The 57,671-nt window shown below is 34.8% G+C and carries 49 protein-coding genes and 1 tRNA gene (1 of these 50 cut by a window edge); 18 read left to right on the forward strand and 32 right to left on the reverse strand.

The genetic code is table 11. The annotated features are described in order from the left end of the window. From RB618_RS04685 to RB618_RS04725, 9 genes are all read right to left on the reverse strand, one after another. On the reverse strand, nucleotides 1-629 hold the start of the coding sequence (locus RB618_RS04685; protein ID WP_308067695.1) for a DUF1254 domain-containing protein. The gene continues 820 nt to the left of window position 1, outside the view; the window shows 629 of its 1,449 coding nt (coding positions 1-629); the start codon lies at nucleotides 627-629; its stop codon lies beyond the left edge, outside the window. Between the two features lie 53 nt (nucleotides 630-682). Then, nucleotides 683-1,486, reverse strand: a complete 804-nt coding sequence (locus RB618_RS04690; protein WP_274254955.1) for a hypothetical protein — start codon at nucleotides 1,484-1,486, stop codon at nucleotides 683-685. Between the two features lie 70 nt (nucleotides 1,487-1,556). Continuing rightward, nucleotides 1,557-2,570, reverse strand: a complete 1,014-nt coding sequence (locus RB618_RS04695) for an HAD family hydrolase (RefSeq protein ID WP_308067696.1) — start codon at nucleotides 2,568-2,570, stop codon at nucleotides 1,557-1,559. A 61-nt stretch (nucleotides 2,571-2,631) separates the two neighbouring features. Further along, nucleotides 2,632-4,305 (reverse strand): arylsulfatase, encoded by a 1,674-nt coding sequence (locus RB618_RS04700; protein WP_308067698.1) that lies wholly within the window; start codon nucleotides 4,303-4,305, stop codon nucleotides 2,632-2,634. A 586-nt stretch (nucleotides 4,306-4,891) separates the two neighbouring features. After that, entirely contained in the window at nucleotides 4,892-6,325 is a 1,434-nt protein-coding gene (pyk, locus tag RB618_RS04705; RefSeq protein ID WP_308067699.1) for a pyruvate kinase, read from the reverse strand. A 5-nt stretch (nucleotides 6,326-6,330) separates the two neighbouring features. Continuing rightward, entirely contained in the window at nucleotides 6,331-6,819 is a 489-nt protein-coding gene (locus tag RB618_RS04710; RefSeq protein ID WP_095930692.1) for an IPExxxVDY family protein, read from the reverse strand. 125 nt (nucleotides 6,820-6,944) lie between these two features. Then, on the reverse strand, nucleotides 6,945-7,685 hold the full coding sequence (gene rnc / locus RB618_RS04715; protein WP_308067700.1) for a ribonuclease III: 741 nt from the start codon (nucleotides 7,683-7,685) through the stop codon (nucleotides 6,945-6,947). A gap of 10 nt (nucleotides 7,686-7,695) precedes the next feature. Continuing rightward, a complete protein-coding gene (gene fabF, locus RB618_RS04720; protein WP_111368511.1) occupies nucleotides 7,696-8,949 on the reverse strand; it encodes a beta-ketoacyl-ACP synthase II in 1,254 nt (417 codons plus the stop codon). Nucleotides 8,950-9,188: 239 nt separating this feature from the next. Continuing rightward, nucleotides 9,189-9,425 (reverse strand): acyl carrier protein, encoded by a 237-nt coding sequence (locus tag RB618_RS04725; protein ID WP_007137004.1) that lies wholly within the window; start codon nucleotides 9,423-9,425, stop codon nucleotides 9,189-9,191. Nucleotides 9,426-9,600: 175 nt separating this feature from the next. On the opposite strand from RB618_RS04725, the gene purN reads away from it, so the two are divergent. Then, nucleotides 9,601-10,176, forward strand: a complete 576-nt coding sequence (gene purN / locus RB618_RS04730) for a phosphoribosylglycinamide formyltransferase (RefSeq protein ID WP_308067706.1) — start codon at nucleotides 9,601-9,603, stop codon at nucleotides 10,174-10,176. 68 nt (nucleotides 10,177-10,244) lie between these two features. Further along, on the forward strand, nucleotides 10,245-10,721 hold the full coding sequence (rnhA, locus tag RB618_RS04735; protein ID WP_308067707.1) for a ribonuclease HI: 477 nt from the start codon (nucleotides 10,245-10,247) through the stop codon (nucleotides 10,719-10,721). A 53-nt stretch (nucleotides 10,722-10,774) separates the two neighbouring features. Here rnhA and RB618_RS04740 read toward each other — a convergent pair whose 3' ends face one another. Then, on the reverse strand, nucleotides 10,775-11,122 hold the full coding sequence (locus tag RB618_RS04740) for a DUF6249 domain-containing protein (protein WP_308067708.1): 348 nt from the start codon (nucleotides 11,120-11,122) through the stop codon (nucleotides 10,775-10,777). Between the two features lie 287 nt (nucleotides 11,123-11,409). Here RB618_RS04740 and RB618_RS04745 point away from each other — a divergent pair, with 287 nt between their 5' ends. From RB618_RS04745 to RB618_RS04765, 5 genes are all read left to right on the forward strand, one after another. Beyond that, a complete protein-coding gene (locus RB618_RS04745) occupies nucleotides 11,410-11,997 on the forward strand; it encodes a sigma-70 family RNA polymerase sigma factor (RefSeq protein WP_308067709.1) in 588 nt (195 codons plus the stop codon). Next, nucleotides 11,981-12,376, forward strand: coding sequence for a hypothetical protein (locus RB618_RS04750; RefSeq protein WP_308067710.1), 396 nt, complete (start codon nucleotides 11,981-11,983; stop codon nucleotides 12,374-12,376). The genes RB618_RS04745 and RB618_RS04750 overlap by 17 nt, the downstream gene beginning before the upstream one ends. Before the next feature lies 1 nt (nucleotide 12,377). Beyond that, the gene (locus RB618_RS04755; protein WP_308067711.1) at nucleotides 12,378-13,298 is read left to right on the forward strand and encodes a serine aminopeptidase domain-containing protein; all 921 of its coding nucleotides are present in this window, start codon (nucleotides 12,378-12,380) and stop codon (nucleotides 13,296-13,298) included. 468 nt (nucleotides 13,299-13,766) lie between these two features. Further along, entirely contained in the window at nucleotides 13,767-14,690 is a 924-nt protein-coding gene (locus RB618_RS04760; protein WP_177211420.1) for a PfkB family carbohydrate kinase, read from the forward strand. An 83-nt stretch (nucleotides 14,691-14,773) separates the two neighbouring features. After that, nucleotides 14,774-16,672 (forward strand): amidophosphoribosyltransferase, encoded by a 1,899-nt coding sequence (locus RB618_RS04765; RefSeq protein ID WP_308067712.1) that lies wholly within the window; start codon nucleotides 14,774-14,776, stop codon nucleotides 16,670-16,672. A gap of 838 nt (nucleotides 16,673-17,510) precedes the next feature. On the opposite strand, the gene RB618_RS04770 is transcribed toward RB618_RS04765, so the two are convergent. From RB618_RS04770 to RB618_RS04785, 4 genes are all read right to left on the reverse strand, one after another. Further along, complete coding sequence (locus RB618_RS04770; RefSeq protein ID WP_091490394.1) at nucleotides 17,511-18,122, reverse strand: superoxide dismutase; 612 nt, start codon at nucleotides 18,120-18,122, stop codon at nucleotides 17,511-17,513. A 139-nt stretch (nucleotides 18,123-18,261) separates the two neighbouring features. Continuing rightward, nucleotides 18,262-18,891 (reverse strand): aminoacyl-tRNA hydrolase, encoded by a 630-nt coding sequence (pth, locus tag RB618_RS04775; RefSeq protein ID WP_308067713.1) that lies wholly within the window; start codon nucleotides 18,889-18,891, stop codon nucleotides 18,262-18,264. A 590-nt stretch (nucleotides 18,892-19,481) separates the two neighbouring features. Next, the gene (locus RB618_RS04780; RefSeq protein ID WP_111368498.1) at nucleotides 19,482-20,093 is read right to left on the reverse strand and encodes a 50S ribosomal protein L25/general stress protein Ctc; all 612 of its coding nucleotides are present in this window, start codon (nucleotides 20,091-20,093) and stop codon (nucleotides 19,482-19,484) included. Nucleotides 20,094-20,213: 120 nt separating this feature from the next. After that, nucleotides 20,214-21,155 carry a ribose-phosphate pyrophosphokinase gene (locus RB618_RS04785; protein ID WP_008465976.1) on the reverse strand — a complete coding sequence of 314 codons (942 nt, stop codon included), beginning with the start codon at nucleotides 21,153-21,155 and terminating at the stop codon, nucleotides 20,214-20,216. Nucleotides 21,156-21,442: 287 nt separating this feature from the next. On the opposite strand from RB618_RS04785, the gene RB618_RS04790 reads away from it, so the two are divergent. Further along, nucleotides 21,443-21,522: transfer RNA gene (locus RB618_RS04790), tRNA-Leu, on the forward strand. Between the two features lie 76 nt (nucleotides 21,523-21,598). Here RB618_RS04790 and RB618_RS04795 read toward each other — a convergent pair. The 16 genes from RB618_RS04795 to RB618_RS04870 all read right to left on the reverse strand — a co-directional run bounded on the left by RB618_RS04795 (nucleotide 21,599) and on the right by RB618_RS04870 (nucleotide 43,647). Then, the gene (locus RB618_RS04795; protein ID WP_308067714.1) at nucleotides 21,599-22,012 is read right to left on the reverse strand and encodes a hypothetical protein; all 414 of its coding nucleotides are present in this window, start codon (nucleotides 22,010-22,012) and stop codon (nucleotides 21,599-21,601) included. 94 nt (nucleotides 22,013-22,106) lie between these two features. After that, nucleotides 22,107-22,574, reverse strand: coding sequence for an OsmC family protein (locus RB618_RS04800; RefSeq protein ID WP_308067715.1), 468 nt, complete (start codon nucleotides 22,572-22,574; stop codon nucleotides 22,107-22,109). Between the two features lie 75 nt (nucleotides 22,575-22,649). Continuing rightward, the gene (locus RB618_RS04805; RefSeq protein WP_308067716.1) at nucleotides 22,650-23,528 is read right to left on the reverse strand and encodes an alpha/beta hydrolase; all 879 of its coding nucleotides are present in this window, start codon (nucleotides 23,526-23,528) and stop codon (nucleotides 22,650-22,652) included. Between the two features lie 169 nt (nucleotides 23,529-23,697). Then, complete coding sequence (locus RB618_RS04810; protein WP_308067717.1) at nucleotides 23,698-24,882, reverse strand: aldose epimerase family protein; 1,185 nt, start codon at nucleotides 24,880-24,882, stop codon at nucleotides 23,698-23,700. 106 nt (nucleotides 24,883-24,988) lie between these two features. Next, nucleotides 24,989-26,497 (reverse strand): L-arabinose isomerase, encoded by a 1,509-nt coding sequence (araA, locus tag RB618_RS04815; RefSeq protein ID WP_308067718.1) that lies wholly within the window; start codon nucleotides 26,495-26,497, stop codon nucleotides 24,989-24,991. A 156-nt stretch (nucleotides 26,498-26,653) separates the two neighbouring features. Continuing rightward, a complete protein-coding gene (locus RB618_RS04820; protein ID WP_184158607.1) occupies nucleotides 26,654-27,355 on the reverse strand; it encodes an L-ribulose-5-phosphate 4-epimerase in 702 nt (233 codons plus the stop codon). Then, nucleotides 27,339-29,030, reverse strand: coding sequence for a ribulokinase (locus RB618_RS04825; protein ID WP_308067719.1), 1,692 nt, complete (start codon nucleotides 29,028-29,030; stop codon nucleotides 27,339-27,341). The genes RB618_RS04820 and RB618_RS04825 overlap by 17 nt, the downstream gene beginning before the upstream one ends. Before the next feature lie 206 nt (nucleotides 29,031-29,236). Next, on the reverse strand, nucleotides 29,237-30,349 hold the full coding sequence (locus RB618_RS04830) for a family 43 glycosylhydrolase (protein ID WP_308067720.1): 1,113 nt from the start codon (nucleotides 30,347-30,349) through the stop codon (nucleotides 29,237-29,239). A 41-nt stretch (nucleotides 30,350-30,390) separates the two neighbouring features. After that, entirely contained in the window at nucleotides 30,391-32,370 is a 1,980-nt protein-coding gene (locus tag RB618_RS04835; protein WP_308067721.1) for a glycoside hydrolase family 127 protein, read from the reverse strand. A 12-nt stretch (nucleotides 32,371-32,382) separates the two neighbouring features. Then, entirely contained in the window at nucleotides 32,383-33,363 is a 981-nt protein-coding gene (locus RB618_RS04840; protein WP_308067722.1) for an arabinan endo-1,5-alpha-L-arabinosidase, read from the reverse strand. Between the two features lie 90 nt (nucleotides 33,364-33,453). After that, nucleotides 33,454-34,398, reverse strand: a complete 945-nt coding sequence (locus tag RB618_RS04845) for a glycoside hydrolase family 43 protein (protein ID WP_308067723.1) — start codon at nucleotides 34,396-34,398, stop codon at nucleotides 33,454-33,456. A 246-nt stretch (nucleotides 34,399-34,644) separates the two neighbouring features. Then, the gene (locus RB618_RS04850; protein ID WP_308067724.1) at nucleotides 34,645-36,258 is read right to left on the reverse strand and encodes an arabinan endo-1,5-alpha-L-arabinosidase; all 1,614 of its coding nucleotides are present in this window, start codon (nucleotides 36,256-36,258) and stop codon (nucleotides 34,645-34,647) included. 11 nt (nucleotides 36,259-36,269) lie between these two features. Beyond that, nucleotides 36,270-37,808, reverse strand: a complete 1,539-nt coding sequence (locus RB618_RS04855) for an alpha-L-arabinofuranosidase C-terminal domain-containing protein (protein WP_308067725.1) — start codon at nucleotides 37,806-37,808, stop codon at nucleotides 36,270-36,272. 53 nt (nucleotides 37,809-37,861) lie between these two features. Then, the gene (locus RB618_RS04860; protein WP_308067726.1) at nucleotides 37,862-38,869 is read right to left on the reverse strand and encodes an arabinan endo-1,5-alpha-L-arabinosidase; all 1,008 of its coding nucleotides are present in this window, start codon (nucleotides 38,867-38,869) and stop codon (nucleotides 37,862-37,864) included. 128 nt (nucleotides 38,870-38,997) lie between these two features. Beyond that, nucleotides 38,998-40,560, reverse strand: coding sequence for a RagB/SusD family nutrient uptake outer membrane protein (locus tag RB618_RS04865; protein WP_308067728.1), 1,563 nt, complete (start codon nucleotides 40,558-40,560; stop codon nucleotides 38,998-39,000). A gap of 30 nt (nucleotides 40,561-40,590) precedes the next feature. Continuing rightward, on the reverse strand, nucleotides 40,591-43,647 hold the full coding sequence (locus tag RB618_RS04870) for a TonB-dependent receptor (protein WP_308067729.1): 3,057 nt from the start codon (nucleotides 43,645-43,647) through the stop codon (nucleotides 40,591-40,593). Between the two features lie 574 nt (nucleotides 43,648-44,221). Here RB618_RS04870 and RB618_RS04875 point away from each other — a divergent pair. Then, a complete protein-coding gene (locus RB618_RS04875; protein ID WP_308067730.1) occupies nucleotides 44,222-44,911 on the forward strand; it encodes an NUDIX domain-containing protein in 690 nt (229 codons plus the stop codon). Between the two features lie 11 nt (nucleotides 44,912-44,922). Here the strand turns inward: RB618_RS04875 and RB618_RS04880 are convergent, their stop codons facing one another. After that, complete coding sequence (locus RB618_RS04880; RefSeq protein WP_308067837.1) at nucleotides 44,923-45,921, reverse strand: GntR family transcriptional regulator; 999 nt, start codon at nucleotides 45,919-45,921, stop codon at nucleotides 44,923-44,925. 101 nt (nucleotides 45,922-46,022) lie between these two features. Between RB618_RS04880 and RB618_RS04885 the strand changes: the two genes are divergently transcribed. The 5 genes from RB618_RS04885 to RB618_RS04905 all read left to right on the forward strand — a co-directional run bounded on the left by RB618_RS04885 (nucleotide 46,023) and on the right by RB618_RS04905 (nucleotide 52,496). Next, nucleotides 46,023-47,075 (forward strand): aldose epimerase family protein, encoded by a 1,053-nt coding sequence (locus RB618_RS04885; RefSeq protein WP_308067731.1) that lies wholly within the window; start codon nucleotides 46,023-46,025, stop codon nucleotides 47,073-47,075. Between the two features lie 212 nt (nucleotides 47,076-47,287). Next, the gene (gene galK, locus RB618_RS04890; RefSeq protein ID WP_308067732.1) at nucleotides 47,288-48,448 is read left to right on the forward strand and encodes a galactokinase; all 1,161 of its coding nucleotides are present in this window, start codon (nucleotides 47,288-47,290) and stop codon (nucleotides 48,446-48,448) included. Nucleotides 48,449-48,463: 15 nt separating this feature from the next. Beyond that, nucleotides 48,464-49,522, forward strand: coding sequence for a UDP-glucose--hexose-1-phosphate uridylyltransferase (locus RB618_RS04895; RefSeq protein WP_308067733.1), 1,059 nt, complete (start codon nucleotides 48,464-48,466; stop codon nucleotides 49,520-49,522). A 252-nt stretch (nucleotides 49,523-49,774) separates the two neighbouring features. Further along, on the forward strand, nucleotides 49,775-51,460 hold the full coding sequence (locus RB618_RS04900; protein ID WP_308067734.1) for a sodium/sugar symporter: 1,686 nt from the start codon (nucleotides 49,775-49,777) through the stop codon (nucleotides 51,458-51,460). Between the two features lie 256 nt (nucleotides 51,461-51,716). Beyond that, nucleotides 51,717-52,496, forward strand: coding sequence for an SDR family oxidoreductase (locus RB618_RS04905; protein ID WP_057115557.1), 780 nt, complete (start codon nucleotides 51,717-51,719; stop codon nucleotides 52,494-52,496). 149 nt (nucleotides 52,497-52,645) lie between these two features. On the opposite strand, the gene RB618_RS04910 is transcribed toward RB618_RS04905, so the two are convergent. Next, complete coding sequence (locus RB618_RS04910) at nucleotides 52,646-53,515, reverse strand: AraC family transcriptional regulator (RefSeq protein WP_308067735.1); 870 nt, start codon at nucleotides 53,513-53,515, stop codon at nucleotides 52,646-52,648. Between the two features lie 173 nt (nucleotides 53,516-53,688). Here RB618_RS04910 and RB618_RS04915 point away from each other — a divergent pair, with 173 nt between their 5' ends. From RB618_RS04915 to RB618_RS04930, 4 genes are all read left to right on the forward strand, one after another. Then, nucleotides 53,689-55,344 (forward strand): altronate dehydratase family protein, encoded by a 1,656-nt coding sequence (locus RB618_RS04915; RefSeq protein WP_308067737.1) that lies wholly within the window; start codon nucleotides 53,689-53,691, stop codon nucleotides 55,342-55,344. Between the two features lie 37 nt (nucleotides 55,345-55,381). After that, the gene (locus RB618_RS04920; RefSeq protein WP_308067738.1) at nucleotides 55,382-56,146 is read left to right on the forward strand and encodes an SDR family oxidoreductase; all 765 of its coding nucleotides are present in this window, start codon (nucleotides 55,382-55,384) and stop codon (nucleotides 56,144-56,146) included. 114 nt (nucleotides 56,147-56,260) lie between these two features. Then, nucleotides 56,261-57,115, forward strand: coding sequence for a fumarylacetoacetate hydrolase family protein (locus tag RB618_RS04925; RefSeq protein WP_308067739.1), 855 nt, complete (start codon nucleotides 56,261-56,263; stop codon nucleotides 57,113-57,115). Between the two features lie 10 nt (nucleotides 57,116-57,125). Next, nucleotides 57,126-57,461, forward strand: a complete 336-nt coding sequence (locus RB618_RS04930; protein ID WP_095930655.1) for an L-rhamnose mutarotase — start codon at nucleotides 57,126-57,128, stop codon at nucleotides 57,459-57,461. Nucleotides 57,462-57,671 lie beyond the last annotated feature (210 nt).

The following is a 57,671-nucleotide window of genomic DNA, read 5'->3' on the forward strand; positions in this document are numbered from 1 at the left end:
TAAATTTTGATTCTCTTTCCATAATCAATCGCTCTTTTTAGATCGGCTGGACTTCCGTCGGTAAGATTGGATCTAAGAATTGCAAAACCTGTATAGGTTGATGATGGCATTGGAATATATCCTGCTGGTATTTTATCTTTATAATCTGGTGGCAAAATCAAATACTTTCCTCCCTTTCCTTTATCGACACCCGCCGGACCAATATCTTCAATTGCGGTTTGCCAGCCATCATCAAGACTTCCCGTTAAAGAAGACGCGCCTTCAGCATCTGGAATTTCTAACACAACAGGTCCTTTTCTAGTGTCATATAGCGGATTTATATAAACAACATCAGGATTTGGTGTTAATGTTTGATTTTTTGAATTTATTAATCCTGACCAATAAATGATCTCATTAAAATTACCTTTTGCAGCAGTTAAACTTTCATTAAGCAGTTCAAAATTTACAGCTGGCATTCCCCAAACAACAGCTTCTATTGCTCGATTATAAACTATCTGTTCATTTAGATTAGCTGGTTTGAAAGTACTTGAAACAGATTCTGCAGAAGCCGATTCCGTTTTTTCTGTCGAAGTTTTATTGCAAGAAATAAATAACGCAATAATAAAAAGTGAAATTATTTTAGTCTTCATTTTATATAGTATTAAAAAAATTAAAATGATATTTTCTAAATTCTCATGGAAAATTATTGCGGGAATATAAATGCCACCACCGCTCTTAATCCCCAGTCTGGTTTTATCGATTGATGTCCAACAACCGGAATTAAAGGCATAACGGCAAATTGCATGGTTTGTCCTCCTAATTTTGTAATTGCACCAACATTTGGACTAACGGTTATAAGTGTCGTATTTCCTTGCCAGTTTTGGGTAATTTCTGAAGTGATTCCCAAACTTGCTCCGCTTTTATAACTGTGTGTTAGAAATAATTGTGTGTAAAACTGGTTAAAATCGGCTCTATCGGCATTTCCTGCAACAGACCAAATTTGATTGGCCAGAAAACCAATAGAAAGTCCTTTTCCTTGATGCATGACCAAAACGCTTGGTCCAATTCCGAATTTTTCTGTTCCTAAAAATTTTTCTGTCGCAGTTGGCACTAAAAAAGCAGGTCCAACTCCTAAGATGAGTCCTTTAGTTTTAGGAGCAAAAAATGCTGTTACTGTTGCATCGCTTAAACCAAATTCATGTGTGTTTTCTCCCGTAACATCCTGCTGATCTACAACTGGAAGAATGTAACGAGTAATTAAGTTTAAATTTTCACTCAACTTAAAAGGAACAACGGGCTGAATATTGATCTGATATTTTATTCCGTTATAAGGGCCAATTCCATAAGTAAGATTATTTTGCAGTGGCACACTAATTAAGCTTGCCACAGGATTAGCCATTTTATCGGCTAGCTCTTGTGCGCTGTTACCCGGTTTTGCAGGTTCTTCCTGAGCAGAAATTGTAAAAGTGACAAGCATCAATGCTATTGCTAAAAAAGAATTTTTCATACGGCTTAAATTTATTTACTAAAAAAACTTCGACTCGTTAACTTTTATACTGCAAACAATTCTTTTTTATTTAATCTGCGAAAACTTTTTTCCAGTCTTTCTGCATATCCACAACATGCCATTTGTTTTGAGCTGCTGCATTTAATGATGCATTGTCTTTTTCCTGATATTTATATTCTCTTATAGAATCATTATGATTTACAAGCAATTGAAAAGATGGATATTTATTCCCTTGAGAATATTTCAGCATCGCAATATCTCCTGCACCACCTTCGTTACCACAGGCAAAAACAGGTCGCTGTCCGATGTGCAATTGAATTCCAACAGGTTTCCCTTCTTTATCATTAAAATGATCTAAAGCAGCCTCACGCTGTACTGCATTTTTAGCTGCATCGTATTTGTATTTGAAAGAAGTACCTACCACTTGGTCTTTCGGAATTCCGTAAAAATCTTGAGATATTGCTCGCACCACTTCTATTGTTCCTCCAGTAACGATATAAGTTTTAAATCCGTTAGCGCGGAGATAATTCAGCAGTTCTAATTGCGGTTGATAACGTATTTTTTTTACGGGAACATTTTTACCTGGATACTGTGCACTTTTAAAAAAGTCATTCACCGAAGTTTCAAATTCATCTTCGGTCATTCCAGTATGCGTTGCGGCAACTAATTCTATAAGTGCTTTATCACCACCTTTTTCAAAGAAAGTTTTATCTTTTTCTATAACTGCTTTAAAAGGCTGTTTTTGTGCTAATTCAGGTTTGGCTTCTACCATTTTTTTTACTCGATAAAAAGCAAATAATTCCTGAACATAAGGCTTTTCAGCCCAAAGTGTTCCGTCATTATCAAAAGTAGCAATTCTATCTTCTACCGGAATAAAATCTGGACTTCCTTCTTTTGTTACTTTTTCAACATAAGTAATAATATCTTTTTTTAATGCTCCGTCATTCCAGCTTGGCAATGGATCGCCATTATTTGCAGCAGTTTCTGTTTGTTTATTTTCTGTTGGAGAAGTTACTGTATCCGATTTTTTACAGGAAAAGAAAAACAAAGTCACCAGAGACACTATATATATACTTTTTTTCATGATGTTTTTATTTTAGTAAAAGAGATTCAGATTTTTCAACCTGAATCTCTTTTGTTATGATTTATTTTTTCTTTTTTGCTTCTTGCTCCTCCTCTTTTAATTTTGGTAAAACATTTTTCTCAACATACTGATCGGCTTTAATACCTCTTAGAGTCTGCTGCATAATTGTAGTTGGATTAAAACTAGGCGGTATAGAACGTGGCGGATAGTCTTTAAAAGTTTCTGCAAAAACAAAAACATCATTCATAACACCATACATTGTCTGAACATGATTTAACTGCCAATCCCAGAATGTGTTAGAAGTAAAATCAGCACGTTCGTATGGATCTTGGAATATGTTAAATATTTTTTGCAAACGTAATTCTGTAAATGGTTCGGCCCATACTCCAAGAGTACCAGGGCTACGCTGTTCTGCAAAAACATATTTGTAATCTCCTTCTCTCAACCCTACTAAAAGGCCATCATCATCAGAATAGAAGAATTTATCTCTTACACTTTTACCTCCTTGTAGTAACTTTGTTTGATCAAAACCGTCTAGATGTACTTTATAACTTTTTCCATTTGCATTATATCCTTTCAAAAGTTTCTTAACTAAATCAGGTTCTCCTGCAATTGATGCAAAAGTTGGCATCCAATCGTTGTGGCTCATTAATTCATTTGTGATTGTTCCTGGTTTAATATGACCTGGCCATCTTACAATACAAGGTACACGGAAAGCTCCTTCCCAGTTGGTGTTTTTTTCTGAACGAAAAGAGGTCATTGCCCCATCTGGCCATGTATTCATATGAGGTCCATTGTCTGTAGAATAAACAACAATTGTATTGTCTGCAATTCCTAAATCGTCTAATGCTTTTAAGATGCTTCCAATAGTTTCATCATGTTCAATCATACCATCAATATACTCGCTGTCTCCATGTGTATATCTTCCTCTATGCTCTTTTCTAACGTGCGTACGCAGGTGCATACGAGTAGCGTTGAACCAACAGAAAAATGGTTTTCCAGATGCACTTTGTCTCTTAATAAAATCGATTGCTGCTGCAGAAGTTTCATCATCAACAGTTTCCATTCTTTTTTTGGTAAGTGCTCCTGTATCTTCAATTTTTTGTTTTCCTACTCTACCAAAACGAGGATCAGTTGTCGCATCATCAGCATTTGTTGCAACACATTTTAACACTCCTCTTGGCCCATATTTTTTCAAATATTCTGGGTCTTTTGGATAATCTGGCAATTCTGGCTCTTCTTCAGCATTTAAATGATACAGATTTCCGAAGAATTCGTCAAAACCATTTACAGTTGGCAAACTTTCATTTCTATCCCCAACGTGGTTTTTACCAAACTGTCCTGTAACGTATCCCAAATTTTTCATGACCCCCCCAATAGACGGATCTAACTGACTCATTCCCATTGGTGCACCAGGAAAACCTACTTTTGTAAGTCCTGTGCGAATACCGTGTTGTCCTGTTAAAAAGGCCGCACGCCCTGCCGTACAGCTCTGTTCTCCATAATAATGTAAAAATCGCATTCCCTCATTTGCCAAGCGATCAATATTAGGAGTAGTATATCCCATTAGTCCATCACTATAAGCACTAATATTGGTAATCCCAATATCATCTCCCCAGAGTACTAGGATATTTGGTTTTTTACTCTGCGCTGTAACAGAAACTCCGGAAAAAAATAGTAAAACCAATACCTTTAAAGTATCCGTAAATCTGCATTTTAATTTGATTTGTTTCATGATAAAAAAATTCGTTAATGATTCTTGCTATTGTATGTGTATGAAAAATCTAAAAAACAAGTGGGAAAAATGATACGCTTTCAAAAAACACTTTCCATCGAGGTTGCATTTTTTTGATGTGTTTCAAATTCATTTTATTTTAAAATCTGAAACAAAATATTTTTAACTTTTTCTTAAGTATCTCAAATTTAACTAATAAAAGAGCGAACAATCGTGTTTATTCGGCATGAGCTTGTTTCATATTATAAAATGAAACAAGATAATTGGAGAATTTGCACCAAAATGTTTCATTTTACAAAATGAAACACATCAAAGTGTCAGAAAATTAAGTAGTTATGTTTTTGTTTGGAAAAAGGAAAAAAGACAGAAATAAAACTAAAATATCATTTTTTGAGTTGCTATTTCTTAACAAAATGGCTAAATGGAACAAAAAAATCATTTTATTTATGCAAAATTTTAACAAATTATCAGAAAATCAATTTATAAAACTTTTCTTAAAGCAAAATGAATTTTGTAAAAACATCATGAAAACAAAAAAGCCGCTTAAAAAAATTAAGCGGCTTTTTGAAACTTGTTAAAGAACGAATTATTCGATTTCAGAAACTCTCATCGTGTTAACCATTCCTTTATCTTTAATTGGCATTGCAGCAAGATTGATTAAATAATCTCCTTTTTGCGCATAACCTTTGTCAACTGCAATTTGATTTACATCTGTTACCGTATCGTCTGTACTTTCTTCATTATCATAGTAGAAAGATTTAACTCCCCATAATAAATTCAATTGTGTTAAGATTCTTCTGTTTGAAGTAAATACCAAAATATGAGCGGTTGATGGTCTCCAAGCCGAAATTTGGAAAGCCGTATAACCGCTGTTTGTTAAAGTACAGATTGCTTTAGCTTCGATTTCATTAGCCAATAAAGCTGCTTGGTGGCAAACTGTTTTAGTAACAAAACGTTTTGTTTTAATTTGTGGTGTATTTTGAGGCACTTGAATAAGCGGAGAGTTTTCTACTGCTTCGCAAATTTGCGCCATTCTTTGAATAACTTGTACTGGATAGTTTCCTGTAGCAGTTTCTCCAGATAACATTACTGCATCTGCTCCGTCCATTACTGAGTTAGCAACGTCATTTACTTCTGCTCTTGTTGGAGTTAAACTTGTAATCATTGTTTCCATCATTTGTGTAGCAACGATAACAGGAATTCTAGCTGTTTTAGCTCTTCTAATCAAATCTTTTTGCACCAACGGAACTTCGTGAGCTGGAAGCTCAACACCAAGATCTCCACGAGCAACCATTAAACCATCGCAATATGCTACAATTTTATCCATATTCTCAAGAGCTTCTGGCATTTCAATTTTAGCAACGATTGGAATTTTATATTCTGAATGCTTAGCAATTAATTCTTGCAAGTCCTGCAAATCGCGTGGAGTTTTCACGAATGAAAGCGCGATCCAGTCTACTTTTTGTTCAATTGCAAAAATCGCGTCAGCAATATCTTTTTCTGTTAAAGCTGGTAAAGAAATTTTTGTGTTTGGAAGATTAACTCCTTTTTTAGATTTTAATTCTCCACCTTGAATAACTCTAGCAACAACCTCTGTTTTTTTGTCTGTAGAAACAATTTCGAAAATTAGTTTACCATCGTCAAGCAAGATACGCTCTCCTGGGTTAACATCATTTGGGAAATTTTGATATTTCATGAACACTCTTTTTGATGTTCCGATAATATCTTCAGCAGTTGTAAAAGTGATTTCATCTCCATCATTTACAACAGTACCTTCTTCCATTACACCAACTCTAAGTTTTGGTCCTTGCAAATCTCCAAGGATTGCTGTTGTATAACCAAACTCTTCGTTTAATCCTCTAATGATATTGATTTTTTCTTTTACTCCTTCGTAATCTGCATGCGAAAAATTGATTCTAAACACATTAACACCTGCATCGATCATATCTTTAATGATCTCTCTTGTACCACAAGCGGGGCCGAGTGTAGCAACAATTTTGGTTTTCTTGTTTGTTAACATTTTTTTTAAAAAATTAGATTGTTTTTTGATTTTATTTTGTCTGTATCAACGGCATAAATAGCTGCAATACTTTCTATTGTGTTCAATTTTTGTTGAATTTCTGAAAAATTAAGCGCCTCTTCGCTATTATCAATTTTCAGGAAAAAATCGACTTTCTTAAATTCAGGAAGTAAATGAATTGTTGTCGAAACCTCACTTGTTTCATTAGAAAACAAATTCTGGAAATCATTTGTACTCACAGAAATGATTTCATTTTTATTCTGAATTAAATTCCAGGAAACAGCTTTTTCTTCATCATAATAATAGAATCTGGAAAAATTTGCTTCACCTTCCTTAGTTTGAGCATGGATCTCGTTTTTGCTCTTACTTAAGTTGATCGGAAGGATTTTATTGATAAAATAGGCCAATCTATAATCTTCTAATGAAGTATGAATTGCCATTAAATAATAATCAATTTCGTCAAATTCGTCTAAATCCAATTTATGAATAGCCATGTCTTGAAAAATCAAGTTGTAAATATACTATTTCTAAACGGAGCTTCAACAGTTATGACATGCTTGTTTTGTTAAATTATAAACGAAAACGTTGTAGCATTGTGATAGTTACAACATTTTTGCAGCTATTTCTTGTCAATTTTTTCTTGAAACGCAAAATAAGCTCTCTGAGATGCTTTCTCTTCGGCCTTCTTTTTTGAAGTTGCTCGCGCTCTTGCAACAACTTTATCGTCAATACTCAATTTAACACCAAATAAACGCTGGCCGTCTATACCGTTATCTTCAAAAATGTCATAATGAAAAACTCTTTTTTCTTTCTGGCACCACTCGATAACAAGACTTTTATAGCTTATAACTTTTCCTTCTAGTCGCGCGATATCTACATAAGGCGTAACTACTCTTTTTTGGATAAATTTTTCACAAAAAGTATAGCCTTTGTCTAAATAGATAGCCCCTATAAGGGATTCAAAAATATTGCCATGAATGTTTTCTCCAAAGTGCTGAATCGGCACTTTACTTTCTACAAACTGCACTAAATTTAAATCCTTACCTAATTCGTTCAAATGTTCTCGGCTCACAATTTTGGAACGCATCTTGGTCAAATAACCTTCGTCGCCATTTGGAGCTTTATTAAATAAATGTGCCGCAATAACAGCACTTAACATTGCATCTCCTAAGAATTCTAAGCGTTCATAATTTATAGGATGCCCATTCTGATCTAATTTATTAGAAGAACGATGTGTAAAAGCTCTTCGATAAAAATCAACATTTGTAGGCGGAAAACCAAGAATTTTCTGAATAGTGTCAAAAAAAATCCCGTCTTCTAGAGAACGGGATTTAGAAAATATTTTTTTGATAATATTCATATACAGAAAATTAATCAGCTAGTTTTTTAAACAATACGCAAGCATTGTGTCCACCAAAACCAAATGTATTACTCATAGCAACATTTACTTCTCTTTTTTGAGGTTTGTTTAGAGTAAGGTTTAAAGATGGGTCAATGTTTTCGTCAACAACTGTATGGTTAATCGTTGGAGGAACAATTCCGTGTTGCATTGCCAAGATAGAAGCAATTGCTTCAATAGCTCCAGCTGCACCAAGCAAGTGTCCTGTCATTGATTTTGTAGAGTTGATGTTGATGTTTTTAGCGTGATCTCCAAAAACTTTGCTAATTGCTTTTAATTCAGCAACGTCTCCTAATGGAGTAGAAGTTCCGTGAGTATTGATATGATCAACCTGATCAGGTGTCATTCCAGCATCTCTCAATGTGTTTTCCATTACAGCGATAACTCCAATTCCTTCCGGATGTGGTGCAGTTAAGTGGTAAGCATCAGACGACATACCGCCACCGCCAATTTCGCAATAGATTTTTGCACCTCTTGCTTTAGCATGTTCATAATCTTCAAGAACTAAAGCTCCTGCTCCTTCTCCTAAAACGAAACCATCTCTGGTTGCATCAAAAGGTCTTGAAGCTGTTTCTGGACTTTCATTTCTTGTAGATAAAGCGTGCATTGAGCTAAATCCTCCCATACCTGCAATTGTAACAGCAGCTTCAGAACCACCAGAAACAATAACATCGCACATTCCTAAACGGATGTAGTTGAAAGCATCGATTAACGCATTTGCAGAAGACGCACAAGCAGAAACCGTAGTATAATTTGGCCCCATATACCCGTTACGCATAGAGATATGCGCAGGAGCAATATCGGCAATCATTTTAGGAATAAAGAAAGGATTGAACTTTGGAGTTCCATCACCTTTTGCATAATACAATACTTCATCTTGGAAAGTCTCTAAACCTCCAATTCCTGCTCCCCAGATAACACCAACTCTTTGCTTGTTTACGTTATCATTTGTGATTCCAGCATCTTTAATAGCTTCGTCGCTGGCAGCAATTGCGTATTGTGCAAATTTATCTAATCTACGAGATTCCTTGCGATCCATGTAATCTTCAATATTGAAGTTTTTTACTTCGCAGGCAAATTTCGTTTTGTGTTTCTCGGTATCATAATATGTGATTGGAGCGGCTCCGCTAACTCCATTCACAAGTGCATTCCAATATTCTTGGATATTATTCCCAATAGGAGTAAGTGCACCTAATCCTGTTACAACAACTCGCCTTAATGCCATAAATATGTATTTTGTACTTTAAACAAATAAAACCCACGCTTTCTTAACTTATTGTTACTTAAGAGCCATGGGAATTACAATATAAATATATCTTTTTGATTGAAAATCAATCGAAATTTAAAATTTAAAAAAAATAATAACACCCGATTTTTAGAAAATCCAATTTTTCAAAAAACAAATCCCAATTTTGGAATTTGAACATTCAAATTTGGAATTTTTAAAATTCGGGTGTGGTATTATTATTTTTTTGCTTCTTCGATATAAGAAATAGCTTGACCAACAGTAGCAATGTTTTCTGCTTGATCGTCTGGAATTTGAATATCAAATTCTTTTTCGAATTCCATAATAAGCTCAACAGTGTCTAATGAGTCAGCTCCTAAATCATTAGTGAAGCTTGCTTCTGTTACAACTTCGTTTTCGTCAACACCTAATTTGTCTACGATAATCGCTTTTACTCTTGATGCAATGTCTGACATAATCTTTAATTTTAGAATTTAATTTGTTGGCAAAAATAAAAAACTTTATTTTAAAACAACTATTTAGTTTATAAATGTGACACTAATTTATAAAATTAATTTCAAGAAAGGTCTTTTAAAGCTATTTATTTTCGATTTTTATTCCGTTTTTTGCACTCTTAAAACACACAGCTTTATGAAAAAAATTATTGTTTTTGCCTCAGGATCAGGAACTAACACGGAGAACATTATAAAATATTTTTCAAACACCGAAATTGCGAGGGTCGTTTCGGTCTTTACAAATAATGCTTCGGCAAAAGTGATTGAAAGAGCAAAAAATCATCAAATTCCAGTCGAAATCTTCTCAAAAAACGAACTTTTGGAAAGAAACGTACTACAAAAAGTGCAAGAAATCGACCCAGATTTGATAATCTTGGCTGGATTTTTACTCAAATTCCCCGAAAACATAATCGAACAATATCCAAATAAGATAATCAATATCCATCCTGCACTTTTACCTAATTACGGAGGCAAAGGAATGTACGGAATGCACATACACAGAGCAATCGTAAATAATAAAGAAAAAGAAACTGGAATATCTATTCATTATGTTAACGAAAACTATGATGAAGGTGCTATCATCTTTCAAGCAAATGTTGCCTTAACAGAGGAAGACACTCCTGAAACGGTTGCTGAAAAGATCCATGAGCTGGAACAAAAACATTTCCCGGAGATTATTCATAGAATTCTTGACGAAAATTCTAAAATTTAAATTCCAAATTCCAATTTTAGACAAAGCATTAAATCTGCAATCTAAAATCTACAATCTAAAATAAATAAATGAATCACGAAGTACATATATATACAGATGGCGCGGCAAAAGGAAATCCTGGAAATGGTGGTTACGGCGTGGTAATGGAACTGGTGGGCACTCCGCATAAAAAAGAATTCTATGAAGGCTTTCGCTTGACGACAAATAACAGAATGGAACTTTTAGCTGTAATTGTTGGTTTGGAAAAACTAAAAAAAGAAAACATGAAAGTTCTCGTTATTTCAGATTCTAAATACGTCGTGGATTCTGTAGAAAAAAAATGGGTTTTTGGCTGGGAGAAAAAAGGCTACAAGGATAAAAAAAATCCAGATTTATGGAAACGTTTTCTAATTGTTTACCGCAAACACCAAGTCAATTTTAAATGGATTAAAGGCCACAACAATCATCCGCAAAATGAGCGTTGCGATCAATTGGCTGTTATGGCGTCCATGCAGCCGAAACTTTCGGTTGATGTTTATTACGAAACCATCGGATCTAAAGAATAAAAAAAATGCATCAATTGTTTGATGCATTTTTTTTTAACTTAAACTTTTACTAATTATTCTTTATCTAAATCTTTTGCCGTTTTAAATCCTATCAAAAGTCCAATTCCGGCCATGATGAAAATGATTGAAGGATAAACTGCTCCGTCGTTTAAAGATGTGTAAGTTGTAATTAGTAGCGCAAGAAAAATTCCAACACCGCTTCCTATTAATAAGAATGCCAGGTTTACTACAAAGATTTTCCAAGCTGGAACTCCATTTCCCTTTCCTTGTAAAAAGATACTTGCATCAACACCTTTTTCGATAAGAGCTAAACGTTCTCTGTTTCTTGTTGAATAAATAAGATAAACAATCCCGAAGATCATCAAAAAAAGACTTAGCGGTACTAAAACTTGTGGTCCCATAATTTTATGTTTTTATAATTGATTGATACTCCATATGACGACACCTTTTAAATTGAGGTTACAACTTTTAGTGAAAATTTTCAAAATAAATTCCAATTTTTAAATTCCAAATTCCAAAACTCACTGACAATCAATTAATTTTGATTCTAAAAAAGTTTGTAAAAGTTTGAAACTTTGACAAAGTTCAACTCTATACTCTATTATAAATTAAATATTGAAATTTAAAAATTGGAATTTATTTTCACTTTTCTTGTAACCTAAAACCACAAACTGTCGTCCTATATTATATGAGCACAATACAAGATCAACATTATATCGATAAAGTTTTGCGGGGAGATACTAATGCATTTGGTGTTCTCGTAGATCGTTATAAGGATATGATCTTTACTTTGGCTATAAAAATGGTTAAAAACCGTGAAGAAGCAGAAGAAGTTGCTCAAGACACCTTTATAAAAATTTATAATTCGTTGACAAAATTTAAAGGAGAATCTAAATTTTCGACTTGGATTTATAAAATTGCCTACAATACTTGTCTAGACCGTTTGAAAAAAAGCAAAAAAGAAGACCTGAATATTTCTATTGATGATTTTTCTTCTCATTTAATCAAAACAATGGACAATGCTTTGAGCGCTTTAGAAGAAAAAGAACGAAAGCAAACCATTCAAAAATGTTTAAATTTATTACCAAGTGACGAAAACTTCCTTTTGACCTTATTTTATTTTGATGATCAAAATTTAGAAGAAATTGGAAAAATCATGAATATATCGGCCAACAATGCCAAAGTAAAGTTATTTAGGAGCCGACAAAAATTAGCCGTAATTTTGAGACAGCAGTTAGAACCAGAAATAATAGAATGTTATGAAAGAGAGCGATAAAAATATAGAACAACTTATTGAGAAAATGATGGCCGAAGACAAACTGCAGTCACCATCAATAGATTTTACTTCTAAAATAATGGCTGAAATCCATGTATTAGAAGATAAAAAACTCAAAACATATAAACCTTTAATTTCTAAACCAATCTGGATTTTGATCGGATTAGTTTTAGTTACTTTAGTAATTTATATTTCTCTATTTACTGCATCACAAAATAATTTGGAAATAAGTAAGCAGTACACCGATCAAATAGCAACTCTATTTTCAGGAATTCATTTTTCTAAAAATATCTTGTATGCCATTTTAATTGTTCCGATTATGATTCTAGTTCAGGTTGGAATTTTGAAGAATTATTTTGACAAGAAATATGAATTGTAGAATGAAAAACAAATCAGCAATTTTGAAACACAAACTAAGAGTAAAAAAAACATACAGATATTCTATCTTAATATTATTGCTGGTTATAACTAATTATGTTTCCGCATTTCCGCCAAAATTTTCTACTAAGGAAATAAAATTTATTAGCGAAGGAATTTCACTCGCAGCAACTATTTTTACGCCTAAGAACATACAAGCTGCCGTTGTGATTGTTCATGGATCTGGACAAGAAAAAAGAATGACGGACTTTGCTACAACTCTTGCCAACAATGGAATTGCAGTTTTAACGTATGATAAACGTGGAGTCGGAGAATCAGGCGGCGTGTATGCAGGACCTGAAGTAGGAACAAACAATGTTGATTTTGCCAATCTAACCCTTTTGTCTTTAGATGCAAGTGCTGCTGTAGATGCTTTATCTAAAAATTTATCAAATGAAAAAACATCAATCGGTTTAATAGGCGGAAGTCAAGCTGGATGGATAATTCCATTAGCAGCCGAGAAAAATAAGAAGGTTAAATTTATGACCATATTTAGCGGAGCTCTTATAACGGTTAAAGAACAATTGAGATTCCAATTTTACACGAATGGAGATCAAAAATTCTGGGACACACACTCTGAAGAAGAAGCAAGAAAACATGTATTCAATGATCCAGATAAATATGAGTTTATCGATACAAATCCTAATGATGTTCTTTCTAAATTGTCAATTTCAGGATTTTGGATTTTTGGAGGTAAAGATATTCAAGTTCCTGTGAATCTATCTATCGAATATCTTGACGAATTAAAATCTAAAGGGAAACCTTATGAATATAAATTATTTTCAAACTTGGGACACAATACTGCATTTTCAAAATCTGAAGAGCCTATGAACGATGCAATCAATTGGATTAAAAATATAAATAAGGCAAATAATCACAAGTAAAAAAAGATAGGCAATAGCTTTCTAAAAAATTCTTTTGATAAGAAATATGAATTGTAATGAAAAAGACAAACATAAAAAATGAACACAATTTCTATAAAGAAAATTTTAAAGTTTGGATAAAAGTAGCTGAAAAGTCTCCAAAAATGTCATTAGAAATTTTTAACAAAAAATGGGAAGAAAAAAAACTGAAAATTGAAACCAATATACGTTAGGTATTCCCAAGAATTATTTCCCAAACTTAAATAAGAAAAATAACTTGTAAAATATTCGCAATTATTTTCGAAAAACTTGCAGATTAATTCTGAAAAATCTATTTTAAGCTTCATTAAAAACAGTTTTTAACCAATTCATTTACAGTATTTTCACTCCGAAATCGTTGTCATTTTTTTAAGAAAATTTTGAGAACCTAAACCGTTGCAAGATTGTAACTTATGAAGTATCTTTGCACCCTAATTCGAAATTCATAAAATGAATAAACTATTGATTGTTGGAACAGTTGCTTTCGACGCGATTGAAACTCCTTTCGGAAAAACAGATAAAATATTAGGTGGTGCTGCAACCTACATCGGATTATCAGCGTCATTTTTTAACTTGCAATCGGCCATTGTTTCTGTAGTTGGCGACGATTTCCCTCAAGAACATTTAGATCTTTTAACTTCAAAAAATATTGATATCTCTGGTATCGAAATTGTAAAAGGCGGAAAGACTTTTTTCTGGAGCGGTTTATACCACAACGATTTAAATTCTAGAGACACTCTTGTAACAGAGTTGAACGTTTTAGCTGATTTTCAGCCAAAAGTTCCTCAAAACTACAAAGATGCTGATGTTGTGATGTTAGGAAACTTACATCCATTAGTACAAAGCAGTGTTCTGGATCAAATGGAGAAAAAACCAAAATTAGTAGTTTTAGACACTATGAACTTTTGGATGGACTGCGCTCTTCCAGAATTATTAGACGTTATTAAACGTGTAGATGTTATTACAATCAATGACGAAGAAGCGAGACAGCTTTCTGGAGAATATTCATTAGTAAAAGCAGCTTCTAAAATCCAAGATATGGGACCAAAATATGTGGTGATCAAAAAAGGAGAACACGGAGCACTTTTATTCCACAACAGAGAAGTTTTCTTTGCACCAGCTTTACCATTAGAAGATGTTTTTGATCCAACTGGAGCGGGAGACACTTTCGCAGGTGGTTTCTCTGGATTTATTGCGCAAAGCGAAAACATTTCGTTTAACAACATGAAGAATGCAATTATTTACGGTTCAAATTTAGCTTCGTTCTGCGTAGAGAAATTTGGAACTGAAAGGATGGAATCATTAAGCAAAGCCGAAGTAGCGATTCGATTACAGCAATTTAAGTCGTTAACTCAGTTTGACATAGAAATATAATGCCTAAGAGCCTCGATAAAACGGGGCTTTTTTTATTACGTTAATACACACAACTTACAACAACACACAAATAACAAAAAACAATGAGCGACGCTTTAAAACACGAATGTGGTATAGCCTTAGTTAGACTACTAAAACCGCTTGAATATTATAAAGAAAAATACGGAACTGCGTTCTACGGAATCCAGAAGATGTATTTAATGATGGAAAAACAGCACAACCGCGGACAAGACGGTGCTGGTTTTGCAAGCATTAAATTTGATGTTGAACCTGGACAGCGCTATATCAGCAGAGTTCGTTCCAATCATTCACAGCCTATCCAAGATGTTTTCAAACAAATCAATGAGCGCGTTAGCGAAGAACTAAAAGCGCATCCTGAATTGGGAGATAACATGAAAGATTTAAAAGCAAATATTCCTTATGTTGGAGAATTGTTTTTAGGTCACGTTCGTTACGGAACTTTTGGAAAAAACAGCATCGAAAGTGTTCACCCATTTTTGCGTCAAAGCAACTGGATGCACCGTAACTTGATTTTAGCAGGAAACTTTAACATGACGAATGTTAAAGAACTTTTCGAAAATCTGGTTGAATTAGGTCAGCATCCAAAAGAAATGGCAGATACTGTTACGGTAATGGAAAAAATTGGTCACTTCTTAGACAAAGAAGTAATGCAATTGTACCAAGACTGCAAAGCTGAAGGTTATTCAAAAAGAGAAGCTTCTCCAGTAATTGCAGAGCGTTTGGATATTGCTAAAATCTTAGCTCGTTCGGCTAAAAACTTAGATGGCGGTTACGCTATGGCAGGTTTATTAGGTCATGGTGATGCATTTGTTTTTAGAGATCCGGCAGGAATTCGTCCAGCTTACTTTTATCAAGATGATGAAGTAGTGGTTGTAGCTTCTGAAAGACCGGTTATTCAAACTGTATTTAATGTTCCTTTTGAAAGTGTTCAAGAAATCGACCCAGGTCACGCTTTGATCATCAAGAAAAACGGAAATGTTTCTATGAATCAGATCTTGGAGCCAACCGTTAAAAAAGCTTGTTCGTTCGAAAGAATCTATTTCTCAAGAGGAAGTGACGCCGAAATTTATCAAGAACGTAAAGATTTAGGAAAATTAATTTTACCTGCTGTTCTTAAAGCGATTGACAGTGATACAGACAATACTGTTTTCTCATATATTCCTAATACTGCTGAAACTTCATTTTATGGTTTGGTAGAAGCTGCTCAGGATTTCTTAAATCAGAGAAAAAACAATTATATTCTAGAAAACAGAAATACATTAACAGCCGAAACACTTCAGGAACTTTTAGCTGTTAAGATTCGTACAGAGAAAGTTGCCATTAAAGATGCCAAACTTAGAACTTTTATTACCGAAGACAGCAGCCGTGACGATTTAGTAGCTCACGTTTACGATGTTACTTATGGTGTAATTAAACCAGAAGACAACTTAGTTATTATTGACGACAGTATTGTTCGTGGTACTACATTGAAAATGAGTATCATTAAAATGATGGATCGTTTGAAACCAAAACGCATTGTAATCGTTTCATCTGCTCCACAAATTCGTTACCCAGATTGTTACGGAATCGATATGGCAAAACTAGAAGGCTTAGTTGCTTTTAGAGCTGCACTTGCTTTATTAAAAGAAAGAAACTTGTACCATATTGTAGACGAAGTTTATGCAAAATGTAAAGCTCAAGAGAATTTTGCAGACAAAGATGTTGTCAATTATGTTACAGCAATATACGATCAATTTACAGATGAGGAGATTTCGGACAAAATTGCAGAAATGTTAAGTTCTCCAGAAATCAATGCCGAAGTAAAAATCATCTTCCAAAAAGTAGACGATTTACATAAAGCATGTCCTAAAAATTTAGGTGATTGGTACTTCACAGGAGATTACCCAACTCCAGGTGGAAATAGAGTTGTAAATCGTGCCTTCATGAATTTTTATGAAGGAAAAGACGCTAGAGCTTATTAATAAAATACTAACAAAAGGTTAAATTGTGCATTTCATCGGTTTTTTTTGCCGTTCATCCTATTTCTTTGGTGAAATTGAAAAGCTATGATACTTTTGGAATACCATAACATTAGTAGGTTAAGTTTATGGTAGATTTGGGGCAAAAAGGGTGGAAGCAATTCCACCTTTTTTATTGGAATTAACTCAAACAATTTATAAACAGCCGATTATATATCTCTTAATCGGATTTACTTACCATTCATCTAAAATTTTTTCATCACAATAATAACTGCCATACATTTACTATACCATAACATTAGTAGGTTAGTTTATGGTAGATTTGGGGCAAAAAAGGCGGAGTAACATCCGCCTTTTTTATTTAAATACATAAAACACTGAAAAACAGTTAATTATGTGGTTTTTATCGGATATAATTGCCTTTCATCTAAAAAATTTTCGTTATTAAAATACCCGCCATACATTTACTGAACCATAACATTAGTAGGTTAGTTTATGGTAGATTTGGGGCAAAAAAGGCGGAGTAATATCCGCCTTTTTTATTGAAATATATTTACAATTCTCAAAAAACAAGCATTATACGCCTTTAATCGGATATAGTTGCTTTTTATCTGATAAGTTTCTATGAAAAAAATATCTGCCATACCTTTACTAGACCATAACATTAGTAGGTTAAGTTTATGGTAGATTTGGGGCAAAAAAGGTGGAAGTTCTTCCACCTTTTTTATTTTCTTTTTTTTAAGAGGGAAGAAAATAGAACAAAGAGGAAAGACAAAAAAACAAATAAAAAAAGGCGAACACATAGTGTTCGCCTTTTATCTTTATTCTTTACTCTATTCTCTTATTTGTCTAAAGCAAATCTTCTAGCAACTTCTGTCCAGTTAATTACACTGAAGAAAGCTTCAATATAATCTGGTCTTCTGTTTTGGTAGTTTAAGTAATAAGCGTGCTCCCAAACGTCCATTCCTAAGATTGGAGTTCCACCATGACCAGCAACTTCTGGCATTAATGGATTATCTTGATTTGGTGTACCTACAACTTCTAATTTTCCTCCTTTTTGAACTGTTAACCAAGCCCATCCAGAACCGAATTGTGTAGCTCCAGCTTTAGCAAATTTTGCTTTAAATTCTTCGAATGATCCAAAAGAAGCTTCAATAGCAGCTAACAAATCACCTGTTGGCAATCCTCCTCCGTTTGGAGACATTACAGTCCAGAATAAATTGTGGTTGTAGAAACCTCCACCATTGTTACGAACTGCAGCGTTAGATTTATCTAAGTTAATCAAGATGTTCTCGATTGTTTTTCCTTCTAAATCTGTTCCAGCGATAGCTGCGTTAAGATTTGTAGTATAAGCGTTGTGGTGCTTTGTATGATGGATTTCCATTGTACGTGCATCGATATGTGGTTCTAATGCATCGTATGCATAAGGTAATTGCGGTAATTCAAAAGCCATGGTATTATGATTTTTATGGTTTATAATAATTTATCCCAAATTTAGACATTTAACTTTGGAATTGAAAATACTATTTCGTTATAATTGAATTAAATTCATCGATAATTTACATTTTTACAACATAAACATCTGAAAATCTTTATTTTCCATTAAACGTCGTCATTGTATTTTCTAAACCTGCTGTCCCAAAAGCTCTAATAATTTCTGCTGAAGTCTCTAAGCGCTCCGGAAGTTTTGCATCTTCCTCAGGAGTCCATTCTCCTAAAACATAATCTACCTGCTGTCCTTTTTTGAATTGATCGCTGATACCAAATCTGAAACGGGTATAGTTTTGTGTATTTAAAACTAAATTAATATTTTTTAAACCATTGTGACCGCCATCGCTTCCTTTTGGTTTGATTCTAATAGTACCGAATGACAGATTTAAATCGTCTGTAATGACTAAAATATTCTCTAGAGGAATATTCTCCTTATCCATCCAATATTTTACCGCTTTACCGCTTAAATTCATATAAGTGTTTGGCTTTAAAAGAAAAAAGGTTCTCCCTTTAAATTTATACTCAGCCAAAGAACCGAGTTTTACGGTTTCAAATGAAAGCCCTTCTTTTCTGGCTAAAAAATCCAGGACTTTAAATCCGATATTGTGTCTCGTGTTTACGTATTCTGCTCCTATATTTCCTAAACCTACTATTAAATATTTCTTCATATTATCTTCTATGTTCTCTTCTTTTGGTGTTGATGAAAACAGTTTTGTTATCCATTTTATCATGATTGCAAAAGTAAGATTAATTAGAGAATGTGACAATTTGTTAATTAGATAATTTGAGAATGCGACGATTAGATAATTGTCTGTTGGTCGTGATTTAACCGCAAAGATCGCAAGGGTTTTGCGCTAAGAACGCTAAGAAATAGCTTTTACTGAGATTTGCAAAGAACATAAAGACTTCGACTTCGCTCAGCCTGACAACTATGAAAAAACTCAGTATCTCAGAATCTTAGCAACTTAAGATCTTATAAAAAAGATATTTTCCTGCTAGCCCTGACAGAAGCGGCATCCTTTTTATCCGCTTTTTAGCGGATGAAAAGATATAGCGGATGGCAGGAACGTCACGTCTTATGAAAACGAAAAGTTGCTGCTTCTAAAAAATAATTAGAAAATTTGAGAATGTGACAATTAGAGAATTTCTTAAAAAGGCTTCGACCCTGCTCAGCCAGACAAATATTATGCATGTCAGATTGAACAAAGTCGAAGCCCTCTTGTAACAAAAAACCTTAGCATCTCAGCATCTTAGAAACTTAGAAGCTAAAAAAAAAGCCCCAATCGTAAGATTGAGGCTTTTTGTATTGAGTTGAAAAAAATTATTTTTTCTTTCCTTTTGCAGGAGCTTTTGCAGCTTTTGCAGCCTCTTGAGCAGCTTTCATAGCAGCACGAGAGATTCTCACTTGACAAACAACAGTGTTGTCTGGGTGCATAATTTTGTACTCTGGTTTTCCAACTTTAGTAACGTATAATTTGTTACCCATTTCAAGTGGAGTGATGTCAGCTTCAACGAAATCAGGAAGATTTGCTGGTAAAGCTTTAACTTTCAATTTACGTTGGTTCAAACGTAAAACACCTCCCGCAAGAACACCTTTAGATGTACCAACGATTTTCACAGGAACTTCCATTGTGATTTCTTTATCATCAAATAATTGGAAGAAGTCAATGTGTAAAATTTTGTCAGATACTGGGTGAACTTGGATATCTTGCAAAATTGCATTGAATGATTTTCCTTTTCCAAGTTCGATCACAACAGTGTGAGCGTTTGGAGTGTAAACCAAGTTTTTGAATGCAGTAACGTCTGCTGAGAAGTGTACTGCCTGGTTTCCTCCGTATAAAACGCAAGGTACCTGTCCAGCATTACGTAAGGCTTTAGTTGACACTTTGCCCACGCTTTCTCTTTCTGATCCTTTAATTGTAATCGATTTCATTGTAAAAAAATATAGTTATTAAATAAATATTCTATTTTGCTGTAAGCTTTAAGCAATATACTTTAGGCTTTTTATGCAAAGTATATAAGCTTACGGCCTAAAGCCTAAAGCTTACTGCTTTTACATAATAAATTTTCCACTGATGGAATTATTGTGGTGAACCATTTGCATTACTTCAGCAAATAAAGGCGCGCAGCTTACCACTTTTATTTTCTTTGATTCTCTCTTTAACGGAATAGAATCTGTTACGATTAATTCTGTTAGTTTCGAGTTTTCAATTTTCTCGTATGCTCCGCCTGATAAAATAGCGTGCGTACAAATTGCTCTTACACTTAGCGCTCCTTTTTCGATCATTAGGTCTGCCGCTTTCGCTAGAGTTCCCCCTGTATCGATCATGTCGTCTACTAAGATTACGTTACGCCCTTTTACTTCACCAATTAGTTCCATAGTGTCAATAACGTTGGCTGCTTTTCTTTGTTTGTAACAGATTACTACATCTGATTCTAGAAACTTAGAGTAAGCATATGCTCTTTTTGAACCTCCCATATCTGGAGATGCAATTGTCAGATTTTCTAAATTTAAACTTTCTACGTATGGTAAAAAGATTGTAGATGCAAATAAATGATCTACTGGTTTTTCAAAGAATCCTTGAATCTGGTCTGCATGCAAATCCATAGTCATGATTCTAGTTGCTCCTGCAGCTGTTAGCAGATTCGCTACTAACTTAGCTCCAATCGGAACTCTTGGTTTGTCTTTTCTATCTTGTCTTGCCCAACCAAAATAAGGCATAACAGCTGTAATATGTCTTGCTGATGCACGTTTTGCCGCATCAATCATTAACAACAATTCCATCAGATTATCTGCACTTGGAAAAGTTGAACATACGATAAATACTCGCAAACCTCTTATTGATTCTTCGTAAGACGGTTGAAATTCTCCGTCACTATACGTTGACATCGTTACTTTTCCTAACGGAATCCCGTAATCTTTTGCAATTTTTTCTGCAAGATAAACACTTTGTGAACAAGCAAAAATTTTAGCTTCTGGTTCTAGGTGCGACATTGTAATTTGTTGTTTTATTCCGTTACTTTTAAAAAATTCAACTTTATATTTCAATAAAGTAGAAAGCGTATAAATGTCTCGGATGTAGTTAGTTGTGTGTGCTTCGTTTTAACGAGCTGCAAATTTATAAAATTTATTGAACACTGAAAGCAAAAATTTAAGTATTTTTAGTAGTTCGTTTAAAATTATTTTTTACATTTGCACCGTGTTAAAGGAATGACGCCATTTATGACTTCATTCTATTGCGTTAAAATAATTGATTTATCATTTATTTTTTCGTCTGCTACGCCCGGATGGCGGAATTGGTAGACGCGCTGGTCTCAAACACCTGTGGGAAACCGTGCCGGTTCGACTCCGGCTCCGGGTACAAAAACCTCTTCTTAACGGAAGAGGTTTTTTTTATGTTTTTCCTTAACACATAAAAGGTTTTATCTAAAACCTTTTTATTTTTTTCTGATTCTTTGAATCAAAATTAAATTGATTTCGTTACCACACATCCAATTAATTTGATACACGTCATTAGTTCTCCAAACCATATTGATTACGGACCATTCAATACTCATTGAATTACTTAAATTTTGAAAATCATGCAAATTTTCTACTGTTTTATCAATAAGAGATTCATCTACTTCTGGCTCCATTATATTCAAATTATAATGAAACAAAACACTTTTTAATTCATCGTAACTTTGCTTATAACCTACAGGTGTTTGTTTGGTAACAAATGTTTCAATCCCTTTATTTAAAAACCACTCCCCTTGAATCAAAGATTTTTTTTTAAGTTCTTTATTATATGAACTCAATTGAGCATTTATCAAATTACAAAAACACAGAAATATAAAAACCGTTCTTTTCATTATCCTATTTAGATTAAAAGACGAATATAGATCATTAAAAGTTACTCTTATTATGGTTTTCCATAATCTAACTTTTTAACAAAACAGCCTCTATTTAAACCTCACAACTCGCCTCATGCAAAACAGGAAAATTGCAAGAATTAGCAATAAAACACAATTGATTTGCTTTATGATGCAAGTCTAAAGCCAATTCTATTTGGTCTGAATTTGAAATTTTTACTTTCGGATATAATCTTGCTTCAACAAAACGCCCGCTTCCATCTGGATTTACTTCTAATGTTGCTTCCGCGTTGTCTGAATATTCTAAAACTTCTATTCCGTTTTGGGAACAGATATATAAATACGACATCATATGGCAGGAAACCAAACTGCTTAACAATAAATCTTCGGGATTGTATAATTCTGGATCACCTTTGAAAACTTTTGCTGCTGAAACATCTAAAACTGGTTTTCCTTCAATTTTAATTTGATGGCTTTTACTATAAAATCTTTTGGAAGAATCTGCTGGGTTTTGTTTGGAAGTCCAATTTACTTCTGCTTTGAAGAGGTGTTTGAAAGTCATTTTTTGTTTTTTTAGCCACGAATTACATAAAGTTGAAATTCATGGCTAAAATAATACAATTCTAATGATCTAATTTTATTTACCCCATTTAGTAAAATCTGAATCTGGTCTTTTAAAAGGTTCTGATAAAAACTTATTTGCTATTGCATTAAATACTTCCGGACTTGAAGCTGGCGCAAAATGAGTTTCTCCAGGCATAATGCATAACTGTGCTTTAGGTATATTTTCGAAAATTTCAACCGTATGCTCATTTCGGATTACATCTCTATCTCCAGCTATTACAAGCACTTTTGCTTTAATTTTTGATAAATCTTTTGCTGGAATATTAGGTTGATATGCCAAAAGTCCAGTAAGTTGTTTCAGCAGATTCCAATTCTCACTAGTGTCTTTCTCTTTAATTTTTGAAATAATCAATTTCCTAAAATTCTGAACATATTTTGCCGCCCACGAATAAATAGCTGTAGAATCAGGTCGTAAATTGGCTCCCATTGCTACAATTTTTTTTATTTTTGACTTCCCCGAAATCCCCATTTGCAATCCAACAATCCCTCCATCACTCCATCCAATAATACTTATCGAATCCAGTTTTAAGTGATTAACTAATGCTTCTGTATCTTTTGTCATTTGGACAAATGTTAAAGAATCTGTTTTCAACTCTGATTTGCCTTGTCCTCTACTATCAAGAGCAATAACTCTGTATTTACTTTTAAAATAAGCAATCTGATTTCCCATTGTTTCAATACTTCCACTATTTCCGTGAATCAATAACAACGGTTCTCCTTTTCCATATTCTTCATAATAGATTTTAGCTCCATTGAGTTCGACAAACTTTCCGACAGCGGTATTGTTACCATAAGGCGTGTCAAATTTAGAATTCATCTGAACCTGAGCGTTTGCTATTACACATACAGAATAGGTCAATACAAGCATTAGTAATTTAATCGGTTTCTTCATAAGTAAGTTTTTTTAGGATAGTTATTTCTCAAATGTAAGAAAGATTCGAATAAATCAACAAAATACTTGTTGAAAGTATTCACTCTCATATTTACAAACAAAAAAACCTCGAAAGCACAAACTTTCGAGGTTTTTAGAAAATTACTAAATTAATAAACAGATTCTAAAACTATTTTTTTACTGAGAATTTAAAAGTCGTTTTCGTTTTATAATTTTCTCCCGGGTTTAAAACTGTCGTTGGGAAATTTTTCTGGTTTGGAGAATCTGGATAATGTTCTGTTTCTAAGCATAATCCTGTTCTATGTGCAAAAGTTCCTCCGTTTGGCATTGGTAACGTTCCGTCAAGGAAATTTCCAGAATAGAACTGAATTCCAGGTTCGTCTGTTGTCATTTCCATAACTCTTCCGCTTGCTGCGTGGTATACTTTTGCAATAATTGTTTTTCCTTTTTCAGGATTGTTCAACACCCAGCAGTGGTCGTAACCTTTTCCTTTTTCTAATTGATCATTTTTAGCATTGATGTCTTTTCCAATTAATTTTGGCGTTCTGAAATCGAAAGGAGTTCCAGCAACATCTTCTAATTTTCCTGTCGGAATTAAATCCGCATCAACTGGAACTAATTTATCAGCATTTAAAGTCAATTCGTGATCTAAGATTGTTTTGGTAAAATCTCCTGATAAATTGAAATAAGAATGCTGGGTTAAGTTAACAACCGTTTTTTTGTCTGTTGTTGCTTCATACAAAACTTCTAACTGATTGTCATTTGTCAATGTATAAGTAACAAAAACTTTTAAAGTTCCAGGATAACCTTCTTCCATATCTTTACTTACATAAGATAATTTTAAAGAAGCTGTATCGCCAGATTTAACCTCATCAGCTTTCCAAACCACATTAAAAAATCCTTGCGGACCTCCGTGTAAAGCATTTGGTGCGTTGTTAATCGCTAATTGATACTCTTTTCCGTCTAATGAAAATTTACCTTTTGCAATTCGGTTTCCGTATCTTCCGATCAAAGCTCCGAAAAACGGATTTTCTTTTTCATATTGAGCTAAAGAACTAAATCCGATTACTACATTTTCTGAAACCCCTTCTTTATTTGGCACTTTCAAATCTGTAATTCTACCGCCAAAAGTGATGATGTCCACTTCCATCCCATTTTGGTTTTTCAGTTTATAGCTTTCGACTTTTTCGCCTTTTGCTGTTGCTCCATATTCCGATTTTTCAATCGTTACTAAATTTTTTCCTTCAGTAGCCACTTTTTCTGTATCTGCTTTTTTATCACTTTTACATTGAACTAAAACTATTGCAGTTCCAAGCAAGCTTAATATAAAAAGAGATCGTTTTAATACATTCATAAATGATATTTTTTAAGTTAGTAAAGTCTTAAAGTCAAAAGTCATAAAGTCTTTTCTTCAAAGTAACTAAAACTTTCGGACTTTATAACTTTTGACTTTTGACTAATTAAAGTCCGTGTTGAAACAAATGAAAGTATGCTTCGTTGGCGTTGATTTTATCTTTAAACTCTCTTACAGTCGTTTTTTCGTCAATTACCAATAATTCGATTCCTGCGATGTCTGCAAAATCTTCCATATATTCTGTTGTAATAGATTGGCTGTAAACCGTATGGTGCGCTCCTCCGGCTAAAATCCAAGCTGTTGCTGCAACTTCTAAATTTGGCTTACAATCCCATAAAACTCTGGCAACAGGAAGTTTTGGCAATTCTGCCATTGGTTTAACTGCTTCTACTTCGTTCACGATTAAACGGAAACGAGTTCCCATATCAACCAAAGAAACATTGATTGCGTCTCCTGCAGGCGAATTAAACACCAAACGAGCTGGATCTTCTTTTCCTCCAATTCCTAATGGATGCACTTCGCAAGAAGGTTTTCCATCAGCAATAGATGGACAGATTTCCAACATGTGAGAACCTAAAACGTATGATTTTTGTGGTGTGAAATGGTATGTATAATCTTCCATGAAAGAAGTTCCGCCTTCAAGCCCAACACACATTACTTTTAAAGCTCTAACCATCGCGGCTGTTTTCCAGTCTCCTTCTCCACCAAAACCATAACCGTCGGCCATTAATCTTTGTGTTGCGATTCCTGGCAATTGTTTCCAAACGCCAAGGTTTTCGAATGTATCTGTAAAAGCGCCGAATCCACCTTCTTCAAGGAAAGCTCTTAATCCTAATTCGATTTTTGCTGCTTCAACCAATGAACTTCTTTGTGCGCCGCCTTCTTTTAAAGAATCCGTTAAATTGTATGATTGCTCGTAAACAGCTAATAAATCAGCTAATTGTTTGTCTGTTACTTTTTCGATATGTTTGGTAACGTCTGAAGAATCGTATCCGTTTACAGACATTCCAAAACGAATTTGAGCTTCAACTTTATCACCTTCTGTTACGGCAACCTCGCGCATATTGTCTCCAATACGAGCTACTTTCAGGTTTTGAAGTTCGTCCCATCCAAGAACAACTCTTGACCAGATTCCTAATTGTTTTTGAACTCTTTGATCTTCCCAATGTCCAACAACCACTTTACGTTTTTTGCGTAATCTAGACATGATGAAACCAAATTCACGATCTCCGTGAGCCGATTGGTTTAAGTTCATGAAATCCATATCGATGCTTCCCCACGGAATTTCAGCATTGTATTGCGTGTGTAAATGGCATAATGGCTTTTTAAGAATATTTAAGCCGCCGATCCACATTTTTGCTGGAGAAAAAGTATGCATCCAAGCAATAATTCCAATACAGTTTTTAGCAGAGTTTGCTGCCAAACACACATCTAAAATCTGCGAAGGAGATTTTACCACATCTTTGTAAACCACTTTTACTGGAATTGATGATGAAGCATCTAATCCTTTTGCAATAATCTGTGAATGTTCTGCTACTTTTCTAAGCGTTTCTTCACCATATAATTCCTGGCTTCCTACTACAAACCATACTTCTTTTTGAGATATATCAATCATGTCTTTTGTTTATTTTGTTTCAAGTTTCAGGTTTCAAGTTGTTGGAATCTGAAAACTCGATTTGTTATATTATTGTTTTTGTTTTGTTTGTTTCACGTTCCAAGTTTCACGTTCCAACAACTTGAAACTTGAAACAAAAAAAACCTGAAACAAAAACTACTGTCCGTAATACGAATCTTTTCCGTGTTTACGGTTGTAATGTTTCTTTATTAATGAATCTTTTAATCTTGGTGCGTTTGGGTTTATTTGTAAAGTCAAATACGCCATTTCTGCCACAACTTCTAAGACTTTACTGTTGTAAACCGCTTTTGCAGCATTTTTTCCCCAAGCAAACGGACCGTGATTTCCAATTAAAATCATTTCTACTTCTTCGTAAGAAAGATTTTTTTCTTTGAAGCAATCTAGAATCTGAATTCCGGTATTGTGCTCGTAGTTTCCTTCAATCAAATGATCTGCCATCGGGGGCGCACACGGAATGTCTGCTGTTAAATGATCGGCATGTGTAGTTCCGAAAATCGGAATATCCTGCTGAGATTGCGCCCAAGCCACAGAATAAGTTGCATGCGTATGAGCCACTCCGCCAATATTTGGCCAATGTTTGTATAAATAAGCATGCGTTTTGGTATCTGAAGACGGACGCAGATTTCCTTCAATAACATTATTATCAAAATCGACAATTACGATATCTTCAGGTTTTAAATCTTCGTAAGGAACACCGCTTGGTTTAATGGCAAAAACACCATTTTTTCTATCCACAGCGCTTACATTTCCGAAAGTGTACACTACCAAATTCAATGCATTTAACTGCATGTTGGCTTCGTAACATTCTTGTTTTAAATCTTTATAAAGAGAACTCATTTTGAGAAATTTTAATAGTTGGATCTGCAAAAGCACTTAATTGTTCGTAAGCAATAAGCAGTTTGTTATAAGCGGCAACTTTATCTAATTGAGGGAAATATTCTCCGTCAAAATCACTTCCGATTTTTTGACTTGCTTCGATTACATTTGGATAAATTCCTGCTGCAACGGCTGCGTAAATTGCTGCACCTAAAGCAGGAGTTTGGTCTGAAGCTGCAATTTTAATTGGCTTGTTTAAAACGTTAGCCAAAGTCTGCATAATAAAAGGCGATTTACGAGCAACACCGCCAATTCCGATTACGCTGTCGATTTTTACTCCTTCTTCTTCAAAACGATCTACAATTTTTTTCGCTCCAAAACAGATTGCGTTTACTAAAGCTTTGAAAATATGTGGCGCTTTTGTTCCTAAAGAAAGATTCGAAATAGCACTTTTTACTTCCTGATTCGCATCTGGAGTTCTACGTCCGTTGATCCAGTCTAAAGCAATTGGAAGACTTTCTGAAACTGGAATTTTCTCCGCCTCTTTCGTCAATTCTACAATTAATTTATCGCTGAATTCTTCTCTCAACTGTTCTTTTTGAGTTTCATTTAAAAGAGATGAAGAGCCTAATAAATGTTCTGTCGGCCACATTAATAATTCTTTGTACCAAGCCAATAAATCGCCAAAAGCAGATTGTCCTGCCTCTAAACCAATAAATCCTGGAATAACAGATCCATCAACTTGTCCGCAAATTCCGCGAACCGTTTTTGTTCCTACTTCATCATAAGAACCAACAAGGATATCACAAGTTGAAGTTCCCATAACGCGGACTAAAGTGTTTTCTTCGATTTTAGCGCCAACTGCTCCAGAGTGCGCGTCGAAAGTTCCGACAGCTACAACTGTTTCTGTAGAAAGTCCTAAACGGTCTGCCCATTCTTGGCTTAATTTTCCAGCAACTAAATCTGAAGTATAGGTTTCATCATATAAATTGCCACGTAAAGTCGCTAAATATGGATGTAGTTTTTCTAAGAATTCAACTGGCGGTAATCCGTTCCAGTCTGCGTGCCACATGGCTTTGTGACCTGCGGCGCAACGGCTTCTTTTGAAGGTTTTTAAATCTTTATCTTCAATTAACAAATAGGTCATTAAATCGCAATGCTCCATCCAAGTGTGTGCTGCATTTCTAACCGCTTCGTCTTGTCTTGCAATATGAAGAATTTTTGCCCAAAACCATTCCGAAGAATAGATTCCTCCAACGTATTTTGTTACATCTTCTCCGCCCCAGCTTACTGCTAGTTCATTTATTTCATTTGCTTCGTTTATTGAAGTATGATCTTTCCACAATACCATCATGGCATTTGGGTTTTCTTCAAAACCTTTTGTCAATGCCAATGGCGTTCCGTCTTTTGTAACTGGAACTGGAGAAGATCCTGTTGTATCGATACAAATTCCGCGAACCAATGCTGGATCCACTTTACTTTCTTTTACAACATTTTGAATTGTAGTTTCCAATCCTTCGATATGATCCAAAGGATGCTGACGAAATTGGTTTATAGAGGCGTCACAATATTGTTTGTTTTTCCATCTTTTGTAATGAGAAACATTCGATGCCAGCTCCTGTCCATTCTCAGTATCAATTAGCACCGCGCGAACAGAATCTGTTCCGTAGTCCAATCCTATTACATAATTTTTCATTCGTATTTTATTTTTAAAATATTGACAAATATAATTATAAATAATTTATAAGTGTGTAAAAAACACTTAACAAAGTTCTGTTCTTTAATTTTTACAAAAAATGCATCAAAACAAGGATTTCTAATCAAAACAAAAAATAAATGTCAATGTTACATTTATAATGTTGCGATTATTTCATCTTAATCTTCAATTGCTATTTGGTCTTTTTAGTTAAATTGAAATATTGGTCTACCGTTTTCATCAAATTTTAATTTCATCATTCTCGCATGACGATTAGGATCGTATAACGGATCTGCAATAATTTCTTTCAACGGTCTTTTATCTGTCGCCGGCACCACTTTTGGATCGCCAACAGCTTTTTCGTAATCCCTTGCATGATAAATTACTAATGGCTCTCCGTTTTCATCTACTGTGAATGAGTTATGCCCTGGTCCATAAATCTTTTTTGCTTCATTGGTTTTTAATACTGGATATCTGGATTTTTTCCAAGAATTTCTATCTAGTAAATCAGCATTTTCATCTGCTTCCATCATTCCCATACTGTAACAAGAACCTGTAGCACTTGCCGAAAAAGTAATGTAAATTTTCCCTTTGTTTTTAATAACTGCGGGGCCTTCATTTACCCAAAAACCTATGCGTTCCCAATCATAATCTGGAGTCGTTAGCATAAATTGGACTGTTTTTAATTTTACCGGCGATTCCATTTCGGCTAAATACAAATTGGAAGCAGCGAACTGCCCGCCTGTTTTTTCTGCCCAACAGAAATAGCGTTTATTTTTATGTTCAAATACAGTCCCATCCAGAGAAAAGTCGGTAAAGCTTTTTGGATCTGCATCAGCTGCCTGCATTTGCCCAAGTTCAATCCACTTGTCATGTAAAGGATCCTGGCCTGTACATTCCAAAACATAAGGTCTTAATTTCCAAATATCATCTTCTTGACTTGCTGCAAAATACACGTACCATTTTCCATCCAAATAATGAATTTCAGGAGCCCACACATGACGGCTCATTGGTCCGCTTTTATGTTTTTCCCATACTCTAAAGGTTTCAGCATTTTGAAGTTCATCAATAGATTTTGCACGTCTTAACTCTATGGCATCGTAGGTTGGTACCGATCCTGTAAAATAGTAATACCCATCTGTATGCTTGTAGATAAAAGGATCTGCTCTTTGCAACACAATAGGTTTGTTAGTTAAGGTTGTTGTAGCAGTCACTTCTTTTTTAGGCAACTCTTTTTCTGCTTTTTTATCTGTACAAGAAGAAACACTTACAAAAACAACGGCTGAAAGTGCCCAATTTCTTAATAGGTTTGTTTGCATGTTATACTGGTTTGTTTTAGTTTAATTTATTTGTGAGGAATTCAATCTTTAAAATCAATCCACACTTTCATTTTCCCAACTCCACGATTTGACCAAGAGTAATATGGAATGGCTTTGAATTTTGAATTTTCGATGACATTTACACCCTGCAATAAGTTCGCTTCTTTTCTCACTTTGAAAGTGTCTGAAGCCGAAATATTGATTTTGTCAAAATTGGTTTTGTTGTCCATTTCTTCAACTGCATATACTAGCGGACCATATTCTAAAGAGACTTTGTTTTTATTAGTTTCTACTTTTGAATTGGTTGCTACTTCCTGAACTTCCATTGGGAAATTAAGAGCTATTTTGTCGCCTTTTTTCCAGTTTCTGGTTACATTGAAATAACCGTTCTCAGGCTGAATTGCTACTATTTCTCCGTTTATGCTGATAGTTGGTTTCTGCGTTGAAGCTTTTTTATACGTATATAAATCTCCTGGTAAAACTTCATTTCTTGCCCAGCCTGGAACACGAAGTTTAATCGTGAATTTGCTCTCTTTTTTAGGATTAACTGAAATTCCGACTTTTCCGTTCCAAGGATAAGAAGTCTGTTGCGAGATCTGTAAATCGGTTTTTCCTAATGTGAAAGAAGCATCGTTTGAAGCATATAAATTGACATACAAATCGTTCTTGGTTTTCGAATAAATCAATCCTGGAATTGACGGAATAAAACGAATTAAATTTGTCGGACAACAAGAACAATCAAACCAACCTTGACGCGTACAAGAACCTCTGTTTGATTTATAAACACCATCTGCTTCCAAGGCATTTGGATAGAAAAATTGTTTTCCGTCAAGCGAAATACCCGAAATTAATCCGTTGTACATCGTTCTTTCGATCACATCAAAATATTGTGATTTTCCATATAAACTATGCAATCTGTGGTTCCAATACACATCGCCAATCGCAGCACAGGTTTCATTATAAGCAGTTAAGTTTGGTAATTCATAATTTACTCCAAAAGCTTCGCCATCATGTCTAGAACCAATTCCGCCAGTGATGTACATTTTTTTGTTGACCATATTATCCCATATCGTATTTACAGCATTTTCATAAGCTTTATCTTTGGTCAGTGCCACAATATCGGTCATTCCTGCGTACATATAAACGGCACGAACAGCATGCCCGACTGCTTCCTTTTGCTCCACAACAGGCATATGATCCTGAGCGTATTCTCCATATAACTTATGATTGTTTGGATTTCCTCGATTGTCCAAATAATATTTTGCCAATTTCAAGTAATCTTCTTTTCCTGTAATTTGATACAACTTCATCAAGCCCGTTTCTACAATCTGATGCCCCGGAACTCCTTTTATCTGTCCTGGATTATCTCCAAAAGTTCGTACCAGCATATCGGCAGCTTTGATAGCAATGTCAAGAAAATTGGTTTTTCCTGTCGCTTCATAATGCACAACTGCCGCTTCAATTAAATGTCCTGGATTATACAATTCATGACTAATCTGCAAAGATTCCCAACGTTTCCCTTCAATTACAGGAACCCAAGGAGCTGGCGGTTTTGCAGGATTTATGGTTCTCCAAGTGGTAATATATCCATCTGGCTCCTGACCAATTTTTACAATGGCAATCATAGAATCCAAAACTCTTTCCAATTTAGGATTTGGTGCGCTAATTAAAGTGTTTGATGCTCCTTCTATGATTTTGTAAACATCGGTATCATCAAAAGGCATATCGCCTCGCACTTTGCCTGTTTTCTGTTTTCCTGCAATTAAAAAGTTTTCAAAACGACCTTCTTGGTCACATTTATTAATCGCATATTCTATCGTTACTTCCTGTACTCTTTTGATAATTGGCAACCAGAAAGAATCTGTCAGTTTTACATTTTGAATATTTACGGGTTCTATTTCGTAACCTGCTTTTAAAGCCGAAGTTTTATTTTGCACCACATCATTTTTGGTTTCTTTACAGGAAGCCAAAACCAGCAATGACATGAAAATCGTTAAAATGGGTAAATTGTATTTCTTCATTATACTTGTATTCTATTTTAAAACAGGCCATAAATCGGCATCCCAATTAATTTCTCTAACCACTAATCTTGGTGTTCCATTGGTTTTCTTTTCGTAAGCATGGTAAAACATATAGTCTTTTCCATCAAAAGTATAAGCGCTGTTATGGCCTACGCCAAAGTAATTTTCATCGCCTTGAACCACTAAACTTCCACCACCTTGATCGAGTTGTTTTCCTTCTTTATCCAAATAAGGTCCAGTAACATTTTTAGCTCTTCCAACAACCACTTTATATGTGCTTTTTTCTCCACGACAGCATAAATCCCAAGAAAGAAATTGATAATAGTATCCGTTTTTCTTAAAGATAAAAGGAGCTTCTAGTGCACCATCTCCTGGATCTGAATCTGCTAATTCGAAAGTTCTTTTGCGTTTTGCAATTGTATGCCATTCTTGAGGCTGAGCAATTGATTTTAAATCAGGATTTAATTTTACCAATTTTAATCCTTCCCAAAAAGAACCGAAAGAAAGCCAAGGCGTATTGTTTTTATCAAAAACCAAATTCGGATCAATGGCGTTCCACATATCTCTGTTTGGCTGCGATTGAATGACAATTCCCTGATCGACCCATTTGTAGTTTTTATCTTTTGGATCTAAAGTCGTATTAGTGGCAACACCAATTGCTGATGTATTTTTAGCAAAAGCAGAAACGGAATAATACAAATAATAGGTGTTGTTGTGAAATGAAATATCCGGTGCCCAAATATGATTTTTAAAATCGGCCGCAACGCCATCTGCCCAAACTGGTTCTTCTGCGAAGACTTGTGGCTCTTTATTCCATTTTTTTAAATCTTTTGAACTAAAAACACTGATTCCATTGCCTGTACAATACAAATAATAAGTGTCTTTTTGTTTGATAACCACAGGATCGTGCACTACAATTTCCTGCGCTATAACTATTGAAGTTATCAGCATTAGAAAAACGGTAATTGTATATTTTATGTTTTTGTAAACCATATAAGTGATTTAAGTAAATTTAAGTTCAAACCTCAACGAAAACTTTTCTAGAACATATAAGCAGTCCAAACTGAAAACTGCGACTGAGAACTATTGAATTCCTTCAGAGGTCATTACGACACGTTTCATCGTTCCGTCTTTGTTATAAAATAATTTATCAACACAGACCGATCTTCTGAAACTACCGCCATTTGGTTTTGATGCTCCGTTGTGATAAATGAAATACGATTGTCCTTTAAAATCAATTATGGATTGATGATTGGTATTGCTATTTCCTGCTAATTCATTCAAAATTCCTTTAAACTCCCAAGGTCCTGTAATGGATTTACTCATAGCGTAAGCAATTTTTTCAGGAAACTCATAAGCGTACGACAAATAGTACCAGCCGTTATGTTTATGAATCCATGGTGCTTCAGTGAAATTTGGCAGTTTTATGTGATGAATTTCGCCGTCTATTTCCGTCATGTTTTCTTTTAATTTAGCATAATGACAGGCTGTATTTCCCCAAAATAAATAGGCTTGTCCATCAGTATCGATAAAAACCGTCGGATCAATATCGTCCCAGCTTATATCGCTAAACTTGGTCATGTCATTTGTTATCAAAGCTTTTCCTAATGCATCTTTAAAAGGTCCAAGCGGATTATCTGCTACTGCAACTCCGATTGATTTTCCGGGAACAGTGCTATGTTCAACCGTTACATACCAATAAAATTTTCCGTTTCTTTCTATTACCTGCGAAGCCCAAGCATCGCTTTTTGCCCATTTAAAATCGGTTACTTTCAATGGCACGGGATGCGATTCCCATTTTTTCATGTCAGAAGAAGAATACACCAGCCATTCATTCATTTTATAAAAATTAAAATCGTTTGGCGCTTCATCATGACCTGCATACAAATACACTTTGTCTTTGTAAACCAATGCTGCTGGATCTCCGGTATATTTATCTGTAATAATAGGGTTGTTGAATTTTACAGATTGTGCAGTTCCTGCAATCGATAAAAACAAAACAGAAAGGTTGATAAATAGGTTTTTCATTTGTTACTTTATTTTTTTTGCCACGAATTCACGAATTTTTACAAATCATAATTCGTGAATTGCTTCGCCTATTCGCTATCGCTCGGGTCGTGGCTATTTTTCTCTCGCAGATTGAGCAGATTTTTTTTAATCTTCTTAATCCTTTATCCCGATAGCTATCGGGAGTAGCTATTCTTTAATTTTTGGAATTTAAAAGTTGTAATTTTCTAATTTTCTAATTTTCTAATTTTCTAATTTTCTAATTTTCTAATTAATCTTTTTACCCCAAACTGCCAATCCTGCACTATTGATTCCCGTATAACTTAAAGTCACTTTTCTCGTTGCCGATTCCCAATCCCAAGCGTCAACTACGTTGCATTTCACTCCATTTATGGTGGCAATTTTTTTAGCAGGATCGTAAGACCAAGTTCCCGTTATATCTCCGCTTACTTTTTTGTCGGCCGTTAAATAAATCGTAACCGCTTTCTGCATGGTTTTGTATTGATAGTTCATGGTAATTTGTTCCCATGTTCCAACCAGATTTCCCTCTGCAAAAGTCGTTGTTGGTACTCCAGCATAACGTTCTGGTTCTATTACAGGCCAACCGTCTTCCGTCCATTGAATTCCGTGGACATGTCCCATCATGACTGCATTAGAAACATTAATTCCTGCAACACCTTCTGGCAGACGCGCCTGTGAAGCATAAAACCATTGTTTTGTTTCTGGATTCTGAAAAACAGCGCAATGCGCAAATCCGACCCAACCGGTATGATTTTTAAATTGATACGGATGTGTTACTAGCGGAAAACATTCTGCACCGTTTGTAATACTCATTCCTGTATTGGTCACATAAGGGCCAAGAATATTTTTAGAACGAGCTACACGTGTGTTGTAAGCCACCGATAATTCGTCATAAGCCAAAAACAAATAATAATATTGAGTCTCTGGATTGTAGATAATTTCTGGTCCCTCAAGTGCTTGCCAGCGATTTGAATTTACATTTCCTCTGCCTGCAATTCGAACTCCATAATCGTCGATTGTTTTTAATTTATCTGGTTTTCCTGTTGTTGGATTTAGTTTTAAAGCTGCAATTCCAGAATGCCATGAACCGTAAATTAGATATTGTTCGCCTTCGGGAGTTTCAATAAAACTAGGATCAATGGCATTGAATTTAAAATAGGCATCCCAATCATTTCCTCCGTTTCTAACATAACTTTTTACGCCGTCAGGTTCTGAGCAGACAACCATTCCTTTGTCAACCCAATTATTAGAAGCCAAATCTGTTGTTTCAGCCAAACCAATAAAAGCACGCTCTGTCCAAGAAGTATTGGTGTCTGTTCCTGTAATTGGATTGGTTACTACAATGCTGTAATACATTCTAAAAATATTCCCTACCTTTCGAACGCATGGTGCCCAAAATCCGTAACTCGGATTTGTTATTGGAGGTAGCGCCGGATTCATTCTGGCTCTTTTATTATTTAAAGAATCTTTTACCCAAGCCGGAGCCTGCGCCATTGAAGATCCCATAAATTCCCAATTGATTAAATCTTTTGATCTTCTGTAAAAAAAATGTCCGTTGCCATCATGCGCGTTTCCGTACGAAGCATCAGTTTGATACATATAATAGTATTCTCCCGATTTTTCGACTGACGGATCGTGTACATTTGCCAAATTCCATTGTGATCTACTTGTCCAACTTGCAAATGCCGTATAATTGTCTGCATAAGTTGGTCCGTTAAATGTTGGCGTAACCACGGGCGGTTCAACTACAACTTGCGGTTCTGGATCTAATGCCGGATCATCTTTAGAGCAGCTTGTCATTAAAACTACTGCAACAAAAAATCCGATAAAAGAAATGCTTTTTAAAATGAAGTTTTTCATCTGCTTCTATTTTATTTTCCTTCTAAAACAACAACTGAGAAAGGAGGAATAGTGATTTCAAGTTTTCCTTTTTTGTTTTCGAAACCTTTAAAAGCTGTTGGAACAATTTTATTCGGGTTTTCGAATGAATTGTAATCTTGTAATTTAGCCGATGTTATAACCGTTCCTGTGAAGTTTTTCACGCCTAAATCTTTTACATCAATTTCGATTTTGTTCTTATTTTTTGCATCCACATTCACCAATGAAATATGAACTTCGCCATTTTTATCTTTTGATGCTGATGCTGAAACCGCAGGAAGTTTTTCTCCATTAAAAGTGTACGATGGCGATTCGAAACTTACTGGCAATAACTTCGCATCTTGATGCACGCTGTACATTTTCATTACATGATAGGTTGGCGTTACAATCATTTTAGCTTTATCCGTAAGAATTACGGCTTGTAAAACGTTAACGCATTGCGCTAAATTCGCCATACGAACGCGGTCTGAATGGTTATTGAAAATGTTAAGAGTTGCTCCAGCTAAAACCGCATCACGCATTGTATTCTGCTGATATAAAAATCCTGGATTTGTTCCTTTTTCTACTTCGTACCAGCCTCCCCATTCGTCAACAATCATGGCTACTTTTTTCTCAGGATCGTATTTGTCCATAATTGCCGAATGTTTGGTAACCAATTCTTCCATTTTTAGAGCTGACTGCATGGTTTTGAAATAACCTTCTTCTGTAAAATTTCTATCATCTCCTTTTTTACCCCAGTCGATTACCGCATAATGATGAACTCCAACTCCGCCTAACATATTTAACGGAATTCCTTTCATTAAAACTTCTGTCCAATTATAATCTGCACTGTTTGATCCAGAAGCAATTCTTGTGATTCCTCCAGTATTTTCCCAATCTGACATGAAAGTCGCATATTTGCGATATTCTCCCGCGTAATATTCTGCGGTCATATTTCCTCCGCATCCCCAGGCTTCATTTCCAATTCCCCAGTATTTTACTTTCCAAGGTTCTTTTCTTCCGTTTTTAATACGCAAATCGCTCATCGGACTTTTACCGCTGAAGTTTGTGTACTGAACCCAATCTGCTAATTCCTGAACCGTTCCGCTTCCTACATTTCCAGATAAATAAGGTTCTGCACCAAGAAGTTCACACATATTCAAGAAATCGTGTGTTCCAAAACTGTTATCTTCTGTAACTCCGCCCCACCATTTGTTTACAATAGTTGGTCTTTGCTCTTGTGGTCCAATTCCGTCTTTCCAATGATATGTATCAGCAAAACAGCCTCCTGGCCATCTTAAATTTGGGATTTTTAAATCTTTTAAAGCCGCAATAATATCATTTCTTACTCCTTTTGTATTTGGAATTTTCGAAGTATCTCCCACAAAAAAACCTCCGTAAATACAACGCCCTAAATGCTCTGCAAAATGACCGTAAATATTTTTGTCAATTGTTGGCGCATCGGCCGTATTTTTAATGGTGATTGTGGTCTGCGCAAAATTCAGCTGACTGCAAAACGAAATAAGAAATGTGATTAAAAGTGCTTTTTTCATAGTGGTTTTTATTGTAGAGGAAAGCCCGAAAACTTTCCTCTGAATTTTAATTTTTAATAAGAAAGTGTTGGCCATCCTGATGACCAAGTAAAGTATACAATTTCAAGTTTTGGATTTCCGCTGTCGGCCCCGTCATAATAATGAACCGCTCCTTTTTGAGTTCCTGTGATTCTAGACAAATGTCCAGGTCCAATATAATTTCCTTGTGAAGCCAGAACGGTTGTTCCGCCACCACTTTTTAGAGAAACTCCGTTTTTATCTACAAAAGGTCCAAACGGACTCGTAGAACGTCCAACTACAATATAATAGGTGCTATTTACACCATTGCAGCAAGTTCCTCGGTTTACAAATAAGTAATAATAACTTCCTTCTTTAATTAAACAAGGAGCCTCCCAAGATGCACTGTTTCCGCCTGCAACAATGGTTTTGCTTCCTGTTGTTTTTCCTGTCGAAGGATTAATTTGAATTACGCCAATACCGGCATGCCATGAACCATAAGCCATATAAACATTGCTTCCGTCTACTAAAATTGACGGATCGATTGCATTAACATCTGATGCTGAAGAAGAAGAAACAACAACTCCTCTGTCTGTCCATGTTGTTCCTGCGCTTTGCGAAATGGCTGAAGTTGTTACCAATCCAATTGCTGATGTTGCTGAACCAAATGTGGAACAGGAATAATACATATTCCATCTGTTATTAAACCAAGCAACATCTGGTGCCCAAAAAGTTTTAACAAATCCTGGAACGTATCCTGTAATCCAGCTTGGCGTTGATGAGAATACTGATGTTCCCCATGTCCAGTTAGCCAAATCTCTTGAATACGTCATTGGAATATTATCTCCTGTAGTAAAAACATAATAATTAACTCCGCTTTTTACAATTGTACTCGGATCGTGTGATGGCACATTTCCGCTGACTGTTTTAGCTGTTGAATTGGTAACCTCTGAATCCTTTGCATTTACAACTCCTGTTGTTCCTTCTTGTGTTGGGACAATATCTTCATTTTGACAACTCCCAAATAATATCGCTAATAAAACCAAACTTGTAATTGTTTTCATTGTTCTAATTTTAGTTACTGTTAAAAATTACTTCTCTTGTATTCCAAATTCTAAGGGATAATAATATAGTCTCAGTATTCAGTCACAGTATACAGTGAGACTGTGACTGAATACTGAGACTGAAAACTTTAATAACTGTCGTTTTGAATAGTTCCCGGATTGTTATCCATTTCTAATTGCGGAATTGGGAAATATTCTCTTCCTGCTGTATAAGTATTAAACTCAGCATCTCTTGCTTTTAACCAAGCCAATTTTGCTGGATCTTGAAGCCATCCCCAACGACGAATATCATCAAAACGGTGTCCTTCTAGCGGGAATTCTAAAAATCTTTCATGTCCAATTTGTTCTCTCATTTGTGTTTGAGACAATCCTGGTTTTGCAGTTGCCAAATCTGGAAGATTTACCCTGTTTCTTACCATCTGAATGTAAGTGTAAGCCCCTTGAGTATCTCCTGTTTCATTTAAGCATTCTGCATACATCAAAAGAATATCAGCATATCTTAATAAACGCTCATTGATTCCTGAACGCCAATCGTATTCGTCTGCAAATTGTCCGTCAGAGTTTTGGTATTTTCTGCAGAATAAATCATTTAAATCGGCTGGACTTGAAGCGTAGAATGTTGCAAAATCTTTTCCGTACAATTGCATTCCACCTGGTTTATTGTAGAAAATAGTGGCGTCTAAACGCGGATCAAGCTCTCCTGTTTTTGTTTTTTCGTCATGATATTCGTTAAACAATGCCCAAGTAGGCTGAACGTCTGTCCATCCAAAAGCACGAGGCGCATAAGTAATCGCTCTTGCAGATGTTTTTCCCCAGCCAGAAGCAGGAGCACCTCCCCAACCTAGATCAACACCTCCAGCATCTCTGCTAAATTGAACTTCAAAAAGAGATTCTGAATTGTTCTCATTTGCTGTTGTAAAGTTGTCTCTGTAATTCGTTACTAGAGAATAAACCCCTAAATCTATTACTTGCTTAAAAGTTGTTTTAGCATTTGTAAAATCTTTCGTAAACAAATAGGCTTTTCCTAAATATCCTAACGCTGCACCTTTAGTTGCGCGCCCTTTTTGTCCAGCATCTAATCCTGAAATGCCAACATAAGAATTTGGAAGTAATTCTGCTGCCGCTTTAAAATCTGCAATAACTTGCGCCCAGCCTTCATCTTGCGTTTTTTGAGGATAATAAACCGCTAATTCTGTTGGAAGAGGCACATTTTTAAACATGTTTACGGCATGGAAAAAAAACAGTCCTCTTAAGAAATAGGCTTGCCCTATAATTCTGTTTTTTAACGCTTTGTCTTCAAATTCAATTCCGGGTACATTGGTCAATACTTGATTGGCACGGTAAATACCTTGATAATACGTTTCGTAAGCCCATCCGTAAATTGCAGGATCTGCCACATTCGAATTGAAGTGCCCCACATTATACATTGAACCCCAAGGGCTGTTTGTTCTAGAATCATCTGCTTTTACATCGAGCAATAATGGCGTGCTTCTCATGTAAGTTCCGTCTGTCAATAAACTTCCGTAAGCGGCATTTACGCCTTGCAGTGCATCTTCATCTGTTTTCCAAAAATTATCGACCGAATCATTATTTGGATCCAATTGGGTCAGATCTTCGTTATCAACACAGCTTGTTGTTACCAAGGCTAGTGAAAGAAAAACGGTTATATAGCTAAATATTTTAGATTTCATTTTAATACGTTTTAATGGTTAAACCTGTTTTTAGAAGCTCACTTCTACTCCTAAAGAAATTGTTCTCGGATTTGGAAAAGATCCCGCATCATATCCTCTTGAAAGCAATCCGTCACTATTGAAGTCAGGATCGTACCCTTTATATTTAGAGATAATCAACAAGTTCTGCCCATTTAGGTAAACCTTAGCTTTTTCAATAAATTTATCTTTAATCGGAATGTTGTAACCGATTTCCATTGTTTGCAGTTTCACATAATCACCGCTTTCAATAAATCTATTCGAATCTCTGCTATTTCCATTTGGATCTCCAATAACTGGAGCTGGAATATTGGTATTGGTATTAGTTGGTGTCCAATAATTTAATTCGTCTGTATGATGGTTTGTGTATTGTCCGATCATTAAATTGCGGTACATTGCATTAAATACTTTGTTACCTCCCGCTCCCTGCCAGAACATTGAAAAATCAAAGTTGGAATAAGAAGCGCTGAAATTTAATCCAAAGCCATATTTAGGAATTGTTACACCTTGGAAAGTTCTATCAGCATCTGTAATGCTTCCGTCTCCGTTTACATCTCTAAATTTCACGTCTCCAGGAGCCGCACCTGTTTGTGTTGGAGAAGATGCAACCTCAGCCGCATTTTGGAAAATTCCAATTGCTTCCCAAGCAAACATTTCACCAACAGATCTTCCTACTTCTGTTTTAGAAACTGCTCCGTAAATAGGATTTCCGTTTACACCAATTTTAGTAACTTCATTTTTAAGTGTTCCGAAATTTCCAGAAATATCATATTTAAATTTATGGTGATGATTGCTGTAAGATGCTGTAAATTCTACCCCTGAGTTTTTCATAGATCCCGCATTTGTAGTCACACTTGCAGGAAATGCTCCTGTAGAAAACGGAAGCGGAACGCCTAACAATAAATCATCTGATTTTTTTACAAAGTATTCTGCTGTAAACTGTAAATCATTGTTTAAGAAACCTAATTCGATACCCACATTTGAGTTTGTAGATTTTTCCCATTTTACATTAGGATCAAGTGCAGCAACAACTGTTGTTCCAGGAGCAAGCTCATTATTGAAATCATAACCAGCAAAACTGTTTACTGTTGACGCAAAGAAATATTGTGAAATAGTATTATTTCCTAATGTACCGTAACCTCCTCTAAGTTTAATATTGCTTATCCATTCTGGTAATGTCCAGAATTTCTCGTTACTAAGTTTCCATCCTCCTGAAAAAGAGTAAAAGTTTGCCGAATTATTTTTTTCGCTGAAAAGAGATGTTTTATCTTGTCTAAAATTAGCCTGCAATAAATATCTGTCATCGTAAGAATAATTTAATCTGCTGATATAAGATATTCCTGTAATCGTAAATTTATATTCAGATGCATTTCTGGCATCAGCATATTGAAGCATCGGAATGTCGTTTGGAGTGTAACCTACACCTCTCATATTATATCTGTGATAGTCTCTTTTTTCCTGAATCCAACCTGCAAGAGCGTCAATTTTATGCTTGCCAAGAGTCACTTCGTAGGTTAGCAAATTATTCAAGAACGTTCTTAACTCATTTCCTGTTTCAACATCTAGAGATGCCTCATCATTTGTAGTAATGTAATACCATCCTAAATCACTTGGCGGAATAAACTTTCTGTTTTCCCAGTCTGTTCTGTCATAACTTACATCCAGTTTATATTTAAGACCTTTTACAATTTCTACTTCTCCCCAAACATCACCAATGAAACGATTTCTTTTTCCATTATTATCAATCAGATTATTGTATCCAATTGGGTTCATTGAAATCGCTCTCTGAGTCAGGTTGTCTGTACCTCCATAACCTCCAAGTCTATTTGCGTCGTAAACTGGCATAGTTGGAATAGCTCCTAAAATGTCACTTACAACTGTTTGACCTGCATTGTATTCATTAAAAATTTCTTTATCAGATTGTGTATAAGCTATTTTTGCACCGTATTTAAATTTTCCTTTTTTACCATTTAAATTTAAGTTGGTTGACAATCTCTCATAATCTTGAGGCGTTTTGATATAGCTTGTATTTTTAAAATAGTCAACATTAAAGCTATAAGCTATACTTTCTGCACCTCCAGTAAAAGTAAGCGCTTGATTTTGTACAACCCCTGTCTCAAAAGATTCTTTCTGCCAGTCTGTATCTACATTTGATATGTACGATGGACTATTTGGATCATTTCCTGGAGCAATGCTTACAGGAACTCCTGCTCTAATATCTCTGTTTCTTTCAGCTTCACTAGTAATTTTTTGATAACCAACTCGATCTGTAACATCCCATTTTTTAGCAACATTTTGAAGACCTACAATAGACTTGAATTTAATGTCCATTTTACCTTGTCTGCCTTTTTTAGTCGTAATAATTACAACACCATTTGCACCGCGAACACCATAAATAGCAGCCGATGACGCATCTTTTAAAACCTGCATAGATTCAATTTCTCCTGGGGCAAAATCATAAGGTGAATCGACCATAATTCCGTCGATTACAAAAAGCGGATTATTGTTACTAAATGAAGTTATCCCTCTAATCTTCACATTGACGAAACCTCCCGGTTCTCCAGAAGATTGCACCGTAACACCTGGAACTTGTCCCTGAAGCATTTTAGCAGCATCATAAGTAACTACCTTTTTTGCCGATTCTAAATTAACAACACTTACAGAACCTGTTAAATCAGATTTCTTTTGAGTTCCATAACCAATAACAACTACCTCATTAAGTTTATTGGTGTCTTCGCCCAAAGCAACATCTATTTTAGACTGGCTTCCTACGGCTATCTCTTTGTTCTGAAATCCTATAAATGAAAAAACTAAAACATCGTTTGGTGATGCCTTAATTGAGTATTCTCCATCAAATCCAGTTGTAGCAACTGTTTTGGTTCCTTTTATAACAATGTTTACACCCGGAAGAGGCAAGTTATCCTGCGCAGATGTAACAACTCCTGTTATCGTTTTGCCCTGAGCAGACATTTGATTAACAGAAAATAACAGCATCAGTACTGCTAAAATCCAATTTGTTTTTGGCAATAGAAAATTGCAATACAAAAGTAATTTTTGTTTTGTAATCATAATGGTTTAGTTAAGATTGGTTAGTGGTTTTTAGTTAATAAGTGTTAATCTTACATTTGTAAATTTAACTAAAAAATAATCACGTAAACAAATTAAAATCACAAAAAAATAGTCGAAAAAAAACACATATCGCAAATTAAGTGTTTAATCAACATTTAAAAATTCAAAGTTTTTTCAAAAAAACTGCCATTTTATTAGTTTTAATTGTGTAAAAAATACACTTTTAATGAAAAAGGCATTTTTTAATCAAAAAACAGAGTGAATAAAAAAAAGCATAAATAATCTGTTTTTTAGTAATTTGAAGTCGAAAAAAAGATAGTTTTGTAAGTAAATGATTGTTTATTTTTGTCTGTTTCTGATTAAACAGAACATATTTTTACAAAAAACCATCCTTGACTGTCCTGTTTTTTTCTTAAAAAAATCTTAAAAAGTATATTTGCATATTATTTTTATGTAAAAGCTAGCTTTTTTAACTCTACATTTGAGTAGTAATTATGTAAGTGTAAAATCTACATTAATAAATTATGAAAGCTTTTAGGAAGTTCATATATTTACCCATCCAAATTAATTATATATGCTAAATAGTTATAGCTCTGCTGATAAAGTTTTACTGGCAGTAGACTGCATCATTTTCGGATTTGACAATGATGGTCTGAAAATCCTTTTAATTCAAAGAGATTTTGAGCCTGAAAAAGGCAAGTGGTCCTTGATTGGAGGATTTCTAAAACGCGATGAAGTTTTAGACACTGCCGCAACCAGAATCTTAAATACTTATACAGGTCTTAACGATATTTATATGGAGCAGTTACATGCTTATAGTGAAATTGATCGTGACCCCGTAGAAAGAACCATTTCGGTTTCTTACTTTGCTTTAATTAATATCGAAAACCATAATGCAGAATTAATTCAAAATTATCATGCTGAATGGTTCCCTATTAATGATGCACCAAATTTAATTTTTGACCACAACGAAATGGTTGAAAATGCAATTAAAAGACTTCGCTACAAAACTTCTATCAAACCAATTGGTTTTGAATTGCTTCCTGAAAAATTCACCATGCGTCAGCTTTTAGAATTGTACGAAGCTATTTTGAGCAAAGAATTGGACAAAAGAAATTTCATCAGTAAAATAAACTCTTTGGAAATTCTAAATAAGCTAGAAGAAAAAGACATGCAGTCTTCTCGAAAAGGCTCCTATTTATATACCTTCAACAAAGAGAAATATGAAGAAAAACTACTAAATAATTTTGTGCTCAATTTGTAATTCGCACTATATTATAAAGAGTTACGCAATATAAGAGCAGATTTATTTTCAATCTGCTCTTTTATTCCTTTCAAAACCATATCGGCCAAAATTTTTCCCATCAATTCAAAATTAGTTGATATTGTGGTAATTCCGTTTGCGGCAATTTTCTTTAATGGCGTTTCATTATAGGATATAATGCCGAAATCTTCTCCTAATTTTAAGTTTCTGCTCATTGCATTTTCTATAACCAAAAGCAAATCGCGGTCATGAGGAATGATATATAAATCTCCCAAAGCAATAGATTGATTGCTGAAATCTGAAATAACTTCATAATCAAAACCATAATCTTGACAAAAAGATTCAAAACCCAATTTCATTCCGGGCGGTTCTCTAAAACCAGGGAAAATTAAAATCAGCTTCTTGTATTTTGACAATCTGGATTTACCTTTCATGAAACCTTCATATATATCTTTTTGGTGATTTTGGTAAATCGCAGGAAACATTTTTAAATCTGGATTTGTCTGATCCAAAATAATTACGTCGCTTACTGGTAGGGTTTTTATAGAATCGACGACATCATTTAAGTTCGTCGGCATAATAATGTATTTTGTATAATTTCCGTTGCTGTCATTTATCAGTTTTTTGAAAACCTGAACATTAAAATGATGAAAGAAAATATCGACCTGAACATTTTTTCCGATGTTTTTTAAAAACGAATTATAAATGTCTTCTTTAAAAATATTCAATTCATCGAAGAGTAGAAAAATCTTCTGAGTTATAGTGATTTCAACGCTTTTAACGTAATAGCCTTTTCCTGGAATGGCATAAATGATTCCTCTTTTCTTCAATTCATCATACGCCAATAAGACCGTATCTCGAGATAAAGAAAAAGCCAGACATACTTTATTTACCGACGGAAGCGTATCGCCTTTAATTAAATTTCCCTCTTCGATTGCTTTTTCGACTGAAAGAATTATCTGCTTATATTTTGGCAGACCAATATTATTTTGGATTGAAATCATGCTTATGATAAAGTCATTCTGACTATTATAATTAAAAACTGGTAGGTACTGGTATGCAAATATAGAAAATGTTTCTACTTTTGGATTTCATTTTTGGTAAAAATTATATGGAAATAAAACACATATCGCATTTAAAAGAGATTCACAATTGCAAATTGTTTGGTTTAATGCCTAATAAGGAAGAAATTTATTCTTTTGATCTGATTAATAAAAACGGAATGAAAGTTCAAATCATCAATTATGGCGCAACCGTAACTTCCATCCAAATTCCGGTAAACGGAAAATTAACAGATGTTGTATTAGGGTTTGATAATTTAGAATCGTATTTAGAATCATATAATTTACCAAGTGCTCCGTATTTTGGAACAACGGTTGGCCGTTACGCAGGAAGAATTCATAATGGAACTTTCAATCTTAACGATACAAAATTTCAGCTTGACGGAAACAATAACGGCAATACGCTTCATGGCGGAGAAATGGGATTTGGAAGAAAAGCTTGGAGCGTAACTGATGCAAAAACTGGCGAAAATCCGTCAATTACTTTTGGGCTTTTAAGCACACATTTAGACGAGAATTTTCCTGGCGAAATGACTGTTTATTTAACGTATACTTTGACTGAAGAAAATGAATTAAAATTAGAATATAAAGCAACCTCAACTGAAGATACTATTATCAATTTGACACATCACAGTTATTTTAACCTTGATGGTCATGACGGAAATGTTCTAGAACAGCAGATGTTTATCAAATCAGCTAAAATGCTGGAAACAAATCCAGATAATATTCCAACAGGAAATTATACCGATTTGACCAATCATGATTTTGATTTTAGAACTGCTAAAAACTGTCCGTTTCCAATTGACAATTCTTTCGTAGTAAATTCTAAAACGGAAATTGTTGGCCAACTAATCAGTTTAAAAAATAAACTAAGAATGAATGTTTATACCGATCAGCCAAGTGTACATATATATGTAGGCGGAAATTGTTTCGGAAAATTGAAGGGAAAAGAAAATGTCGATTATAATGCGCAAAGCGGAATCTGTTTTGAAACACAGAATTTTCCTGACGCACCAAATCATGCTCATTTTCCGAATGCAGTTTTGAAAAAAGGTGAAGAGTACACGCAGAAAACGCTTTACAAATTTGAAAGTTTAAACTAAGAACAAAATGTAATTTCAACACATAGAAACATAGATTCTATGCTAAAAAAAAGAAGGCAAAGAGAAAAATATTTCTTTCACATAGCATTCTATGTCCATTTAAACTAGTGAAACGCCTTTTTTAAGTTTACAAAAACTATGTTTCTATGTGTTAAAAAAAAACACTCAGAAGAATAATAAATTCCAAAAACCACAATACAACTAACTATATAATGAATGATATTTTAATACAAGATACCGTTGCCTTTTTTGAGAAATCTTTCGGTTCTTCTCCAGAAAAAACGGTACTTTCTCCAGGCAGAATTAACATTATTGGAGAACATATTGATTACAATGATGGTTATGTTTTGCCCGCTGCAATTGACAAAGTGATTTGTTTTGCTTTTGAAAAAAACAATACCAAAACTTCTAAAATAATTGCAATCGATTTGAATGAAGAATTTGAAATCGATTTGACTCAAGAAGTAAAACTGAGCGATGTGGTTTGGACCAACTATATTCGAGGTGTAATCAAACAATTGCAAGACAACGGATTTTCGTTTGAAGGTTTCAATTGCGTTTTCAGCAGCAATATCCCGGTTGGTTCTGGATTATCTTCTTCCGCGGCTTTAGAATGCGGAATGATTTTCGGAATCAAATCGCTGTTCGATTTAAAAATTGAGAAAAAAGATATTTCATTATTAGGACAAAAAGCAGAACATTGGGTTGGAATCAACTGCGGAATTATGGATCAGTTTTCTAGTGTACATGGACTTGAAAACAAAGTAATTCAGCTAGACTGTAATACTTTAGATTTCGAATATCACAATGCCGACTTCAAAGATTATTCGCTGATCTTATTTGATTCTAATGTAAAACATTCGCTTTTTACATCAGAATATAATACAAGAAGAATTGAATGTGAAGAAGGTTTATCGATTATAAAAAGCCATTTTCCAGAAGTAAAAACTTTTAGAAACGCTACAGAAGAACAGGTTTTGAGCCTAAAAGATAAAATGACTGAAAAGGTTTTCAGCAGAGTTCATTTTGTGGTAAAAGAAATAAACCGCGTCATCAAAGCTTGTAAAGCTTTAGACCAAGGAAATATTGAGCAGTTAGGAGAATTGCTTTTTGAAACGCATTACGGTTTATCTAAAGAATATGAAGTAAGCTGTGAAGAATTAGACATGCTTGTTGATACCGCAAAAGAAGACGATGCCATTATTGGTTCTCGACTTATGGGTGGCGGTTTTGGCGGCTGCACCATTAATTTAGTTAAAAAAGGAAATGAAAATGAGGTAAAGCGTAAATTTTCGAAACTTTATTTGGATACATTTGGAATTGAATTAAAATTCTATGATGTAAAAATCTCTAACGGAACAACGCTACTTTAAAACCACAACACTACAATGAAAAATTTTGACATTAACGAAGATCCGCACAGACGCTTCAATCCATTAATTAACGAATGGGTCTTGGTTTCTCCTCATCGTGCAAAACGCCCTTGGCAGGGACAAAATGAAACCATTTCTACAGAAGAACTTCCTAAATACGACCCAACTTGTTATTTGTGTCCAGGAAATGTTCGTGCCAACGGAATGAATAACCCGCAATACGAAAGCAGTTTTGTTTTTGAAAATGATTTTGCAGCCATGAAACAGGACGAAATTATTTTTGAAGATGACATTAAACATACCTTTTTTAAAGCAAAACCAGAACAGGGAATTTCGAGAGTAGTTTGTTTTTCGCCAAGACACGATCTGACTTTGCCTGAAATGGAAATTGCCGATATTGAAAACATCATCAAAACTTGGCAGAAAGAATACACTGATTTAGGTAATATAAAATACATTAATCACGTTCAGATTTTTGAAAACAAAGGAAGCGTAATGGGCTGCAGCAACCCGCATCCGCACGGACAAATCTGGGCGCAGTCTTCATTGCCAACCCAAGTTGAAAAAACACAAAACAGCTTAAAATCATATTACGATAAAAATGACAGAACATTATTGGAAGATTATGTAAAAGCTGAATTGAAAGCCGGAGAAAGAATCGTAATTGAAAATGATCATTTTGTGGCATTAGTCCCTTTTTGGGCAATCTGGCCTTACGAAACGATGATTGTTAGCAAAAGAGCCGTAAACAAAATCACTGATTTTACTGCCGAAGAAAGCACCGCTTTCGCGAAAATCTTAAAACAGTTAACCACGAAGTATGACAATTTATTTAATACTTCATTTCCGTATTCTTCAGGAATTCACCAATCGCCAACAGATGGTTTATTGCATCCAGAATGGCATTTCCATATGCATTTCTACCCACCGCTGTTAAGATCGGCAACGGTAAAGAAATTTATGGTAGGATACGAAATGCTGGGCGAATCGCAACGTGATATTACTCCTGAAAAAAGTGCTGAAATTTTAAGACAGCTTTCAGATGTACATTACAAAAGTCTGGTAAAAGCATAATGGTTTAATGTTGCTCTAAAGCCGAAAACTAAAAATTTAACACAATTCCTGCTTAATAAATGTAAAAAACACATTTACTAATGGCTAATTTCTAAATTTTTATTTTACATTTGGCTTCTGCTTTTATTTTCGCAAAAAAATAACAGAAATAAAACACATCTTGCATTTTTAACAAGATTTAACGACATAAAAACTGATTTTAAAACCACATAAACAAACAACCTATAATAATTATTTAAAATACTACTAACAATGAACCAAAACCTCGCTTTCGCAGACTATGCGGTTTTTATTATTTACTTTATCGTCGTCTCTGTCTACGGTTACACCGTTTACCGCAAACGTAAACAGGACGAACATGATGCTAAAGCTTACTTTTTGGCTGAAGGAAATTTAACTTGGTGGGCAATTGGAGCTTCTCTTATTGCTTCTAACATCTCTGCCGAACAATTTATCGGAATGAGCGGGGAAGGTTTCTTCTTAGGAATCGCTGTTGCTGCTTACGAATGGCTTGCTGCCGTTGCCCTTATCATTGTTGCTGTATGGTTTATTCCTGTTTATCTAAAAAACAAGATTTACACTATGCCACAATTCTTAAAAACACGTTATAACGAGTCTACTGCACTTATCATGGCAGTATTCTGGCTGTTTTTATATGTTTTCGTAAACCTTACTTCAATTTTATATCTAGGAGCTGTCGCTATTAATGGTCTTGCTGGAGGAGAATACCTTCACGTGATCATGATCGGATTGGCTGTTTTTGCTTTATTTATTTCTCTTGGAGGAATGAAAGTTGTAGCTTATACAGACGTTATTCAAGTTGCCGTATTAATCATTGGAGGTTTAGTAACTTCTTATATCGCTTTGACAACTGTTGGTCAATATTTTGGTGTTGGCGAAAATGCAATTGCAGGTTTCAAAGTCTTGATGAAAGAAGCGCCTGAGCATTTCAAAATGATTATTCCAAAACCAACCGCAACTTCTTCTCAGTTAGAAATCGATAAATATTTAACTTTCCCTGGATTGTTATCTTACGCTGCTGGTATCTGGATCATCAACTTAAACTATTGGGGATGTAACCAATACATTACGCAAAGAGCACTTGGAGCAGATTTACAAACAGCTCGTACAGGAATTTTGTTTGCTGGTATGTTAAAATTATTAATGCCACTTATCGTAATGCTTCCTGGTATTGCTGCTTACGTTTTATATACAAACGGACACTTGCCTCAATTAGTTGGAGGAAAAGACGGAGCTTATTCTGCTGTACTGACATTCCTTCCAACGGGATTAAAAGGACTTTCAGTTGCCGCTTTAACTGCTGCAATCGTAGCATCTTTAGCTGGAAAAGTAAACAGTATTTCCACAATCTATACTCTTGATGTTCATAAAAAATATATCCAAAAAGATGCTGGCGAAAAACAACAAGTAAACATTGGGCGTATTGCCGTTTTTGTTGCCATGCTTTTAGCTGTTTTATTTACATGGAATGACATCTTAGGAATTGGTGGTGTTGGAGGATTTACATATATCCAAAAATATACTGGATTCATTAGTCCTGGAGTTTTTGCTATGTTCTTCTTAGGTATGTTCTGGAAAAGAACTACTGGAACAGCAGCAATCGTTGGGGTAATTTTAGGATTCTTATTATCTGTTTTATTCAACGAATACGCTCCAGCTTTATTTGGAAACGACACACTTTTATACACAGCTTACTCTAACGGAAAAGGAGCTTTCGAAATTCCTTTCCACATCTGTATGGGATTATCATTCTTATTTACAATGATTGCGATGATCTTGATAAGTTTCGCTGGTCCAAAAGTAAACCCAAAAGCATTCGAGACAGAACCTGGAATGTTCAAAGTACAGCCACAGACAACAGTCTTAATCGTGATTACGATGTTGATTATTGTTGCGCTTTATGTTAAGTTCTGGTAATAAATTATCAGTTCTTTTCTCTCTATTTTTACAGCTGTTGTTTATCATGAACAACAGCTGTAAATTTTTAAAAAATATTTTAACACATAGAAACATAGATTTTTTTAACCTATAAAAAAGAGTAAAAAGCAAATCTAGATTTGAACACATAGTCTATGTGAATTTAGATTAAATGAAATGCCTTTTTAGACAAAGATGAGCTATGATTCTATGTGTTTAAAAAATACACTAACAATAAATTAAAATAAATAAAAGCATGCAGTTATCATTAACCCAAAAAATCATTATCGTTACGGGAGGTGCAAAAGGAATCGGTTTAGGAATCGTTAAGGTTTTAGCCGAAGAAAATGCTATTCCGTTTATCGTTGGACGTAACGAAAATGATAACATCAAAGCCGTAGAAGAATTAAAAGCCATTGGAAAAGAAGCGCATCAAGTTGCTGCCGATTTGACAAAACCAGAAGACTGCAAAAAAGCCGTTGAAGCTGTAATAGCAAAATTCGGAAGAATCGACGGATTGGTGAACAATGCTGGAGTTAATGACGGCGTTGGATTAGAAAACGGAAATTATGAAGATTTCGCCGCTTCACTTCACAAAAATTTAGTGCACTATTATTTAATGGCACAGCACGCACTTCCGTATCTAAAAGAATCAAAAGGAGCCATTGTAAACATCGGTTCTAAAACTGCCGAAACCGGTCAAGGAGGAACCTCTGCTTACGCCGCTTCAAATGGTGGAAGAAATGCTTTAACTAGAGAATGGGCTGTTGAATTATTAAAGTACAGCATTCGTGTAAACGCAGTAATCGTAGCAGAATGTTACACTCCGCTTTACGAAACGTGGATCAATACTTTTGAAAATAAAGAAGAAAAGTTAGCTGCAATTACCAAAAATATTCCGTTAGAAAACAGAATGACAACAGCTGAAGAAATCGCGAATATGGTGGTTTTCTTATTGTCTGAAAAATCAAGCCATACAACTGGACAGATAATTTATGTTGATGGTGGTTATACGCATTTAGATAGATCTATTTAATTTTTTTTTTGCCACAGATTAAAAGGATTTTCAAATCCAGTTTTGTCAGGCTGAGCGAAGTCGAAGCCCACGTCCAATTGGAACGCCCTTCGACTTCGCTCAGGGTGACAAACGTAAATCATTTTAATCCTTTAAATCTGTGGCAAAAACTAATTTACCTTCGCATTATTCTTAAAATCAGTCGGCGTAATTCCCTTAACTTTTTTGAAGAGTTTATTAAAATTTGATGCTGTTTTATAACCGCATTCATACGCAATCTCAGACATGCTTTTATCAGTTTCCAGCAACAATTTGCAGGAATTCGAAATTCTGATTTCGTGCAGATAATCTACAAAATTCTTTTTCGTCTTTACCCTGAACATTCTACAGAAAGAAGTTCTTGTCATATTTGCGACAGCGGCAATTTCTTCTAAGGAAATATTCTTTTTATAATTTTTATTTACATATTGAAAAACCTCCGAAAGACGATCTACTTTCGAATCTTTCTGCATTAAAGAATAAATCTCATCATTGATATAAATCGTATCCTGACTTTCGGAAAGAATCGACAAAATCTCAAAAAGCCCTACTATAACTTCAAAGTCTTTTTTAGAAACTAATTTTTCCAGTTTTTTAGCAATCTGTTTATTGGTTTTTCCGATAATCGAAATTCCTTTTCCAGCTTGAAAAAAGAGTTCGTTGATTTTTTGGGTTTCTTTTAATTCATAAAAAGTCGGTCCAAAAATATCTTTATGAAAATATACGACAATCGAATTGGCTTTTAAATCTTCAATTCCCTGATAATATTTTTCGTCATTAAGCCAAACATGCGGAATATCAGAACCTAAAAAAACCATATCGCCAGGCGCAAAAGGCATTACCGAATTTCCAATAATTCGCTTGCCGTAACTCTCTTTTACATAAACCAACTCCAATTCGGGATGCGAATGAAAAGGCGCTTGAAAAAATGGTTCAATACGGTTCAGTACCGAAACTTTGGTGTTGAGATAAGACGCTATTTTAGTTTGTTCCAATTTCATATCACAAAGATAATTAAAGATTAGATACGGATAATATTAGACTATTAATCAATGTGTAAAAAGGCTAATTTTATTTTTCGTTAACTGCCCGAATTCTATACAAAATCAAAGGATTAAATTGTTTTAAAACGAAAGTAGTGACATCAAAAAAAAAAGAAAAAACAAACAACACAATGTCTGACAATAACACAAAAAAACTGGTTGTAAAACTGCATCCAGACGATAATGTATTGGTTGCCTTAACCGATCTTCAAAAAGGCGAAACCATTCATTTTGAAAATGAAACTTACGTTTTACAAGACCTCATCAAAGCCAAACATAAATTCTACATGCAGGACATGAAGCAGGGAGAAGAAGTAAATATGTACGGCGTTTTGGTTGGAAAAGTACAAAACGATTTGGCAAAAGGAAGTTTAATGACGACTGAGAACCTTAAACATGCTGCAGATCCGTACGCTTACAGAAATGCTTCGTACGAATGGAATGCGCCAGATGTTTCAAAATTCGAAAACAGAACTTTTAAAGGATACAAAAGAAAAGACGGACGCGTTGGAACGGCAAATTATTGGCTTTTTATTCCAACTGTTTTTTGTGAAAACAGAAATCTGGACGTCATCAAAGAAGCCTTACACAAGCAATTGGGTTATGCTGTAACAGACAAATACAACCAATTTACGCACGAATTACTGGAAGGTTATTTGAACGGAAATGATATTAACGATATCAATATTGAATTAAATCCGACTCCAAAAAACAAACGTGTTTTTGAAAATGTAGACGGAATCAAATTCTTAAATCACCAAGGCGGTTGCGGTGGAACTCGCCAAGACGCTTCTACTTTGAGCGCTTTATTGGCTTCTTACGCGAATCATCCAAACGTGGGCGGAATTACACTTTTGAGTTTAGGATGCCAGCATTTACAAGTTCAGGATTTTGTAAACGATGTAAAAAGACAAAATCCAGATTTTGATAAACCATTGTTTATCTTTGAACAACAGCAGACTGAAAGCGAAGAAGTTTTGATTACCAATGCCATCAAAAAAACGTTTGAAGGTTTAATTGAAATCAATAAATACGAAAGAACCGAGGCGCCTTTAAGCGATTTATGCATTGGTGTAAAATGCGGCGGAAGTGATGGTTTTAGCGGTGTTTCGGCAAATCCTGCTGTAGGTTATACTTCTGATTTAGTGGTAGCTTTAGGCGGAAAAATTCTTTTGGCAGAATTCCCAGAATTATGCGGTGCAGAGCAGAATTTAATTGACAGATGTATTACAGAAGATAACGCTAAAAAATTCATTGATTTAATGGAATCTTATGACGAACTAGCGCATAAAGTAGGTTCTGGTTTCCATATGAATCCTTCACCGGGAAATATCAAAGATGGTTTAATTACCGACGCCATCAAAAGTGCTGGAGCAGCAAAAAAGGGCGGAACTTCTCCCGTTGTTGATGTTTTAGATTATACCGAATTGGTTACAAAACCCGGTTTAAGTTTGGTTTGTACACCAGGAAATGATGTAGAAGCAACAACTGGAAAAGCGGCTTCTGGAGCGACTTTAATTTTGTTTACAACTGGATTGGGAACTCCGACAGGAAATCCTGTTTGTCCTGTAATTAAAGTGGCAACAAACTCTGTTTTGGCAACGAGAATGAAAGATATTATCGATATTGACTGCGGACCAATTATCAGTGGCGAAAAATCTATTGAAGAAATGGGCGAGGAAATTTTAGAATATTGCATCAAAGCGGCGAGCGGCGAAATTATTCCGAAAGCAGTACAATTAAACCAAGACGATTTTATTCCGTGGAAACGCGGTGTATCTTTGTAAAAGACTATTAAAAAACAACTCATAAAATTTATATCAAATGTTTTCATTACAAAATAAAAAAGCAATTATCACTGGCGGTGGAAGCGGAATTGGAAGAGCGATTTCGGTTTTATTTGCTAAACAAGGTGCAGAAGTTCATATTTTAGAATTAACTGAAGAAAGTGCAAAAGAAACGGTTGAAGAAATTAAATCAGCTGGAGGAAATGTTTTTGCTCACGCTTGCGACGTTTCAAATCACGAACAAGTTAAAACGACTTTCGAGAAAATCGGAAATATCAATATTTTGGTAAACAACGCTGGAATTGCTCACGTTGGAAAAGTAGACACCACTTCAGAATCTGATTTTGACCGTATTATGAATGTAAACGTAAAAGGGGTTTACAACTGTCTTCATGCTTCTATTCCTGCTTTAAGAGGTTCTGGCGGAGGTGTAATTTTAAACTTAGCTTCTATTGCTTGTTGGGTTGGAATTCCGGATCGTTTTGCTTATTCTACTGCAAAAGGTGCCGTTATGGCCATGACTTTATCAGTTGCAAAAGATTATTTGCATGACAAAATTAGATGTAATTCTATTTCTCCTGCGAGAGTTCACACGCCTTTCGTAGACGGATTTATCGCTAAAAATTATCCAGGAAAAGAAGAAGAAATCTTCGAAAAATTATCTCAATCACAGCCAATCGGCCGTATGGGAAAACCAGAAGAAATCGCAACTTTAGCTTTATTCTTATGCAGCGACGAATCGTCTTTCATCACAGGTTCAGATTACCCAATTGATGGTGGTTTTATTAAATTAAATAACTAAAATATTTAAACAAGATTATAGCCACGAATTACACAAATTTCCACGAATTAATTTTCTAAATAAAAATTCGAGAAAATTTGTGTAATTCGTGGCAAAAAAACTAAAAATTAAAATATGAAACTTATTAGATTCGGAGAAGAAGGAAAGGAAAAACCAGGAGTTTTACTAAATGAAAAAAGATACGATGTTTCGTCTCTTGTAACAGATTACAACGAAGCTTTTTTTGAAAATGACGGTTTGGCAAAATTAGAAGAAGCTTTAAAAAATAATCCAGCATTACCAGAAGTAAACGATTCAGTTCGTTTAGGTTCGCCAGTTGCGCGCCCTTCAAAAATTATCTGCATCGGATTAAATTATGTAGATCACTGCGAAGAAACGGGCGCTGCAATTCCAGAAGAACCAATCATTTTCTTTAAATCAACTACTTCTTTATGCGGACCAAATGACAATTTGATTATCCCAAAAAACAGCGAAAAAACAGATTGGGAAGTGGAATTAGCATTTGTTGTAGGCAAAAAAGCTAGCTACGTTTCTGAAGAAGATGCACCAAATTATATTGCTGGATATTGTCTTTTGAATGACTACAGCGAAAGAGCATTCCAAATCGAACGCGGCGGACAATGGGCAAAAGGAAAAGGTTCTGACACTTTCGCTCCTCTTGGACCAATTATGGCAACTCCAGACGAAGTTGGTGATGTAAACAATTTAAAAATGTGGCTTACGGTAAACGGAAAAACTTTCCAAAACAGTAATACATCAAACTTAATTTTTAAAATCCCATTTTTAGTACATTACTTAAGCCAGTTTATGACGCTTCTTCCTGGCGACGTAATTAGTACAGGAACGCCTCCGGGAGTTGGTCTTGGAATTAAACCAGATCCAATTTACATTAAAGCAGGTGACGTAATCGAATTAGGAATTGAGGGCTTAGGTACAAGCAAGCAAACTGCTGTAGCTTACCAAGGATAAATTTTAGATTATGGCAACACAAAAATTCTATCTGGCTTTAGACTTAAAAGACGACGCCAATTTAATTGCAGAATATAAAGAACTGCATGAAAATGTTTGGCCTGAAATCAAAAAAAGCATTCAAGATTCTGGAATTGAAGTTCTAGATATTTATTGCACAGGAAATCGATTGTTTATGATTATCGAAGCTGATGCAGATTTTACTTTCGAAAAGAAAGACAAAGCCGACGCTGCAAACGAAAAAGTTCAGGAATGGGAAACTTTAATGTGGAAATTCCAACAAGCTTTACCGTGGGCAAAACCAGGGCAAAAATGGATTTTAATGGATAAAATTTTTGGATTGTAAAATTTATATTCAAATAAATTATAAAAGACTGTCAATTATGGCAGTCTTTTTTTTGTCTAAAAAAATGATATTGAAAAGACTATTCTTGACCTCTTTTTTGTCTTCAAAATATATTGATCTCCAAAAATAAATAGGTTTTTTCCCATAAAACACTCTGCATCAATATGTTGCGAATTTTCATACTTTTTTGTATTAATTCATTTATTTGCA

It is taken from the genome of Flavobacterium sp. LHD-85, assembly GCF_030929595.1.
Lineage (GTDB): Bacteria > Bacteroidota > Bacteroidia > Flavobacteriales > Flavobacteriaceae > Flavobacterium.

Bases quoted from the DNA above. Each gene is read 5' to 3' on its own strand.
- RB618_RS04690 (WP_274254955.1), bottom strand. From the start codon at position 1,486: ATGAAAAATTCTTTTTTAGCAATAGCATTGATGCTTGTCACTTTTACA.
- RB618_RS04695 (WP_308067696.1), bottom strand. From the start codon at position 2,570: ATGAAAAAAAGTATATATATAGTGTCTCTGGTGACTTTGTTTTTCTTT.
- RB618_RS04700 (WP_308067698.1), bottom strand. From the start codon at position 4,305: ATGAAACAAATCAAATTAAAATGCAGATTTACGGATACTTTAAAGGTA.
- pyk (WP_308067699.1), bottom strand. From the start codon at position 6,325: ATGTTAACAAACAAGAAAACCAAAATTGTTGCTACACTCGGCCCCGCT.
- RB618_RS04710 (WP_095930692.1), bottom strand. From the start codon at position 6,819: ATGGCTATTCATAAATTGGATTTAGACGAATTTGACGAAATTGATTAT.
- rnc (WP_308067700.1), bottom strand. From the start codon at position 7,685: ATGAATATTATCAAAAAAATATTTTCTAAATCCCGTTCTCTAGAAGAC.
- fabF (WP_111368511.1), bottom strand. From the start codon at position 8,949: ATGGCATTAAGGCGAGTTGTTGTAACAGGATTAGGTGCACTTACTCCT.
- RB618_RS04725 (WP_007137004.1), bottom strand. From the start codon at position 9,425: ATGTCAGACATTGCATCAAGAGTAAAAGCGATTATCGTAGACAAATTA.
- purN (WP_308067706.1), top strand. From the start codon at position 9,601: ATGAAAAAAATTATTGTTTTTGCCTCAGGATCAGGAACTAACACGGAG.
- rnhA (WP_308067707.1), top strand. From the start codon at position 10,245: ATGAATCACGAAGTACATATATATACAGATGGCGCGGCAAAAGGAAAT.
- RB618_RS04740 (WP_308067708.1), bottom strand. From the start codon at position 11,122: ATGGGACCACAAGTTTTAGTACCGCTAAGTCTTTTTTTGATGATCTTC.
- RB618_RS04745 (WP_308067709.1), top strand. From the start codon at position 11,410: ATGAGCACAATACAAGATCAACATTATATCGATAAAGTTTTGCGGGGA.
- RB618_RS04750 (WP_308067710.1), top strand. From the start codon at position 11,981: ATGAAAGAGAGCGATAAAAATATAGAACAACTTATTGAGAAAATGATG.
- RB618_RS04755 (WP_308067711.1), top strand. From the start codon at position 12,378: ATGAAAAACAAATCAGCAATTTTGAAACACAAACTAAGAGTAAAAAAA.
- RB618_RS04760 (WP_177211420.1), top strand. From the start codon at position 13,767: ATGAATAAACTATTGATTGTTGGAACAGTTGCTTTCGACGCGATTGAA.
- RB618_RS04765 (WP_308067712.1), top strand. From the start codon at position 14,774: ATGAGCGACGCTTTAAAACACGAATGTGGTATAGCCTTAGTTAGACTA.
- RB618_RS04770 (WP_091490394.1), bottom strand. From the start codon at position 18,122: ATGGCTTTTGAATTACCGCAATTACCTTATGCATACGATGCATTAGAA.
- pth (WP_308067713.1), bottom strand. From the start codon at position 18,891: ATGATAAAATGGATAACAAAACTGTTTTCATCAACACCAAAAGAAGAG.
- RB618_RS04780 (WP_111368498.1), bottom strand. From the start codon at position 20,093: ATGAAATCGATTACAATTAAAGGATCAGAAAGAGAAAGCGTGGGCAAA.
- RB618_RS04785 (WP_008465976.1), bottom strand. From the start codon at position 21,155: ATGTCGCACCTAGAACCAGAAGCTAAAATTTTTGCTTGTTCACAAAGT.
- RB618_RS04795 (WP_308067714.1), bottom strand. From the start codon at position 22,012: ATGAAAAGAACGGTTTTTATATTTCTGTGTTTTTGTAATTTGATAAAT.
- RB618_RS04800 (WP_308067715.1), bottom strand. From the start codon at position 22,574: ATGACTTTCAAACACCTCTTCAAAGCAGAAGTAAATTGGACTTCCAAA.
- RB618_RS04805 (WP_308067716.1), bottom strand. From the start codon at position 23,528: ATGAAGAAACCGATTAAATTACTAATGCTTGTATTGACCTATTCTGTA.
- RB618_RS04810 (WP_308067717.1), bottom strand. From the start codon at position 24,882: ATGAATGTATTAAAACGATCTCTTTTTATATTAAGCTTGCTTGGAACT.
- araA (WP_308067718.1), bottom strand. From the start codon at position 26,497: ATGATTGATATATCTCAAAAAGAAGTATGGTTTGTAGTAGGAAGCCAG.
- RB618_RS04820 (WP_184158607.1), bottom strand. From the start codon at position 27,355: ATGAGTTCTCTTTATAAAGATTTAAAACAAGAATGTTACGAAGCCAAC.
- RB618_RS04825 (WP_308067719.1), bottom strand. From the start codon at position 29,030: ATGAAAAATTATGTAATAGGATTGGACTACGGAACAGATTCTGTTCGC.
- RB618_RS04830 (WP_308067720.1), bottom strand. From the start codon at position 30,349: ATGCAAACAAACCTATTAAGAAATTGGGCACTTTCAGCCGTTGTTTTT.
- RB618_RS04835 (WP_308067721.1), bottom strand. From the start codon at position 32,370: ATGAAGAAATACAATTTACCCATTTTAACGATTTTCATGTCATTGCTG.
- RB618_RS04840 (WP_308067722.1), bottom strand. From the start codon at position 33,363: ATGGTTTACAAAAACATAAAATATACAATTACCGTTTTTCTAATGCTG.
- RB618_RS04845 (WP_308067723.1), bottom strand. From the start codon at position 34,398: ATGAAAAACCTATTTATCAACCTTTCTGTTTTGTTTTTATCGATTGCA.
- RB618_RS04850 (WP_308067724.1), bottom strand. From the start codon at position 36,258: ATGAAAAACTTCATTTTAAAAAGCATTTCTTTTATCGGATTTTTTGTT.
- RB618_RS04855 (WP_308067725.1), bottom strand. From the start codon at position 37,808: ATGAAAAAAGCACTTTTAATCACATTTCTTATTTCGTTTTGCAGTCAG.
- RB618_RS04860 (WP_308067726.1), bottom strand. From the start codon at position 38,869: ATGAAAACAATTACAAGTTTGGTTTTATTAGCGATATTATTTGGGAGT.
- RB618_RS04865 (WP_308067728.1), bottom strand. From the start codon at position 40,560: ATGAAATCTAAAATATTTAGCTATATAACCGTTTTTCTTTCACTAGCC.
- RB618_RS04870 (WP_308067729.1), bottom strand. From the start codon at position 43,647: ATGATTACAAAACAAAAATTACTTTTGTATTGCAATTTTCTATTGCCA.
- RB618_RS04875 (WP_308067730.1), top strand. From the start codon at position 44,222: ATGCTAAATAGTTATAGCTCTGCTGATAAAGTTTTACTGGCAGTAGAC.
- RB618_RS04885 (WP_308067731.1), top strand. From the start codon at position 46,023: ATGGAAATAAAACACATATCGCATTTAAAAGAGATTCACAATTGCAAA.
- galK (WP_308067732.1), top strand. From the start codon at position 47,288: ATGAATGATATTTTAATACAAGATACCGTTGCCTTTTTTGAGAAATCT.
- RB618_RS04895 (WP_308067733.1), top strand. From the start codon at position 48,464: ATGAAAAATTTTGACATTAACGAAGATCCGCACAGACGCTTCAATCCA.
- RB618_RS04900 (WP_308067734.1), top strand. From the start codon at position 49,775: ATGAACCAAAACCTCGCTTTCGCAGACTATGCGGTTTTTATTATTTAC.
- RB618_RS04905 (WP_057115557.1), top strand. From the start codon at position 51,717: ATGCAGTTATCATTAACCCAAAAAATCATTATCGTTACGGGAGGTGCA.
- RB618_RS04910 (WP_308067735.1), bottom strand. From the start codon at position 53,515: ATGAAATTGGAACAAACTAAAATAGCGTCTTATCTCAACACCAAAGTT.
- RB618_RS04915 (WP_308067737.1), top strand. From the start codon at position 53,689: ATGTCTGACAATAACACAAAAAAACTGGTTGTAAAACTGCATCCAGAC.
- RB618_RS04920 (WP_308067738.1), top strand. From the start codon at position 55,382: ATGTTTTCATTACAAAATAAAAAAGCAATTATCACTGGCGGTGGAAGC.
- RB618_RS04925 (WP_308067739.1), top strand. From the start codon at position 56,261: ATGAAACTTATTAGATTCGGAGAAGAAGGAAAGGAAAAACCAGGAGTT.
- RB618_RS04930 (WP_095930655.1), top strand. From the start codon at position 57,126: ATGGCAACACAAAAATTCTATCTGGCTTTAGACTTAAAAGACGACGCC.